A 57,671-nucleotide genomic window follows, 5' to 3' on the forward strand; every position below is an offset into this window, starting at 1 on the left:
AGCCCTACTCAACTGTGCGGAGGTGGGACGACGAAATCGAATTCTAACGAATTACTGATTTCTGTCCCACTCTCTTTTAGTTTAGATATTTAATGAAGAACTCAATCAGTTTCATGATTTGTGTAAAGAACCAAGGCAGAAATAGAAAAGCTAGGAAGGTAACATGCCATTTCCAATAAAGTGAAACCAAGCCAACGGTTTCTCGAATCCAAGCGGATGGGAGATAGTAAAAGGCTGTTCTTGAACCGATACTTCGACCAGGTATTTTCAATCGTCTCATAAAGACACCTGCACGGAGCGCGTGAAAAGAATTGGTCACCACAAGGACTCTCTTGCCAAGCCCCTCTTCTTCAAGGATACGCTTGCTAAAGGTCAGGTTTTCAAAAGTAGTACGAGAGCGATTCTCGATGAGAATGGCGTCTTCTGGCACCCCATGTTCCATCAAGTATCTGGCCATAGCTTCCGCCTCAGCGATCAGCTCATCTGACCCTTGACCACCAGAAACAATCAACTTTGGTCGTTTCTTGAACTGCTCATAGACGGCCTTTCCCTTCTCAAGACGCTGGGCCAAGAGTGGGGGAATCTTGTCTCCGATCAAACCTGAGCCAAGGATGATGATGGCGTCTGGCTCTTTGCGAACTGGAAAGAGATTGCAAAAAGTCCCATAGGATACATAAGAGAGGTAGAGAAAAGTCATGTAAAACAGGGCGAAGTCAGTCAGATAAATGAGGATGTCATTCCCTGGGAAATAGGGTAGAAAATGTAGTGCCAAAGCTCCGATAATAAACAGTCCATAAAGCAGAGAGAGGAGGTTGGCCAGTCTTTTTCCTTCAAAAGCCATCATTTGACGGCCGTTAAAAAGGAGAAAGATAGATGAGAAAATAATGCTGAGAAAAACGAGGATGGAAATCACTACAAAGACAATCATTGCAATTTGTTGATTGAACCATAACTCAGTTCTAACGACTAGTAAAAATGCAGAAATCAGTAGAAGAAGCCCCAGGTTTATCGAAAAGAGATAAGCATTGAAAAGCCTTCTGCGATCACTCATAAAGAACAATAAAAAGATAAGAGCTGGAAATAACCAGAATAGATATAGATACATGTTTTGCACCTCGTAAAATCTTACATCCATTGTACCATAATGACTGATAGAAATAGCGGATTGTTCATGCAAATAAGTTGCTTTCTTCAAATGAATTTGATAAAGTTAAGATTATCGTTTTTTTAAGGAGATCGTATGTTACGAAAAGGTTCCCTGACAGGTTTATTACTGTTTGGTATTTTTTTTGGTGCTGGAAACCTGATTTTCCCACCGGCTCTTGGTGCTTTATCGGGTAATCAATTTTGGCCAGCTATTGCTGGGTTTGTCCTTTCAGGTGTGGGAATTGCCATTGTGACCTTGATTATCGGGACGCTTAATCCCAAAGGATATATTCATGAGATTTCTCGTAAGATTTCACCTGTTTTTGCGATAGTATACTTAGTTGCGCTTTATCTTTCGATTGGTCCTTTCTTTGCCATTCCAAGAACGGCGACGGTATCTTTCGAAGTGGGGACAGCCCCCTTATTAGGTGGAATGAATGCCAGTTTAGCACTTTTCATTTTTACCCTGGTCTACTTTTTGTTAGCCTTTCTGATTGCTTTGAATCCATCTAAGATTCTAGATCGGATCGGTCGTATATTGACTCCAATCTTTGCGATTCTCATTTTGATTTTGGTCGTTCTTGGAGCTTTAAAATACAGTGGACACGCTTCAATGGTGGCCACCAAAGCGTATCAGGCTTCTGCCTTTGGGCAAGGATTTTTAGAGGGCTACAATACCTTGGATGCCTTGGCTTCTGTTGCCTTTAGTGTGATCGCAGTGACTACCCTGAATCAACTTGGATTTTCAAGTAAGAAAGAATACATCAAGACCATTTGGTTGGTTGGGATTGTCGTAGCGCTTGGTTTTAGTGTGCTGTATATTGGCTTAGGATTTCTGGGAAATCATTTTCCAATTCCGGCTTCTGTTATGGCATCTGATACCAATAAAGGGGTGTATGTATTATCAGAAGCGACCAAAGCGATCTTTGGTCCGACTGCTCAGATTTTCCTAGCAGGAATGGTGACGGTAACTTGCTTTACCACAACCGCTGGTTTAATCGTCTCTACCAGTGAATTCTTCCATAGCACCTTCCCTAAGGTCTCTTACAAGGTCTATGCAAGTGTCTTCACTTTGATTGGTTTTGCGATTGCCAACCTAGGCTTGAATGCCATTATTGCTTTCTCATTGCCAGTCTTGATGATTCTTTACCCGATCACCATTACCATTGTATTGATTGTGATAGTGAATAAATTTGTGGCTCTTTCAAAACCAGGAATGCAACTGACTATTTTCTTGGCCAGCTTGGTTTCTGTTGCAAGTGTTCTGGCAAGTACCTTTAAAATTTCACTAGTAGAAAAGGGGATTGCTTTGCTTCCATTTGCGGCTCAATCTCTTCCATGGTTAGTGCCAGTAGTCATCGGGATTCTTTTATCGCTCGTATTACCAAATAAACAAACGGCAGAAGAATAAGTTATATTAAAAACTCTAAAGGTTTGAGCTTTAGAGTTTTTCTTTTGAAACTAGTATCTAAATCCAAACTTTAGTAAAAAAACGTAGCAGAAATTTTTATTTTTTGTCAGTCAATGTTATACTGAATGTAGCATATCAATATACGGAGTGAACTATGAATCCAATCGTTTTTTCATTGACAGTTTTTCTTGCGGGTATTCTGTCTTTCTTTTCTCCCTGTGTCTTTCCTTTGCTTCCGGTTTATATTGGAATCTTACTAGGAAGTGATCAGGAAAAGGCTATCCAATTGTTCGGGAAAAAAATTCGCTGGCATGGCTTGCTGAAAACCCTTTGTTTTATTGCAGGTATTTCTGTTATTTTCCTCCTCATTGGTTTTGGAGCAGGCTTGCTTGGAAAGATCATGTACACCAATTGGTTCCGTTATCTGATGGGAGCCCTCATCATTATCCTTGGTCTTCATCAAATGGAAGTCTTTCATTTTCATTTCCTTGAAAAGCAAAAATCAGTAGATTTTGGAGCCAACAAACAGAAGAATGAATTGTTTTCAGCTTTTCTCCTTGGTCTTGGCTTTAGTTTTGGTTGGACGCCTTGTATTGGTCCAGTATTAGGATCAGTTCTTGCTTTAGCAGCATCAGATGGGCAAGATGCTCTTATGGGAGCTATTTATCTCCTTGTTTATACCTTGGGAATGGCCCTTCCGTTTTTACTGTTGGCCTTAGCATCTAGTCTGGTCCTACCTTACTTTAATCGTCTCAAACCCCATTTGTTATTGCTGAAGAAAATCGGCGGAGCTATCATTATTCTGATGGGAATTCTCTTACTTTTGGGACAATTGAACAGTTTGTCATCTATCTTTTCATAAAATAATCCGGAGGTATAACACATGATGAAAGGTATTAAATACGCTTGTTTCTCAGTTCTCTCTTTAGCTTTGCTGTCAGCTTGTTCCATGAATCAATCCAGTGAGAGTAGTATGGACAATCAGCCAACAATGAATACAACAACGAATAAGAATCCTTTGGTAGGAAAAGACGCCAGTGACTTTGAACTAAAGGATATGAAGGGGAATACGGTCAAACTTTCAGACTACAAAGGGAAGAAGGTTTATTTGAAATTTTGGGCAACCTGGTGTGGCCCTTGCCGGCAAAGTATGCCTGAATTAGAGAAATTGGTCAAGGATACGGATAGAGACTTTGAAATTTTGACCATTATGGCACCAGGACTCCAAGGTGAAAAAACAGAAGAAGAATTCGTCAAATGGTTTGATCAACAAGATTACAAGTCAGTACCGGTCTTGTACAATCCAGATGGTTCTGCATTTGCGGATTATCAGGTTCGCTCTATTCCTACAGAAGTTTTTATAGACAGTCATGGGAAAATTGGACATGTCCAATTAGGGGCTATTTCAAACGAAGATGCTAAGAAGATCATCAAGGAGTTACAATAAAAAAATGAAGCACGAAGCTTCATTTTTTTCTAGTTTCTTAGTTGCTTGCACCAGAAGTGGCATCGGCATCTCCGTGCCCTCCGTCACCATGTCCTCCAGCATCAGAAGCACCAGAAGTTGCATCTGCACTACCGTGTCCACCAGCAGGAGCAAATGGACCGCTTCCGCCAACTAGACGTTGACCTGTTGTTTGCAGGTACCAGTCCAACCATGGTTTGAAGTTGAAGACAATCTCATTGATACCAGCGTAAGAACCATCTTCATAGTACATAGCTTGGTAGTTGTGAGTGTTAATCACGCCTTCAGGAGATCCTGGAACAATGGTCCGAACATAGTCTTGGTTACCGTTACGAAGGGTACCAATCACCCATTCCACGTTTTTCATACGTGCTGGTGGTAGGGAGCCGTGAACGGTTGACATCCGGCTTCCTGATTGAGGTGGCACGCGTTTAGCAAACATGGTATCTGGATCTTGATGGGCATTGTTGTAGTAGAGGAATTGGTTGTTATCATCGGCATAAGTCAATTCAAATGGCATAGCCTTCAAGAACATATCAATTTGGTTAACGGTTAGGATACCGTGGTCGAGTTTGACATAGGTATCGCCAGAAACGGCACCGGTGATTTCAGCTACTTTTTCTACCCAGTCTGGATCGTCAGGATCGACTTCAGTAACAGTTGTAGCGATTGGATGATTACAATCCAAGTCTTCTGGTTCAATTGGTTTTGGTTTTTTCAATTTCGATACAACCTCAACGTATTTCATAAAATTATCCAAGCAAGTTTCAAGGAATTTGACGGTTCCCTCGTTGATGATATTGCCGTTTTCGTCAAAAGCTTCTTTCGCTTTTCCAAGAAGGAATTCATTTCCTGGAAGAGTGTAAGCATTGACACCTGGGGCATCAAGGATCTTACGGAGGTGAACTTGTGCACGTGAAGTCCCTTGATCATAGTAAGAAGCACCAACGATCATGACGGGTTTGTTTTCAAATGGATGCACCTCGAAAGATAGCCATTCAAGAACAGACTTGAGAGCAGCAGAGATCGTATGGTTGTGCTCTGGAGTGGCAATGATGACACCATCTGCACGAGTGATTTTGTTATATAAAAGACGTAATTGGAAACTTTCGTCCCATTTTTCATCTTGATTAAACATTGGAACTTCGTCGATTTCAAGAACTTCCAATTCAAATTTGATCTTAAATTGGCGGCGAATGAATTCCAAAAGTTTACGGTTATATGATTGATCGTAGTTCGATCCTACAAGTCCAACAAATTTCATTCTTTTCTGTCTCCTATCTTACAAGTTTTCCCAGTCAAATTCTTCAGCATCTTTGCGAAGTAATTCTTGGGCGTTGCGCAATTTGTCTGTGATTTTTACAAACACACGGAAATCATTGAAGACGGCATCTAATTTTTGAATGACATCTAAATCCACTAAGTCTCCATTTTGATCAAAGGCTTGCAATGAATGGGAGAGCAAGAATTCATCTGGCAAGACATTCGCTTTAATTTCAGGAGCATTTAGGATTTGGCGAAGTTGGAGTTGGGCGCGTGAAGATCCCAACGTACCGTATGATGCCCCAGTAATCATGACCGGTTTGTTCAACAATGGGAAGACTCCGTATGAGAGCCAAGCGAGTGCACTCATCAAGACTGCTGGAATAGAGTGGTCGTATTCTGGAGTTCCAATAATGACCCCATCAGCTTCTTCAATTTTTGCAACAATATCTAAGACAGCTTCAGGAACTTGTTTGTCGGCTGGTTTGTTAAAGACAGGGATATCTTTAATTTCGACCAATTCGATCTCAGCCTTATCAGCAAAATGTTTTTGCATGTATTGAAGCAGTTGACGGTTTGTAGAACGTTTGGAGTTAGTCCCCACAATCGCAATAAGTTTTATCATGGAAAATTCCTTTCTGATAGGAGAATTATAAATAAGATTGAAGCCCACTTGTATAGGCGATCTTGCCTGATTGAGAAACCAATAAGGTATCTATACCAGGAAGTGATTCAACAGTGTTGAGGATAGAAGCAGGAGATTCCCCGAACAAGCGGGTAGTCCATATCTCCCCGTCTACGGATCGATCAGATATGATGGTGATACTGGCTAAGTCTGTCTCGACCGGATAGCCCGTCGCGCTATCAAAGATGTGGTGAAACGACTGGCCGTCCACTTCTAAATGACGCTCGTAGATGCCAGAGGTGACAATAGATTTATCCTTGACAGAGAGGACCAGTAGGTGCTGACCTCTTTTTTCGACTGGATTTTGAATGCCAATCCGCCAAGGTTGCTGTTTGACGGGATGTTGACCGACAGTGAGGATATTTCCTCCAAGATCGATCAAGGCATCTGTTACTCCCTGGCTCTTTAAAAAGGTCGCAATGCAGTCTGCACTATAGCCCTTAGCCAAGGCACCTAAATCGATCTTCATTCCAGGACGCATAAGAAAGACCGTATGGTTTTCTGGGTCGAGCTGAATTCGGTGAGGATCGATCATGGTCAGAGCTTGATTAATTTCCCCTTGCTGGGGACGTCTAGCATCTGAAAATCCAATTCGCCAGGTCTGTACAAGAGGACCAATGGCGATGTTTAAATGGCTGTTTTGAGCTTGACTATGCAAGGTTCCTAATGCAATCAGTTCAAAAAGATCTGGATGAACTTGGACAGGAGCAATACCAGCTTGGTAATTGACCTCCATGAGTTCAGAACTTGCATCATTGGCACTGAAGCGATGTTCGTAGGAGCGAAGAAGTTCAAAGCAGCGGGCTAAGAGTTCATTCGCTTGTGGGTGACAGATCGAAACAGTGATGGTCGTTCCCATCAAACGTTCGGATCGACTACTTAGGTCCACTAAAAATCTATCCTTTCCTATTTTCACTTACTTACAGTATATCAAAAAGATATCGTTTTCACAATCATTTCAAGCATATTGTTTGACATTTTTTGAAACATGTGAAGTGGGATTTTCTGGAAAATTGAAAAAAAGATCACAAATTCTGAGCAAAATAATTGTAACCGATATCATTTTTATGATATACTCAAGAAGTAAATTAAATTAAAGGTAGGATTTATTCTATGAGTAAAATCGTTGTTGTAGGGGCTAACCATGCCGGAACAGCTTGTATCAACACTATGTTAGATAATTTCGGAAATGAAAATGAAATTGTAGTTTTTGACCAAAACTCAAACATTTCATTCCTTGGATGTGGGATGGCGCTTTGGATCGGTGAACAAATCGATGGTCCTGAAGGTCTTTTCTACTCTGACAAAGAAAAATTGGAAGCAAAAGGTGCAAAAGTCTACATGAATTCACCTGTTCTTTCAATTGACTATGACAACAAAGTGGTTACAGCGGAAGTTGATGGAAAAGAACATAAAGAATCTTACGAAAAATTGATCTTTGCGACTGGATCAACACCAATCATTCCTCCAATTAAAGGAGTTGAAATCGTACCTGGTAACCGCGAATTCAAAGCAACTCTTGAAAATCTTCAATTCGTTAAATTGTACCAAAACGCTGAAGAAGTGATCGAAAAATTGAAAGACAACAGCAAACACTTGAATCGTATCGCCGTAGTTGGTGGTGGTTACATCGGTGTTGAACTTGCTGAAGCTTTCGAACGTCTTGGTAAAGATGTTGTCTTGGTGGATATCGTGGACACTGTTTTGAATGGTTACTACGACAAAGACTTCACTGACATCATGGCGAAAAACTTGGAAGACCACAACATCCGTTTGGCACTTGGACAAACTGTTCAAGCGGTTGAAGGAGATGGTAAGGTAGAACGCCTTGTAACCGATAAAGAAACCTTCGATGTAGATATGGTTATCTTGGCTGTTGGTTTCCGTCCTAATACAGCTCTTGCTGATGGTAAGATCGAACTCTTCCGCAACGGTGCCTTCCTTGTTGATAAGAAACAAGAAACGTCACTTCCAGGTGTATACGCAGTTGGTGACTGTGCGACTATCTTCGATAACGCTCGTAACGAAATGAGCTACATCGCTCTTGCATCTAATGCGGTTCGTTCAGGTATTGTCGGTGCCTACAATGCAACTGGTCATGAATTAGAAGGAATCGGTGTTCAAGGTTCTAACGGTATCTCTATCTACGGCCTTCACATGGTTTCAACTGGTTTGACTCTTGAAAAAGCGAAAGCTGCAGGCTTCAATGCCACTGAAACTGGCTTTAACGACCTTCAAAAACCTGAATTTATCAAACACGATAACTATGAGGTTGGTATCAAGATCGTCTACGATAAAGACACTCGTCAAATCCTTGGAGCTCAAATGGTATCACGTGATAGCGCTATCTCAATGGCTATCCACATGTTCTCACTTGCGATTCAAGAACACGTGACGATTGATAAGTTGGCTTTGACGGACTTGTTCTTCTTGCCACACTTCAACAAACCTTACAACTACATCACAATGGCAGCTTTAACTGCTGAATAATAGCTAAAGTTCTATTAAAAACTTTCCTTAGGTGAGTACGGACGTCAGCGAACTTCGTAGAAGTTCCATGACTAATTATTGAGCCTAAGGTCTCAATAATTCCGAGTGCCTGAAACTGTATTGTTTCAGGCATTTTTCTCACAGCGGAAAGTTTTGACTTTTCTTTATTCGTTCCATAATAAATAGAACATATTTATATTTCTTTGTAGAATTTCTTAACTTATTTTACTTGATAAAATGGTTTGTCTACATTCTAAACAAAACTAACAAGGGTGTTTTTGTTTTTTTCTGTCTTTCCATGTATTCAGAGGCAGTGAAATAAGGTATAATGAATAGGATAAGAGTTTGAAGGAGTTAGGGAATGTCTGCTAAAGAAGAAGCCTTAAAAAAGGAATTTCATTTTGCCTCTAGTTCGATTGTAGCCCATATTGTCAGAGGTGTTCTGGTTGGGATTGTTGTGGGATGCATCGTCTCGAGTTTTCGTTTTTTGATCGAGCATTTGTTTCATTTTGTTCAAGGTGTCTACAAGGAGATGTCTGGTCAACCATTTTATTTGCTGGCGATGCTGTTGGGGTATGGGGTGATCGTACTGATTGCTGGTCGCCTCATTCGCACCAATCGGGATATCAAGGGATCAGGAATTCCGCAAGTCGAAGCAGAGCTAAAGGGTCTCTTAGCGGTCAGTTGGTGGGATACCTTGTGGAAGAAGTATATTCTAGGTGTCTTGGCCATCGGAAGTGGCTTGATGCTTGGTCGTGAAGGTCCTAGTATTCAATTAGGAGCGATGGGTGGAAAAGGAGTGGCTCATCATTTGAAGGTCAGTCCGGTTGAAGAGCGATCTTTGATTGCAAGTGGAGCTGCTGCTGGTCTTGCGGCTGCCTTTAATGCACCTATAGCGGGGCTCTTATTTGTGGTTGAAGAGGTCTACCATCATTTTTCACGCTTCTTTTGGATTTCGACCTTGGCTGCTAGTTTGACTGCTAATTTTATTTCACTCAATGTCTTTGGTCAAACACCAGTGCTTCATATGCCACAAAATATTCCGCCGCTCCATCTGTCTCAGTACTGGATTTATCTTTTTCTTGGAGTCTTTTTAGGGGCAGCGGGTTATGTCTACGAAATAGTGGTTCTCAATATCGGTCGATTGTATCGTTTACTTGAAAAGATTTTTCATGTTCCCTCTCATTACTCTTCCTTATTTGCCTTTGTCTCGATTCTTCCAATCGGCTATTTTCTTCCACAAATTCTTGGTGGCGGGAACCAATTGGTGTTAGATTTAGCTCGAGTACCGTATCCAGTTCTATCGATCCTTCTCTATTTTACGATCCGGTTTATCTGGAGTATGTTGAGCTATGGTAGTGGTCTACCTGGCGGAATTTTCTTGCCCATTCTAGCTTTAGGATCTCTTTTAGGGGCCATTGTTGGAACTTTCCTCCAAAATATTGGCTTTATCTCTCAAAATCAATTACCTCTCTTCATTATTTTAGGAATGAGTGGGTATTTTGGGGCTATTTCGAAAGCTCCTTTAACAGCGATGATTTTGGTAACAGAGATGGTAGGCGATATTCGAAGTTTAATGCCACTAGGGATGGTCACCTTGGTAGCTTATATGATTATGGATCTCTTCCATGGTGCGCCAGTCTATGAAGCCATGCTGGAGCAACTCTTGCCAGATAAGGCGCAAGAAGAAGAAGGAGAACTGACCTTAATTGAGATTCCTGTATCCGAAAAGATTGCAGGAAAACAAGTTCATGAACTCGAACTCCCCCAAGATATTTTGATCACCACGCAAATGCGAAGCGGTAAGAGCTATACGGTCAATGGTGCAACCCGCTTGTATCTAGGGGATAGCATCTTTGTGGTGGTGAAAGAATCCGAAATCGGACGGGTCAAGGATATTCTTTTGTAAAAGACAGATTCTCAGAAAAGTTTTTCTATTATTAAATTTTCAGACAATTATTGAAAAATGAGAAAACATCTGGTAAAATAAGGGCAAGAACAAATGAGGAGAAGTCTTTCATGAAAAAATATAGTCTACTCTTATTGAGTGTTGCTCTTTTAGCAGGGTGTGCAAATTCTACTAGCAAACAGTCGAGTCAAAAGACGCAAACTAGCTCAACGGTGCAGTTGTCTAAGGCTGACCAGAAGACCTTGGACAATGCGACAGCTGAATACAAAGACTTTGTTGAAATGCAAATTGACCAATTGCTCAAGGATACAGAAGGATTCCGTGCTACCCTAAAAGAAGGGAATTTGGAAGAAGCTAAAAAGCAATACCCCTTGATCCGTATGGCCTATGAACGTTCCGAACCGATCGCTGAAACTTTCGGAGAATCGGATGTCAAAATCGACTACCGTTTGGTGGATTATGTGGATGAAAATAAATCAGAAGATGGCTGGTCAGGTTTCCATCGGATTGAGCGTATCCTTTGGGAAAACAATACTACAGATGGAACAGACAAATACGCTGACCAACTGGTGAACGATATCAAGGAGTTGAAAGCTAAAATTGCTACAGTAGAAGTCACACCGGATATCATGTTGACCGGAGCAGTCGATCTGCTCAATGAAGTGGCAACGCAAAAGATTACGGGTGAAGAAGAAGTCTTCTCTCATACAGATCTTTACGACTTCCGCGCCAATATTGAAGGGGCTGAAAAGATCTTCTCTCTCTTTAAACCCTTGATTGAGAAAAAAGATGCTAAATTGGTTAAAACCTTGGAAGCAGAATTTAAGAATGTTAATGCTTTATTGGACAAACATATGACAGATGATTCAAACTATAAGTCTTACACGGATTTATCCAAGGAAGATACCAAGGAATTGGCAGAAGCTGTGACCAAACTTGGTGAACCGTTGTCTCAAATGGGTGTAATTTTAGATGGGAAATAAGAAAAATGGCTGACGAAAAACTTTTAGATAAAAAGATGGACCGTCGTGAATTTCTTAAAAAAGCAGGTATTGGAGGGGCTGGTCTAGCGCTGGGCCTCTCTGGTGCATCTGCTTTTTTCGCTAATCAAGACAGTTCCAGCAAAAAAGCTTATGACGGGGATGAAGACATCTCCTTTTATGGCAAGCATCAAGCAGGGATTACGACGGCCATGCAAAAGGCTTGCTACTTGGTTGTGTTAGATCTTCACACGACGGACAAAAAAGAAGTCATCCAGCTCTTTAAAGACTGGACCGATTATAGTAGTAAACTAGTTGAAGGAGAATTGGTCAAAAAAGATGGTTCTAATGCCCTCTTGCCTCCAACAGATACAGGTGAAACAGTGGGACTCAACCCCTATCGCTTGAGCCTGACTTTTGGGGTATCGGCTTCCTTTCTAAAGAAACTGGGCTTGGAGTCCAAACGTCCGAAACTCTTTCGTGATTTGCCTCCATTTCCAAAGGAGCAGTTGCAGGACAAATATACAGGTGGTGATATCGTTATTCAGGCCTGTGCAGACGATGAGCAAGTAGCCTTTCATGCGGTGCGAAATCTGATTCGTAAGGGTCGCAATACCATTACCATGAAGTGGAGCAAATCAGGCTTTGCAGCTATTGGTGACCGAAAAGAAACACCCCGCAACCTCTTTGGTTTCAAGGATGGAACCGCAAATGTCACGACGGAGAAGGACTTTGATAAGGTCGTCTGGACTGACAGCCAGGACTGGATGAAGGGTGGTTCCTATATGGCTCTTCGCCTAGTCCAAATGCACTTGGAAACTTGGGACCGGACCAATTTGCAGGAGCAAGAAAACACCTTTGGTCGCTACAAGGAGTCCGGTGCTCCCTTTGGTAAAACCAACGAATTTGATGAAGTAGATTTATCTAAACTACCAGTAGATTCACATGTTCGTTTGGCCAAAGAAGTGGATCGTCCGATTTTACGGCGTTCCTATTCCTATTCGGATGGCATCAATGAACAGACTGGGCAATTTGATGCAGGCTTGATTTTTATCGCCTTTCAAAAAGATCCAAACAGCTTTGTCAAAATCCAAACCAATCTAGGTGCAGTGGATAAAATGAACGAGTACATCACACATATCGGAAGTGGACTCTTTGCTTGCTTTGCAGGCGTAGAGAAAGGAGGCTACCTTGGTCAAGCACTCTTTGAATAAACTTTTGATCTTGTTAGGCATTCTTGCCTTGTTCTGGACTTATCCAGTGGCTGCGGAATCTTATAGCGATCTCTTTATCAAGATCACAGATGCAACAACCGCTGTAGAAAATAAAAACCAGGATAAGGCCAAGGAATTGATCGCTGAGATTCAGGATAATTTTGAAACCAAAGATCACCATGATTCCAAGACAGGAAAAAAAGTTAGCCAAGCTCTAGCTATAAAAGGGGAGGTAAGAAAAGAGGATCTTACCAAGATCTCATCAGCCTTGCTAGCTTTTGAAAAAGAGCAAAATCCGGTCGATTTAGAGGCGGAAAAAGACAAACTCGTGAGTCGGCTTGCACCATACTTTAAGAATCTACAAGAGGCCATTACAGCTAAGGACCTGGAGAAAACCCGTCAAACCTATGCAGATCTTAATAATACATGGACGCGAAACGAAGCGGTGGTAAGAGATCACAGTACAGCCTACTATGGCAAAATCGAGACGGCCATTTCGCTCTTACGTAGTAGCATTGAAACAGAGCCTACTGACTTCACCAGCATCCAGTCCTCCTATGATGACCTCAAAAATGGGATTGATGCCTTTGTAAAAGGAGAAGCGATTAGCAGTGCCAGTACGGATTTGACGTTGAACGATGGAATCAAGCTTTTGGAGAAGTCGCAAAGCCAATTCCAATCCGGCGACGATAAATCTGCTGCAGCAACTATGAAGCAGTTCATCACGATCTGGCCAACCATCGAGGGAGATGTTAGCACGACCAATCCCAGTCTCTACACGCGCGTAGAGAGCGAATCCCCGGTCATTATGGTCAAGGGGAAAGAAAAGGCCTATCAAGAGAAATTACAAGCCTTGATCAAGGACCTGTCTGCGATCGATACGACAGCTTCTTACAACGTCTTTGACGCCATGTTGATTCTTCTGCGTGAAGGAGTAGAAGCTCTTCTGATCGTCATGGCGCTTGTAACGACCCTTAAAGCCACTAAGATGAGGAAAGGCCTTAAATGGGTTTACGGTGGAGCTGCTGCGGGGGTTCTTGCCAGCGCAGCGATCGCTCTTGTTTTGCAAGTAGCTTTTCCTGCTGTTACTTCGGGGTCTAACCGGGAAATCATTGAAGGGGGCGTTGGGATTTTCGCTGTGGTCATGATGATCCTCATTGGAATTTGGCTACACAGCAAGTCCTCTGTCAAACAGTGGAATGCCTTTATGGACCGTCAGATGAAGACGGTAACGGCTACAGGAAGTTTTGTTTCTATGTTTGCCCTCAGTTTCTTAGCAGTCTTTCGTGAAGGGGCTGAGACCATTCTCTTCTACGTTGGGATCATTCCACGGATTACAACCGCTCATTTCATACTAGGAATCGGGCTTGCCGTAGCCGTTCTCATTATCATTGCAGTGGCGATGACCAAGGCCAGTCAAGCTATCCAACCTCATCGGATCTTTTTCATTCTGACGTGGTTGATTTACGCCTTGGCCTTCAAGATGCTCGGTGTCAGCATCCACGCCCTTCAGTTGACCAATATCCTACCTAGTCATTTGGTCAATGGACTTCCAACCATCGATTGGGCAGGGATCTATCCAAGCTGGGAAGTTCTTCTTCCCCAACTACTCTTTGTGGCCCTGATCGCCCTTATCACGGTGAGACAACATGGCAAAGAGTAGAGCAGATGAAATGACCATTGTCGAGCACTTGGTCGAATTTCGAAAACGATTGATCGCAGTGGTCTTGTGTTATATTATCGTCTTCATCGTAGCCTTTGTTTTTGCTGGAGAACTCTACCAGATCTTGACCGCTAGCCTGCATCAAAAATTGCTGGTACTGGGTCCAAATGATATCCTTTGGATCTATGTATCGCTGGCCAATCTCACAGCTTTTAGCCTGACCTTGCCCTTTATTGTCTACCAGATTTGGCAATTTGTGAGACCGGCTTTAAAGGAGAAGGAGGCGCGTGCAGTCTTTGCCTACATCCCAGCTAGCTTTATTTGCTTTGTGCTAGGGCTTGCATTTGGTTATTTCTTTGTCAGCCCAGCTATTTTAGAGGTCTTGATGCGCTTGGGAGAAGGACTGTTTGATACCCAATTGACGGCGCAAAATTATTTAACCTTTTTATGGCACACCACCTTACCTTTAGGAGTCTTGTTCGAGTTACCAGTTTTAGTCGCTTTTCTGACCTCGATTGGGCTCTTGAATCCACAATTTTTAATCACCTACCGTCGTTACGCTTACTTTGTCCTGCTGGTCTTAGCCGTCTTGCTAACCCCAGCGGACTTTATCAGTGACTTGGCCATGACACTCCCTTTGATCCTCTTATTTGAAGTGAGTGTCGCCATCAGTAAAGTCATCTATTCGAGAAAAAGGAGAAACTAATGGGAATTTTACGTGATATTGGAGCACCAGGTTTGATCATCATCATCTTGGGTGCTCTCTTGATTTTTGGACCAAAACGCCTGCCTGAGCTGGGCCAGTCCATCGGCAAAATGTTTGCTGAATTTAAGACAGCTGTCAATAAAGGCAGTGAAGAAGCCGATCAAGACACCAAAGAAGCTAAAGAAGAAAAAGAATAATCAGACAATTTTCAAAATTCTATTGAGTTCGATTGCATAAAAAGGTATAATAAGAAGAGGACTTGCAATCGATGAAGGAGGAAACCATGATTATTACGATTTTGTCACTCATTTTCTATTTTACCTATATCGGATTCTTATGCTGGTTGGTCGTAAAAATTGTCGAAAAATTGTTCAATTTCTTGTTGAACCGTTAATGAAGAAACAATCCATTTCACCCCGAGTGAGTGGATTTTTTTGTATCTCGTTCATTCAGTATAGAAGCAAATAGTAAGAGACCCTGTGGTCTCTTTTTGCTTATCCAATTTCCCTAGATAGTGACTAACTTGAACTTCAAACTGTATTTCGGTATGATAGTAGATAATAGAATGACAGTTAATTTTTGAGGACCTGACTGAGTAATATACAAGGACCTGCAGATAAGAAGGAGAAGGAATGAAGTACACCTATAAATCGCTTCTTTGTTTAGGAGATTATAAAGAAGATACCTTTTATATCGATTTATCTACTGGCGAATTGAAAAAGTCAGTTGCTCATAAGGCATCTACATCCAAAATATTTTTGTCATCTATCATTGGTTACCATGTTCTAGGATTAAGTCTATTTAAAAGTGTTGAATCTAATGTGGTCCTAAGTATTGTTCTCTTGCTTGTTTCCTTTGTTTTTTCAATCATTGCTGCGATTGTGTTTAATAAACGGCTATATAAGAATACAGTGTTTGAAAAGGTTGAATTGACAAAAGATGAGTATGAGGAATTTCGAAACCAAGTAAAAAAATATAACAAAACCATCGTTTTACTTATCATCTTATTTATTGGTATGTTTTTCATTTCAATGCATTTATATCTTTCAACTCCTAGTATCTTCTTGTTACTAGTGATGGACTATGTGATTTTTTCTTTTTATCTACTTTATACGAATGGATTTTTTACAAAAAGGTTTCGTTTTGAAAAATATATCAATACGGATCACATGAAGTAGCAGGGATGGCTTGTTTTTGGAAAAACTAATTAAATAGGAGAGAAGATGAATAAAATTATTGAAAATAAACGAATGTTTAAATTTATAGTCATTAGTTTGTTTCTGGTACTGTTAATTGTGATAAGCACATTAGCCTTTAAAAAACCTGAAAGTGCTGAATACTCAATTGAAAAATTTTCAAAGGTCGAAGATGCAGTTTACTTTTTTGGAAATCAACGGAAATATGTACTGTTAAATAATAACTCCGATTTTCATTTTGGTGGTGGGCGATTTGCTTATACGACAGAACGGAAAGTGATGACAAAAAAGGATGGTATCGATGTAACTGATGAAAAACGTATGCCAAAGTCAGATTATTGGAGACTTCGTCTATATGATTACAGCACAGAAAATTTAGCTGTTATACAAGTGGATTTGAACAAAGCAGTTGAAGAATATCGAGCAGATTTCTATCCTATTCGTTTTTCAATTTTTACCTATCATAATAATCCTAAAAACACTATTAATATAGATGTGAAAAATAAGAAAGGTATTTTTAAAACTTTCGTCTTGAATATTAATACTGGAAAAGTTGAAGGGGAGTTCAAAGAACGCTCAGATAAATATGATACTGTACCAAATTTTTATTACACAACATTAGGAGAGTATGTTGAAGGGATGGGATATTTTGTAGATCATAATATTACCACTATTAGTGACTTTCAAAAAGAAGGTAAAAATTTGAATACAAATATCAATCTATTTAAGGACTATCCAGAAATTGAAGAGAAAATAAAAGATAATTGGATTTTTGAACCACAAGAACAATATGTGACACCAGAGGAGTGGTTTAACAAGGTCCTTTATTGGATGGCACCTAAGGATGAAGAAAAGCTAACGATTTATGGTGTAAATCGTAAGGGTCAAGTATCCGATATTCCTCTTTCTACTTATGGCCAGTATCAAGATTGGGTAAAAAAACAACAATCGGAAAATAACAAAGATCAAGGAAATTGATCTAATCAAAAAGATTTACAATATTAGAAATAACATCAAACAAATTTGTTTCAATCTAAATTTTGAATACACTGATCAAAATAAATACGCTAACTGCTATGCTTATATAATAAAAATAGTTCATAGTATCGAAAGGTTGTTTTCATGGTTTGTAAACAAAAATTTAAAGGTCGTGTCTACAATATCTCCTTAAATGGGCAGACGCTTCAAAAAGGATGGTATTTGATTGTGACAGACCAACATCAAGAGTACTTAGTGCAAAGAAACTGGAGTCTGTCTACTAAGAGATCCTTTGCTATTTATCAAACAAACTATTCATTTAGTAAACATACACATAGCCAAGACGTGAGAAGTAGGATGGGTCTATCATACCTTGGAGCAACTATTGTGATAGCTGCACTCATTCGTTTACTTACTCCGTATCAATTCTGGCTAGGACCTACTATTAAAACGACAAACTATTTTCAAGGCATGGTAAATTTACTATTTTTGGGTCTTGCGGTGACCTTCTCATTTATGTTTGTTGCTGTGTTTAGGAAAATGAAATTAAAAGCCTTCCTTAAAGGGAAAAAGGTGGATTTAAAGTATATTGGTAGAGTTAAAACACTAAACCCATTAACACTAACGAAAGAAGGAGTGGATTTTTGGTAATGAAGAAACGAATTTTTCAAAAAGGCTTGGGTTACGGATTGTTATTCTTTGTCTTCATTCTTCCAATGTTTCTATTTGCTTATTTTGTCCAATTGAGGCTATTCTTAATTGTACCGATTGTGCTTTATCTGGTTCTATTTTTCAATGGTGTTCTCGTGAGTGATCATGACCGGATGATCGAATTTGAAATTTCAAGCGAAATAAGAAAACAAGATGAATAGAAGATAAAGGTAGTTAATATGCTAGTTTATGGAGGGTTAGTATGCGTAAAGAATTTCTAGTTTACCAAAACAAAGTATACTCTAATTTTGTGAATTATATAAATGATTATATTCTTCTTTCAAAAGATCCGGCAATGTTGAAAGAAGGCTACGTTCCCTATAGTTCCTATGTAGATGATGCCGGAGAAGGCGTATACGGGAAGCTTGTGCCTTATAGTGAGGTTAGTCAGAGGTATTCGGTTTATGATAGTGTCCTATATAAAGGTCAGGAATTTGCAATGACTGGTCACAAGCGTGGAGATGATGATTTTACAGCACCCGATTCTTATGTGCGAATATTGGTTTCTGATAAAGAATTTTTAAATGAAAACAATATAGCAGATGGTGCGGAATTGATGGATGATAAGTACGGTCTTATCACGTATGCATCAGGAAAAATCCCTGTCAGCGAAGTAACGATTCTACGTCGTAGAAAGGATTTGTCAGTAGACCGAAGGAAGAAAAAATGAAAACAATTTATGTAAGTCAAAAAGACATGTTGGAAATCTTTCAAGATGGTGATAAATATTTCTTGCTTTATCCAACGTTTAATATTACTATGCCAGAAGTTGTTAAAGAAATCCCGAAAGAAGCAGTTGACAGTTATTTGGCAGAAGAGCATACTGGTGAAGAGTAGATGAATTATGCTCATCATGTTTTTGGGAAGTCAAAAAAGCAATATACACAAGATGAATCAAGCAAGCTCTTCATTGAAAAAAATCCGTCTATTATTTTAAAAAACCCAGGAAATACTCGTCGTCTTTTTACAGCAGAGGAATTTAGACAAATTGTCACCAAAGCCATTGTTTCAGAACTGGGAACTAGCGAACTTGACGCTATTGGTATAGTTGATAATCATTTAGAGCTTCTTCTAGTTGATCCAGTTGGCTGGGAGGAAGAGATAGAAGCAGTATATCTGAAAATTTTGCAAGAAAAAATCAACAATTACATTCACTTCCTCGAAAGCAAGCAGTATGTGGAGCAATATGGAGATAAGTTTGATAAAAAAGTCATCCATATCACATTCCAGTATTCCCCATCTGATAACGGATTGGCCTTTCTCGCGGCGGTTCAGAAAGTATTGCAACCAACAGATATGAGTTTGAAGATAGAATTGCCGGAGTAATACCAAGCCCTCGTTTAATCGAAACAGTTTGTGTAAAAAACTAGAGAATTGATTAATAACTAACAATAGATAGGAGTATATGAATCGTATGAAATACCTAAAGTCCCTCAGCTTTCGAACTAAGGCGATTGTGAGTTTGATTTTGCTAGCTCTCTTTGCCTCCTCGGTTTATTCCTACGCCTGGCCTAAATATGTTCAGTGGAAGGAAGACCATGAAGTACAGATTGTTAAAACAAAGGTGGAAAGAATAGAAACTTTTGGATCGCAGAATCGCTATGTTTTTTATAAGACAAGTAGACCTAATGGTTCATATGTTTTATCTAATCATTTTGTTACAAAGAATGCTAAATTTGTAGGCAGAGGATCTAATCAGCCGGTTGAATTATCATTTGATGTCTATGATCTTAATCATTTGAAGAATCCACCGAAAAAGATTGATGTGGTCAAACTTTTACAAACCTATGATCAGAGATACAAACTGGACTTTCAGGCAAGAAGAGGATATTCGGATAATGGTAGAGATTATATGGTTTTTTCTTTGGTAAATAAGGAAAACGATAAAGATAAGAAAGAAGTTGCTTTAGATTTAGAAAGTGAGAAGATTATGCAGGCACTTTCTGAAGATAAGACGGAAACTAAATGGGTCCCCTTTTCGTTTTCTTACACCAATCTAGACGATATAACTACTGAGTATGGTTTTATAAGTTATTATTATTTAGCATATAATGAAGATGATGACGGTAGAAAGGATACTAATCTAAATTTTCTAAAGGAATACCCTAATTACTATAAAGATATGAAAGGGTTAGCTAGAGTAGAAGTTAGACAAGGAGAATACAATAATCCGGAAGCTATTTTCCAAGATATGCGCCATTGGTTTGCGCCAGTTGGTCAGGATAAATTAGATGTTATTGCAACAGATCCAAAGACAAATGAGCAAACTCCGATCAATACGTATCAGGAATACAAGGAGTGGTACGAAACACATCGAGATCACTTATAGTTTTTAGAATTTTAACAGTTAGGACAAAACACATGCAGTTTTATTTTATCGGCGGTTTAGGTAGCAATCACTACCATCTGGCTCCACTTATTGAAGAGTTAGGCTTTCCTGTGACATTTCTAGATCCCTATAGGGAAATGATTCAGACAGAAAACGATCTTCGTGCTTGGTTTCAAGGTCAGATCAGCCAGACGGAAGAGATCTGTTTATTGGGGCATTCCTTGGGTGGAGATTTAGCTCGTTATCTGGCTGCCGAGTTTCCTCAGATTCGAGCTCTGATTCTCCTGGATGGGGGTTATCTGGATATGGAAAAGATCCTGTCTCTTGAAGAAGAACTAGAAGGAACGGCGTCTTTCATGCAGCAGCAAGTTTTTGCGACTTTAGAAGAAGCTGTGTTAGCAGAATTCGGTGATGGAGCAGATCCTACTCCTATAGCGCGAAAAGCGGTAGAGGCTAGCTATTGTTGGAATCCAGCGAGTGAACAATATGTATTAAATCTGGATCTCGAAAAGGTCATGGCTTTATTGCGTCTACGGCGTCAGATCAAGACTTACCAGATTCCACTGGCGGACCTACCTGTCCTCTTTATCGGACCTCGGTACCAAGAAGAACCTGAATGGAGAAAAGAAGCTCTGAAGCAACTAGATCCTCAGATCAAGCAAGTCTTGCTAGAAGGTTTGGGGCACGAACTGTATACAGAGGCTCCTCAAACCATCGCTAAAGAAGTCAACAATTGGCTCCAAAATGTTCATAAATAAAACCTGTTTCTCTTTTTGAAACGGGTTTTTGTCTTGTAATTTCCGAACATTGTTTCCTATAAAATCATTCCCGTTGCTTTAGGTCCGTATCTTTGGTATAATCTATCAAGGAAACGTCAAGAGACGTAGCGATGCGCTTGCGCATAGGTAGGTCAGTTTTTAGAAAAGAGATTTTTCAATCTATGTTAAATGAATTTCCTATTTTCGACTATGAAGATATTCAGTTGATTCCCAACAAATGTATCATCAATAGCCGGTCAGAAGCAGATACAACCGTTCAATTTGGAAACCATACCTTCAAGCTTCCAGTCGTTCCTGCCAATATGCAGACAATCTTGGATGAGAATGTAGCAGAGCAGTTGGCGCGTGGTGGTTACTTCTACATCATGCACCGTTTTGATGAAGCGGGTCGGATTCCTTTTGTCAAACGCATGCATGATCAAGGTTTGATCGCTTCCATTTCGGTTGGTGTTAAGGAATACGAATACGACTTTGTGAGTCAATTAAAGGCAGATGCGCCTGAGTACATCACTATTGATATCGCACACGGTCATGCGGATAGTGTCATTCGGATGATTCAACACATCAAGAAAGAATTGCCAGATACCTTTGTCATTGCTGGAAATGTTGGAACACCTGAAGCTGTTCGTGAATTGGAAAATGCGGGAGCTGATGCGACTAAGGTCGGGATCGGCCCTGGTAAGGTTTGTATCACCAAAGTGAAGACTGGATTTGGTACAGGTGGTTGGCAATTGGCTGCTCTTCGCTGGTGCTCAAAAGCAGCGCGTAAGCCAATCATTGCGGATGGTGGTATTCGGACTCATGGTGATATTGCCAAATCGATTCGTTTCGGGGCATCTATGGTCATGATCGGTTCTCTCTTTGCAGGACATATTGAAAGTCCTGGTAAAACAGTAGAGATTGATGGAGAGTCTTTCAAAGAGTACTATGGATCTGCTTCAGAGTACCAAAAAGGCGCTTATAAGAACGTCGAAGGGAAGAAGATTTTATTGCCTGCCAAGGGTCATTTACAAGACACCCTGACAGAAATGGAACAAGATTTGCAAAGTTCGATCTCGTATGCAGGAGGCCGAAAATTAGCAGATTTGAAACACGTTGACTATGTGATCGTTAAGAATTCTATCTGGAATGGCGATGCACACTAATTGAATTACTTATTTATTTCACGAATGGGCGTGATGTTTCTACAAGGTGCCGGAACACCTAACAATAAGTAAGTCGGGATCATTTCTCTTTCTAGAGAGATTTCAGGGCTTGCTTAGCAGGCCTTTTTGTTTTTTGTGAATGAAGTAGAGGATTTTAAAAAAAGTAGGAGGAAGTATGAAATTACTGGAAGAGCGCATCTTAAAAGATGGCAATGTTTTAGGTGAGAATATCCTCAAGGTGGACTCCTTTTTGACCCACCAAGTGGATTTTAAACTCATGAAAGAAATTGGTCAGACTTTTGCTGACCGGTTCAAAGATGCTGGCGTGACGAAAGTCGTGACCATTGAAGCGTCTGGAATTGCACCTGCCCTTTATGTAGCTGAAGCCTTGGATGTTCCCATGATCTTTGCTAAAAAGGCGAAAAACATCACGATGAATGAGGGCATCTTGACGGCTGAGGTTTATTCCTTTACCAAGCAAGTGACCAGCACCGTTTCGATTGCAGGTAAATTTTTGGATCCATCAGATAAGGTTTTGATCATTGACGATTTCCTCGCAAATGGTCAAGCAGCCAAAGGATTGATTCAAATCATCGAACAAGCCGGGGCTCAAGTCGAAGCGATTGGGATCGTGATTGAAAAATCCTTCCAAGATGGACGGGGATTGTTAGAAGAGTTGGGATATCCAGTTGTATCCCTCGCACGTTTGGACCGTTTTGAAAATGGTCAGGTTGTATTTAAGGAGGCAGACATCTAATGCAAAAACAAGAAAGCCATTCACAGGCGGCCATTCTAGGCTTGCAACACCTTTTAGCCATGTATTCGGGATCTATTTTGGTGCCGATCATGATCGCAGGAGCTTTGGGCTATAATGCTCATCAACTAACCTATCTCATCTCTACAGATATCTTCATGTGCGGGGTAGCAACTTTCCTTCAAGTGCAGCTCAATAAATACTTTGGGATCGGACTTCCGGTAGTCCTTGGGGTTGCCTTCCAGTCTGTGGCACCTCTCAGCATGATCGGGGCTAGCCATGGTAGTGGTGCCATGTTTGGTGCCTTGATTGTCTCAGGGATTTATGTCATCCTTGTCTCTGGTTTCTTCTCTAAGATTGCCAATCTCTTCCCATCCATTGTAACGGGATCCGTTATTACCACCATTGGTTTGACTTTGATTCCAGTAGCGATTGGAAATATGGGAAATAATGCGCCAAAACCAACCGTTCAAAGCTTGATCTTGGCTGTGGTGACTATTCTCATCATTTTAGTTGTTAATATCTATACGACTGGTTTTATTAAATCCATTTCAATTTTGATTGGTTTGATCACAGGTACTGCCATTGCGGCTTCTATGGGCTTGGTAGACTTCACACCTGTAGCTCAAGCACCAGTCGTTCACGTTCCAACACCTTTCTTCTTTGGAGCTCCTAAGTTTGAAATCACCTCAATCGTCATGATGTGTATCATCGCGACAGTTTCTATGGTTGAATCAACTGGTGTTTATCTTGCACTTTCAGATATTACCAAAGATCCGATTGATAGCACGCGCCTCCGTAATGGCTATCGTGCTGAAGGGTTGGCCGTTCTTCTCGGTGGTATCTTCAATACCTTCCCTTACACTGGATTCTCACAAAACGTTGGTTTAGTGAAATTGTCTGGTATCAAGACTCGTCTTCCAATCTATTATGCGGCTGGTTTCCTTGTTCTACTCGGTCTCCTTCCAAAGTTTGGAGCTTTAGCACAAATCATCCCAAGCCCAGTTCTTGGTGGAGCGATGCTGGTCATGTTTGGTTTTGTATCGATTCAGGGGATGCAGATCCTTGCGCGTGTTGATTTTGAACACAATGAGCACAATTTTTTGATCGCTGCTGTATCGATTGCTGCAGGGGTTGGTTTGAACAACAGCACCCTCTTCAATGGTCTTCCAACAGGATTCCAAATGTTCTTTGCGAATGGAATTGTCGTTGCCAGTGTCTTGGCGATCGTTCTCAATGCTATTTTAAACCGCAACAAAAACTAAACTCACATGAACCGGAGGTCCTTGGATCTTCGGTATTTTTGACTTTTAAAGAAACATATAGTAGAGTGGAAGAGGAGAAAATCTGATTTGATGAGAAGAGAGTTAGAATCATGTATGTAACCTATCACTTTAAAGAGCGCTTGCGCTTGTTTTTGAGTTTATTTTTGCCGATTTTAATCTACCAATTGGCCAATTATTCAGCTAGCTTTGTCGATACAGCCATGACCGGTCAGTACCGGACCCTTGATTTGGCTGGGGTTTCTACAGCTACCAGTCTGTGGAATCCATTTTTTACTTTCCTGACCGGGATTGTCTCTGCTCTGACACCGATTGTCGGGCATCACTTAGGTAAGGGAAATAAAGAACGGATTGCTGGCGATTTTTACCAATTCCTCTATATGTCGTTTGCTATGGCCATTCTCTTAATAGGCTTTGTCTGGGGGATTGCGCCCATGATTCTCAAGCAGATCGGCTTAGAAAATGTTGTTGCTCAAATAGCCATTCGCTACTTATATTTCCTTTCTCTAGGAATCTTACCCTTGTTGCTCTTTAGTATCGTGCGGACCTTCCTTGATACGTTGGGAATGACACGACTATCGATGTACTTGATGCTCTTGCTCTTGCCTTTGAATGCTTGTTTTAACTATATCTTGATCTATGGGGCATTTGGTTTTCCTGAGATGGGAGGAGCGGGAGCAGGTCTTGGAACCTCTCTGGCCTACTGGGTCTTGCTGGCTATTGCAGTTTTGATCTTGTGCAAGCACCCTAAGGTAGCATCTTTCCAATTGTGGAAGCCGCAACCTTATAATTTTAAAGGGATGAAAGAAGTACTGCGCCTTGGGCTTCCAATCGGTGGAATTGTTTTTGCAGAAGTCATCATCTTCTCGCTGGTTGGTCTGTTAATGGCAAAATTCCCATCTCTGACCATTGCGAGCCACCAATCAGCCATGAATTTTTCGACCCTGATGTATGCTTTCCCGGTTAGTATCTCAAGCACCATGGCGATTATCGTATCTTACGAACTGGGAGCAGGAAGACCAGAAGTGGTCAAACAATATTGCCGTTTGGGACGACTGACAGCCTTTGGATTTGCGATTGTCACTCTCGTCTTTCTCTATACATTCCGCTTCCAACTAGCAGGGCTATATGGCAAGGATCCAGTCTTTGTGCAGCAAACAGCGATTTTCATGACCTATAGTCTCTTTTTCCAAGTAGCCGATACCTTTGCAGCACCCCTACAAGGGATTTTGCGGGGCTATAAGGATACAACGGTTCCTTTCTTATTAGGAGTCTTTAGTTATTGGTGTATCTCTATCCCACTAGGGATTTTCCTTGACCACGTGACCAACCTCGGTCCCTATGCTTATTGGATCGGCCTTATTTCTAGCCTTGTCGTGAGTGGAATTTGTTACCAGCTTCGGCTTTGGCAGATCGAAAAAAAGCAGGCAAACTAAAATGAAGTCTGGGAAACCAGGCTTTTTATGTGCCGTGAATATTATAAATTTTCTGAAAGTTCTTGACAATTGATGTCAAAGTGGTAAGATTAGGAGGTAGAAATGAAGAACTAGAAGGAGAACAAGATGAGAAGTGATATGATCAAAATGGGGATCGACCGAGCACCAGCGCGTGGTCTCCTCTATGCAACAGGGCAAGTAAAATCAGCAAAGGATATGCAAAAGCCCTTTATTGCCATTTGTAACTCCTATATTGATATCGTTCCAGGCCATGTTCACCTGCGTGAATTAGCAGATGTTGCTAAGGAAGCTATTCGCGAGGCTGGTGGGATTCCTTTTGAATTTAATACCATCGGTGTCGATGACGGAATCGCTATGGGCCATATCGGGATGCGTTATAGTTTGCCATCACGCGAGTTGATCGCAGATGCTGCTGAAACAGTCATCAATGCCCACTGGTTTGACGGTGTTTTCTATATTCCTAACTGTGATAAGATTACACCAGGAATGATTTTAGCAGCCATGCGGACCAATGTGCCAGCTGTATTTTGTTCTGGTGGACCCATGAAGGGTGGCGTTGACATGACGGGGCATCAAGCGACTCTCTCCAGTTTGTTTGAAGCTGTAGGTACTTATCAAGCTGGTGATATGGGCTTGGATGAGCTGGATTTCTTGGAAAAAAATGCCTGCCCAACTTGTGGCTCTTGCTCTGGTATGTTTACTGCCAATTCCATGAACTGTTTGATGGAGGTATTAGGTCTTGCTCTTCCTGGAAATGGTACCATCCTAGCTGTTTCAGATGAAAGACGGGAATTGGTTCGCCAAGCGGCCAAACAATTGGTAGAGAATATTAAAAAGGATATCCGTCCACGGGATATTGTGACCAAAGAAGCCATCGATGATGCGTTTGCGCTCGATATGGCCATGGGTGGTTCTACCAATACTGTGCTTCATACACTCGCTATTGCGCGTGAAGCGGGGATTGACTATGATCTCAAAGATATCAACGAAATTGCCAAGAAGACACCTTATCTCTCTAAAATTGCACCTTCAAGTGTTTACACTATGCATGATGTGCATGAAGCTGGTGGTGTTCCAGCCATTATCAATCAGTTGATCAAAAAAGGAGCCATCAAGGGTGATCGTATCACAGTTACTGGTAAAACCTTGAAAGAAAACGTAGCTGGTGCTGAAATCAAAAATAAAGAAATTATCCATCCAATCGAACATCCGATTTCACCTGTAGGTGGTTTGTCGATCCTTTACGGAAATATCGCTCAAGATGGGGCTGTTATCAAGGTCGGTGGGGTCGATCCATCTGTGACTACTTTCCGTGGTAAAGCTATTTGTTGCGATTCACAAGATCAAGCCCTTGAGTTGATTGACAATGGAACAGTTAAGAAGGGACATGTCGTTGTCATTCGTTACGAAGGTCCGCAAGGTGGTCCTGGTATGCCAGAAATGTTGGCGCCAACTTCTAAGATTGTCGGACGCGGTCTTGGTAAGGATGTGGCTCTCATTACGGATGGTCGTTTCTCAGGAGCTACTCGTGGGATTGCTATTGGTCACGTTTCTCCAGAAGCGGCAGAAGGTGGAAATATCGCCTTAATTGAAGATGGGGATGAAATCGTGATCGACCTACCAAACCGTACCCTTGAGCTACTTGTCGATGATGCCACTCTTGCAGAACGTCGCAAACATTTGAAACCTTTCAAATCAAAAATCTCCAGCGGTTGGTTGCGTCGCTATACAGCCTTTGCCAAATCAGCCAATGTCGGCGGAACCTTGATGAGTGACGAAGAATTCGAAGAACGGAAAGCAGAACGTCAAGCCCAAGAAAAATAAGAAAAAACCTTTCCTGCTATGTGATATCACAAGCAAGAAAGGCTTTTTTAGTGGAACCATTATTTGGTGCGCATTTCACCTTGAGGGAAGTAGGTTCCTTCAGGCATATCGTTAATGATGACGTGAACAGCTGACTGAGGAGCACCAGTATTGCGGACAACAGCTTCGGTTACTTCCTTGGCCAAGGCTTTCTTTTGTTCCAAGGTGCGTCCTTCAAATAGGTCAATTCGTACAAATGGCATATGGCCACCTCCTAAATTTTTTATAGGACTATTTTATCACATTTTGAGATACAAAGCTTAGCAAAATTATGGTAAAATGATAATGAAACACATTTTAGAGAGAACAGAAGGAAAATGGCACAATTATATTATAAATATGGGACCATGAACTCGGGGAAAACCATTGAGATCTTGAAGGTGGCCCATAATTATGAAGAGCAAGGCAAGAGCGTCGTTATCATGACCTCGGCAATCGATACACGAGATGGAGTAGGAGTGGTTTCTAGTCGGATCGGTATGAAACGAGAAGCCGTTGCAATTGAAGACGATACGGATATCTTTGGCTTTATTAAAAACCAAACAATCAAACCTTACTGTGTGTTAATCGATGAAGCTCAATTTTTGAAACGCCACCATGTCTATGACTTGGCAAGAGTCGTGGATGAACTGGATGTACCGGTTATGGCTTTTGGCCTCAAAAATGATTTCCGAAATGAACTCTTTGAAGGTTCCAAACACCTCCTCTTGTTAGCCGACAAGATCGAGGAGATCAAAACCATCTGCCAATACTGTTCCCGCAAGGCAACCATGGTCTTGCGTACCCAAGCAGGTAAACCTGTCTATGATGGAGAGCAGATCCAGATCGGTGGACACGAGACCTATATCTCCGTTTGCCGCAAGCATTATTTTAATCCAGACATTCCAACTGAAAGCGTCTAGAACGTTTTAGAGAGGATAATAATGTCTATTTGTTTAAAAGATATTACAATAGAGAATTATTTTGACGTTTTAAATCTAGAAGTTCATCCAAACCAAAGGAATTTTATTGCATCCAATTCCATTAGTTTAGCTGAAGCCTATGTATATGATAAAAATGGTGATTTTATAGCTCCCTTAGCAGTTTATGATAAGGAAGTATTAGTTGGTTTTGTTATGATTGCCTATGACCAGAAAATTGGGATCAGCAAGGGGAACTACTTGTTATTTCGTTTTATGATCGATAAAGAATTTCAAGGTTTAGGCTATTTTAAACCGACTATGGATGCAGTCATTGACTTTGTTCGAACAGAGCCAGCTGGAAAAGCAACAAGTCTTTGGTTATCTTATGAACCGGAAAATAATCAAGCGAGATCTTGCTATCTCCATTATGGATTTAAAGAAACTGGCCAAGTCATAGAAAACGAAATTGTAGCAATCTATGATCTAACAACCAAGAATTAAGGAGCAAACATGAATATCTATGATCAACTACAAGCTGTAGAAGACCGATACGAAGAGTTAGGAGAATTATTGAGTGACCCCGATGTGGTCTCTGAGACCAAACGCTTTATGGAGCTTTCAAAAGAAGAGGCTTCCACTCGTGATACGGTGACAGCATATCGTGAGTACAAACAAGTCCTTCAAAACATCGTTGACGCTGAGGAAATGATTAAGGAAGCAGGCGGCGATGCGGACTTGGAAGAAATGGCCAAGCAAGAGTTAAAAGATGCTAAGGCTGAAAAAGAAGAATACGAAGAAAAACTGAAGATCTTACTTCTTCCTAAAGATCCAAACGATGACAAGAACATTATCTTGGAAATCCGTGGGGCAGCAGGAGGAGACGAAGCTCAATTGTTTGCCGGCGACCTCTTGCAAATGTACCAAAAATACGCGGAAAGCCAAGGCTGGCGCTTTGAAGTCATGGAAGCTTCTTACAATGGCGTTGGTGGGATCAAAGAAGTCGTAGCCATGGTCTCTGGTCAATCGGTTTATTCGAAACTCAAGTATGAATCGGGAGCCCACCGGGTGCAACGGGTTCCAGTGACAGAAAGCCAAGGTCGTGTCCATACTTCGACTGCTACAGTTCTGGTCATGCCAGAAATTGAAGAAGTCGAGTACGACATTGATCCAAAAGACCTTCGGATTGATATCTACCACGCATCTGGTGCGGGTGGACAGAACGTCAATAAGGTCGCTACAGCCGTTCGTATCGTTCACTTGCCAACCAATATCAAGGTCGAGATGCAAGAAGAACGGACGCAACAGAAGAACCGCGAAAAAGCCATGAAGATCATCCGTGCGCGTGTGGCTGACCACTTTGCTCAGATTGCCCAAGACGAGCAAGACGCTGAGCGGAAGTCTACTATCGGGACTGGTGACCGTTCAGAGCGGATCCGGACTTACAACTTCCCTCAAAACCGTGTGACCGATCACCGGATCGGCTTGACCCTTCAAAAATTGGACACCATCTTATCTGGTAAACTGGACGAAGTGGTCGATGCTTTGGTCTTGTATGATCAAACACAAAAACTAGAAGAGTTGAACAAATAATGTTGTTGGGACCATTATTAGCCCAGTATGAAGAAGAATTAATAGCCGTTGGAGAGGAAGCAGAAAGCCTCTCCTTCGCGTATCGTGCTTTAAAAAACTGGACCTTTACAGACTTTGTCCTTGCCTTGCAAAAAGAAGTGGAAGTAGAGGACCAGGCTTTGCTTGAATCCATCTTTGAGCAGTTGAAACATTACATTCCTGCCCAATATATTATTGGCAGCGCAGAATTTTGTGGCCATGTTTTTACAGTGGATGAGCGCGTGCTGATTCCACGCCCTGAAACGGAAGAATTGGTCGCTCTTATTCTCGAAGAAAACGATGAGAAAGCTTTACGAGTTCTGGATATCGGAACAGGTAGTGGGGCCATTGCTATTAGCCTAGCCCTTGCTAGACCTACCTGGCAGGTTCAAGCTAGCGATGTCTCAGAAGAGGCTTTAGCCCTGGCTCAAGAAAATGCCAAGCAGTTAGAAGCTGTCCTTGAATTCAAGTCGTCAGATGTACTGGACGAACTAGAAGGTCCTTATGACCTGATTGTGTCCAACCCTCCCTATATCTCTCGAGATGATGTGGAAGAAGTCGGAGCCAATGTTTTAGCCTCTGAACCTCACTTAGCTCTTTTTGCGGAACGTGATGGATATGCCATCTACGAAAAGATTGCCCAACAGGCACCAAATGTTTTAACACCAGACGGAAAGATTTATTTAGAAATTGGTTATAAGCAAGGAGCCAAAGTAAAAGAGCTCTTTCAAGAAGCGTTTCCTAACAAACGCGTTCGCGTTCTGAAAGACCAATTTGGACAAGATAGAATGGTAGTAGTAGACAATGGATCACATTGAGAAAGAATTAGAAGCAGGACGTGCGGTTATTCTGCCAACTGAGACAGTCTATGGTATTTTCGCCAAAGCTTTGAATAAAGAGGCAGTCGATTATATATACGAATTAAAACGTAGACCGAGAGACAAGGCTCTGAATTTAAATGTAGCCGGCGGCGAAGATATTCGACTTTATTCGAAAAATCAACCTAACTATTTAACAAAACTGATTGATTCATTTTTACCAGGGCCTCTCACTATTATTCTTCAGGCGAATGACAAGGTACCTGGCTGGATTCATTCAGGATTGGATACAGTTGGTTTCCGTATACCGGCTCACCCAAAGACATTGGATTTAATTCGTAAATACGGCCCTTTAGTTGGTCCTTCCGCAAATCTCTCTGGTCATGCAAGTGGAACAAAGTATAAGGCTATTGTAAGCGAGTTTGATCAAGTGGTTCCTGGTATAGAGGATGATGACTTCTTGACTGGACAAGATTCAACTATTTTGGATATCTCTGGTTCCAAGGCCAGGATTTTGCGGCAAGGTTCTATAACGAAAGCTGACTTTCTTGCACAAGTGCCCGAGCTTTCATTTGAGGAAGATGAACTTCCTCAGTGATAATGTACATAAATAATTTTTTATAAAGGAGTAGACCGATGATTTTTGATAAAGAAGATTACAAAGCTTATGATGCAGACCTATGGAATGCGATCGCTAAAGAGGAAGAGCGTCAACAAAACAATATTGAGTTGATTGCTTCTGAAAATGTTGTCTCTAAGGCAGTGATGGCTGCTCAAGGGTCTATTCTGACAAATAAGTATGCCGAAGGCTATCCTGGCCGTCGTTACTATGGCGGGACAGATGTGGTCGATGTGGTCGAAAGTCTCGCGATTGAACGGGCCAAAGAAATCTTTGGTGCTAAATTTGCCAACGTTCAACCACATTCAGGAAGTCAGGCAAACTGTGCTGCCTATATGGCCTTGATTGAGCCTGGTGATACTGTCATGGGGATGGATTTAGCTGCCGGTGGGCATTTGACGCACGGAGCTTCTGTGAGCTTCTCTGGTCAAACCTATAACTTTGTGTCCTATAGTGTAGATCCTGAAACAGAGCTCTTGGATTTTGATGCCATCCTAAAACAAGCCCAAGAAGTGAAGCCAAAACTCATCGTCGCTGGTGCCTCAGCCTACTCTCATATCATTGATTTCTCTAAATTCCGTGAGATTGCGGATGCAGTAGGAGCAAAGCTCATGGTTGACATGGCCCATATTGCTGGTCTCGTGGCAGCGGGTCTCCATCCAAGTCCAGTTCCTTATGCCCATATCACGACTACGACTACTCACAAGACCCTTCGTGGCCCTCGTGGAGGCCTGATCTTGACTAATGATGAGGAGTTAGCTAAGAAAATTAACTCTGCTATTTTCCCTGGTATTCAAGGAGGACCGTTGGAGCATGTCGTTGCAGCCAAAGCTGTCGCTTTCAAAGAAGCGTTGGATCCTGCCTTTAAAGAGTATGCAGCTAACGTGATTAAGAACAGTCAGGCCATGGCTGATGTCTTCTTGCAAGATCCTGATTTCCGTGTCATTTCAGGCGGAACAGAGAACCACCTTTTCCTTGTCGACGTCACTAAAGTCGTTGAAAATGGGAAAGTGGCGCAAAACTTGTTGGATGAAGTCAATATCACCCTCAACAAGAACTCTATTCCTTATGAAACCTTGTCTCCATTTAAGACCAGTGGGATTCGGATTGGTGCAGCTGCCATCACCGCTCGTGGTTTTGGTGAAAAAGAAAGTCGCACCGTTGCTGAACTGATGATCAAAGCGCTGAAGAATGCGGACAATCAAGAAGTATTAGACAAAGTGCGTAGCCAAGTTAAAGCCTTGACAGACGCCTTTCCACTTTACGAGGACTAAACCATCCTATGGATATTTACGTAAAAAAAGCCATCATTCATCAATTTAGCCCAGGTGATACCGATCTCTATCTGGCAGATAAATTTCTCAATATCACGCCTAAAATTGAGGAATACTTGCGCAAAAAGATTGAACGGGTTTATTCTGATGAAGCCAGGACCGGTATTTTCGAAGAGGACAATCCTTTTCTTGAGATGATTTCAGATGACCTACTAGAAACTTCGGTCGCAGTAGCGAATCGTTGGAAGGAAGAATTTGTCGTCTCTGAGAATCAAAAAACCAACGATTTGGTGTTCATTCAATTCTCAAAAGAAGGGGTGGACCATTTTGCCTTTCTTCGGATTGCCTTACGGGAAACCCTGACCCATCTTGGTGGTGAAGTGGATAATCCGATTAAGCTGACGCAAAATAATCTACCTGGTTTTGGCACTGGTGTTGATGAGGCCTTGGTCATCAATCTTCAAAGTCGCAAATACCACTTGATTGAAAAACGGATCAAGTACAATGGGACGTTCTTGAACTATTTTTCTGAGAATCTGTTGCAGGCGCAACCCAAGATCTCCCCTAAAAAATCGATCAAGGCACTAGAAAAAACAGCTCAGAAGATTGCGGAAAGCTTTAACACAGACGATTTTCAATTTCAATCAAAGGTTAAATCAGCTATTTTTAACCATATTGAGGAAGAAAATAAACTCTCTCCAGAGAAATTAGCGGATGATCTCTTCAACGACAATCTGACAGCTCGTCTCAGTTTTATTGACCAAGTTAAAGAAGCTGTGCCTGAGCCTGTCACTTTTGAAGAGATTGATGCCAGTCGCCAGTTGAAGAAGTTCGAAAATCAGAAATTGTCATTGTCAAATGGAATTGAACTAATCGTTCCGAATAATGTCTATGAAGATGCAGAATCTGTTGAATTTATTCTAAACGAGAACGGAACCTATTCTATTTTGATCAAAAATATTGAGGATATACAGAGTAAATAATGATTAAACGTATAGTGAAGATCTTCTTATTCATCTTACTAATATTTGGAATCTACAAGGGAATTCAGATCCACCATGATGTCAAACAAGTCATGCAGTACCGCTCCCTGGTTAGAGAAGTCCTTGCTGAAGAGGACACCACGGCCAATGAAAACCTCATTCTTGCTATGATCTATACTGAGACCAAAGGTCGAGAGGACGATGTCATGCAGGCAAGTGAGAGTGCAAGTGGTGAAACCAATACCATTAGTGATAATAAGGCCAGTATTCGCCAAGGTATTCAGACTCTTTCAGATGAGTTAAAAGAAGCCAAGAAAAAAGGCGTTGATAGCTGGACAGCCGTTCAAGCCTATAATTTCGGGAAAGACTACATTGATTATGTGGCTAAACACGGTGGGACAAATTCCCTAGAGTTGGCCCGCGCTTATTCACGGGATGTAGTAGCGCCAAGTCTTGGCAATGTTACCGGTGAAACTTATCTTTACCTCCACCCTATCTCTCTTTTAAACGGGATGGAACTATACATAAACGGTGGCAATATTTATTATTCCCGTTTAGTAGAAACCAATATGACGATTATGAAGCTATTTTCATGGTTTTAATCAATCAATTCAGAGGTCGGACAAGTAGTCTGGCCTCTTATCTATCTCCTTAATTGTTCGATCTTTTGTATATTTTGGCTCTTTCATTCTCAATATTTTGAAATCATTGAATAGCTATGATAAAATACTAGTTAGTTTTAAATTATCTTGAGGAGTTCCTATTGAACAAAAAATCATTCTACGGACTGCTTTTGGGGTTGATTCTCCTATGTATCGCATTTTTGGGGAAGTATCAACAAAAAACGCAGCTGGACCACACGAATTACCTACAAAGTAGTCGTCCTACCTTATTTTTTCATGGTTATGGATCGAGTGCCAATGCAGAAAAACACATGACAGATGCGGCAAAAAAAGCAGGGGTGACACAAACCGTCATCACTGCAAACGTGGCTGATGATGGGCAGGTAAGGCTGACAGGGACCATTCCAAAAGGCGCAGTCAATCCAATAATCAAAGTGGAATACCAAAACAATCGCACGCCAGATCCAAAAGTCATCAGCAATTATGCCTATCAGGTGGTCAAAAAGCTTCAAGAGACCTATCATTTTAAAGAGATGAACCTTGTCGCTCATTCTATGGGAAATATGTCTGTCTTATATTATCTTCTGGAACATGGAAGTGATGAGAATTTACCAAAAATTATCAAGCAGGTCGCCATTGCAAACCATGTTGCTGGAATCGAAGGGATGAACCTACCCCAGGGGTTGACTCTAGATATGCAAACTGGTAAACCCTCCGCAATGAATGAGCAGTACCAGCATCTTTTAGCTCTTCGGGAAGTCTATCCTGAAAATCAAATCGATGTGCTGAATATCTATGGTGATATCGGTGGAGAGACGGATGGATCGGTTCTCAATGTTTCTTCGAAAGCCCTTCGTTACCTAGTAGCAGAGCGCGCAAAAAGCTACCGTGAAGAAAAGATTGATGGCAAAGGTGCCCAGCACAGCCAACTTCATGAAAATCCAATAGTAGATAAGCTGTTGATCCAGTTTCTTTGGGGAAAATAAAAATGTCATGCATTCTTAAAAAAACTGTAAGCTAGTTTTAAGAAATCAACTGTATAATGAAAATCGAAGTGGGTAAACTCTTTATTTACTTCTTTTTTCATCTCTAGTGAGGTGAGAAAGGTAATATGAGATGCCCAGAGTTGATTTGAATTAGAAAGAAGAAAAAGATGAATTTAAAGAAGATTGCATTGTTTGTAACGACGACTTTAGCCTTGTTTACAGCTGTCCCACGTGTTTCTGCAGATAGCAATGTGCAGAAAGTCATTGATGAAACCTATGTCAAGCCAGACTATGTTTTGGGCTATTCGTTGGACCAAAGTCAAATCGAACAAACCTTGAGTCTCTTGAACTACGATAGTTCAAAAGATAAAGAGGAGTGGAAGACCATGACACCAGAGGTTTATTCTTCGATTATGAACGTTGCCAACGATGATAGTTTGGAACTATATTCCTCTGTTAAAATTCAAAAGCTAGGCAAAAATAAGCCACTAGAAGTCAATATCGTGACACCTCAAAACATCACCAAGGTCACTGCAGATATGTATCGTAATGCAGCCGTTACACTTGGATTGGAGCATGCTCAAATTACAGTAGCTTCACCTATACAAGTGACTGGAGAAAGTGCCTTGGCTGGGATCTATTACTCGCTTGAGAAAAATGGTGCCAAAGTTTCTCAAGAAAGCAAAGATCTGGCCCAAGAAGAGTTAAAGACTCTATCCGGGATCAATGAAGAAAACGCTGGTAAGAAAAACTTCGATGCGGATAAGTTAAACGTGGCATTGACCGACATTAAAACAGCAGTAGCCAATGCTAAACAGAACAATCAGGATTTAAGCAAGGATGATATTCGAAAGATCGTCGAAGAAACCCTGAAAAATTATAAGCTGGATACAACCGTGACGGGTAACCAGATCAATTTGATCGTGAATTTCGCTGTGAATCTTTCAAAGAGTAGTGTTATCAGTAGCAAAAGCTTTACGAAGACCTTGTCGGATCTGAAAGATAGTATCGTTGATAAGGCAGGCGATACCTTTAATAATATCAATCTCAATTTTGATACCAATGCTATTCTAAAAGACAGTGGAAACTTCTTCACAAATGCGTGGAATGCCATTGCCGGCTTCTTCGGAGCCATCTGGAATGCCATTGTCAAATTCTTTAGTGGTTTAGTTGGCTAAAAATAGCAGGAAAGCACTCTTGACAAGAAGTCAGAGTGCTTTCCTGTGTTTAATGATTCTTATATTTTATAAGACATTTTTAGGATTGCTAAAAGTGATTTTCATATCTTTATCCTTTAACTTTTTTTAGATGATTGGTTTGCCATCAATGTAACAGATGGAATATTTCATTTGCCTAGAACGAAAGAACAAACGCACCATTTTTGGTGCGTTTTTATTATTTGTGCTATAATAGAAATAAATAAAAGGAGGAATTACATGATTGGAGAAAATATAAAAACGTTACGTAAAACACATAAATTAACGCAGCCTGAGTTTGCAAAGATTGTTGGTATCTCTAGAAATAGTTTGAGTCGTTATGAAAATGGGACGAGTCGAGTTTCGACAGAATTAATCGATCGTATCTGCAAAAAATTTAATGTTTCCTATATCGATATTGTAGGGGAGGAAAAAATGCTCACACCAGTAGAAGATTATCAGTTAACTCTGAAAATTGAAGTGATTAAAGAACGAGGTGCGAATATCTTAGCGCAACTTTATCGTTTTCAAGATGAACAAGGAATTGCATTTGATGATACTTTGAATCCTTGGGTTCTAATGAGCGACGATCTTTCTGATTTGATTAACACGAAGATTTATCTTGTTGCAACTTTTGAGGATGTAGAGCGATATAATGGCTATTTGGATGGCATTGAACGTATGCTAGAACAAGCTCGTCATCTGGTGGTGGCTTAATGAAACTAGAAGAATTTAGTCAAGATGATTTTGAACGAGCATCCAAACGACTCGTTCGTTCTTTAACTCGTGGAAAAACAAGCTCATCTCAGCCTAAAGCTATTTTACTCGGTGGACAGAGTGGTGCTGGTAAGACAACGATTCATCGTGTGAAACAAAGGGAATTTCAAGGCAATATCATTATCATTGATGGAGATAGTTATCGCTCTTTTCATCCGAACTACCTTGGACTACAGGAAAAGTATGGCAAAGATAGTGTGGATTATACCAAAGTATTCGCGGGACAAATGGTTGAATATCTTGTAGATGAGTTGAGTAAAAAAGGTTATCATTTATTAATCGAGGGTACCTTGAGAACAACAGAAGTTCCTAAAAAAACGGCACAATTATTGATAACAAAAGGATATCAAGTCTCACTTGCACTAATTGCGACCAAGCCAGAATTGTCCTATCTCAGTACCTTGATACGTTATGAAGAGCTCTATGCTATAGATCCTAGTCAAGCTAGAGCGACTCCCAAAGCACACCATGATGGAATTGTAGAACATTTAGTTGATAACTTACGAGAGTTAGAAAATGACAAAATTTTTAATCAAATTCAAATTTATCAAAGAGATCAATCGTGTGTTTGTGATTCGGAAATAGATCAAATCTCAGCAGCAGAAGTTCTACAAGAATGCCTCTTCGGAAAATGGAGTAAGGTAGAGGAAGAGATGTTGAAGTTGGGACAGGAACGGTTGAGAGAGTTGGGGAAAATTGATAAGTGACGAATTAAAAGGTATATAAAAACAGGCCTAAGCCTGCTCTGTTTTTTGACCTGTTTTCTACCAAAGTTCATTTTATAAAAAAGTAGAGAAAACATAAAGGGTAACTAAAAGGTTAATTAAAGTGATGTGTTTAATAAGCAAGTAAATTGCACCTGTTATAGGTGCTTTTTATTTTAATAATACTGTACTTCAATACCATCCATAATATTTATTAAAGTATTACCACCAATTTTTAAAGAAATCAGATCATTTAATGATGATACCTGATATTCTTTATCTCCAATAACCACTACAATATCATGAATAGAATGAATGAAAATCCCACAAGCTTGACCATTATAATCAAAAGAGGCATCCCAACCATTATCGTATAACGCTTGTAAATCATCTAAAATTGCCATATAAATCCTTTTCCGTAGTGTTTTCTTTCAAGTAAGGCGGGCAAAAGTGCCTAGATTGTTCTAAGCGCTATGAGATTGCTTTAATTGAGATAATTTCGCTCTCAAAGAGAGAAATCTCAGTTGGTTCATCAGGTCTAGGATTGTCAATGAGGATAGTGATTTCATCCTGTTCATCATTGTCCATTTCGTCAATAAAATCTGTGACAAAACCATTTATGACTTCACCGTCACTAGTTACTACCTGAACTCTTGAGCGTAGGTAGTTCCAAAGTTGTTCACTCATTTTTAGCCCTCTCTCAGTTGCTAAAATTCTAAAAAAGAGGCTTATAGCCTCAATAGGAAATGGTGGGACGGACATTCCCCACCTCTCAGATACCCTTTCGGGTGCGTGTGCGTCCGATATTTTTCTACTTCATTTCCTCAGTAATATTATATCAAAAGATTACAAAAAAAAGCACCATACGGTGCTTTTCCATCTGAGTGTGGAGTACTTAACATACACTTAATTGCTTTAATCACATTTCAGATGTTTAAACAGTGTACTTATACCTGTAATTCCATTTTATACCACGTGAAGATTTTTGGCAAGTAAAAACTACGGTAAATTTAAATTTATATGATTAGGGATATTTAGCAGCTCTTTTATTTGTTTCTCATAAGAATTCCAAACTCTATTAGCTAAGATGTCAGCAGCTTGTATAAGGTAGTCATTTGCTGAGATACATGATTTTGTATAAACTATGAATTCCCCCTCTAAAATCGGAGGGTAAAAATTCCCGTAGTTAAAGTTATTGATACCATACTTAAACTCCTCATGGATACCCTCGCCTAAACCATACAAACCATTAGTAGCTATACCTTACTGGTCAATATTTAAATAAAGTTCAATGTCGTCGCCTTTACTTATTGCGCCTTGCTCAAGTAACTTTTTAAACAATTCTTTCACTACTCTCCTTAGAGCATAGTCTTTAAATCGTTGACGTGACTTTTTATCTTTCATAACACCTGAATGGACACGTTTTAAATTTACTGATACAGAAAAACTAATCTCATTTCTAAGAACTTTATATAGGGCGTTTTTATGTTTTTTCTCAATGTTTGACGCCTTAAGTTCTCCCTCTACGCCTTTTTCTTTTTTTATTTTTGTATTAAGAGAGCGATAGCGTTTTTTAGCAGATATTTTGTCCTCATCAGAAATAAAGCAAAAACCTGCATACACAAAGTAGTTATGATTGGAGTGGAAAACCCCTGAGTCATCAATAAAGATTGAAATTTTTTTCATCTTTTTTTCCTTATTTATTACTGCCTAAATTATACCATAATAACTTCTTAATTCTCCATTTTTTGAGATTTTTTCTCATTTTTTATTCTATAAAAACTCCTGTACTTTACCAAAACCTTACTATTTTTAAATATGTAACCTTATAGTTTTACATAGGTATAAATCAATCTGTAGTAAATACATCTGCTAAGTATTCTATAGCCTTTTGCATAATTAGGTATACAATTGTTCTTGATTTTCCTACCTCATCTACAATCTCATCAACTATAACATATTAGATTAAAACTTATTACAGAAAAAAACGCTCACTGAGACGAAAACAATAGAATGAAATAAACATACTGGGACGAGTATCTCAGTGTGTTTTTGTGGTAGAATATAGTAGATTAATAAATGATAATACGCATTTTGTAGAAATTCCAATAATTAACAGGAAAGGTTGCTTTATGCCAATAGATATTAGTGAAGAACAGTTGGCTCTGGAGTCGGCTGACTTATTAAAAATTCTTTTAAAAGATCGAACGACCAAGAAAAACATTGTTTGGGCGACGCATTCTTATGAATTGTTAGGCAAGGGATTTGCTCCAAGTGACCGCATCACTCCAAGTAGGGTGACAGGAACCTATGCAAGCTTGATTCAACCCCGATCAGAAAAATCTAAGTATGAGCAAAAAGACCGAACCAAGATTAGAGCCGAAGTTTTTACGCCAACTTGGTTGGTTGAAAAGCAAAATGCCTACGTGGAAGCTGAACTTGAAGATCTAGCTCTCGAAGATTATATCCAAGTGCGCTGGCTAGAAATTACCTGTGGTGAAGCACCTTATATGGTAACGCGCTATGATACAGTGACTGGTGAGGAAATCCCTTTATCTGAGCGAGTTGGTTTTGTTGATAGAAAATTGCAGCGCATTAGTCGTGAGGTCTCAGATGAAGCCACATTCTACGAACTCGTAAAAAAAGCTTATCGAGCTTCGTATGGTTATGAGTATCAAGGAGATTCCCTGCTTTTGGCGCGTGAAAACCTTTTAGCGACCTTTGAGGACTACTATCTAGCAAAGACTGGAACTCAACCGACCATAGAGCAGAAAAAAGAAATTGCGACCATCATCTCATACAATGTATTTCAGATGGATGGATTGAAAAAAATCAGTCCTTACTCGGCCAAACAAAATCCATCTCAACAGCTAAGCTTGTTTTCAGATGAGCTAGAAGTCCAAGAAGTAGAAGAATCTAAAACCCAAATCAAAGACTGGAAAAAGAATAAGATGATAGGTTTTGAGCGCCTATCTAGTGAGGAAAGTGAAATGAAATTTGACGTCGTGATAGGAAATCCGCCTTACCAAGAGGAAGCACAGGGAACAAGTACAAAGGATATGCCTATATATCATAAATTTATTTCAGAATCATATAAAATTTCTAAAAAAGCATCTTTAATAACTCCTGCAAGATTTTTATCAAATGCTGGAGGGACTCCTAAAACTTGGAATCAACAAATGTTGAATAATCAACATGTAAAAGTATCTTTTTTTGAACAAAAGAGTGGTAATGTATTTCCTGGAACTGATATAAAAGGAGGGGTAGCAGTTACTTATTATGACGCTGAACGGGAATTTGAACCAATTGAAGTTTTTGTTCCCTTTATAGAAATGAATTCAATTAGAAAAAAGGTTATAAAGAAAAATTTTGAATCTATTGATCAGTTTGTTACTAATAGAGGCTCATATCGCTATTCTGATTTGATTTATACAGATTTTCCTAAACTAATGAGCAGAGTTTCTGATAGGAGAGTTGCTTCTAATGCTTTTGAAAAATTGCCTGAATTATTTTTCGATATAAAACCTGAAGATGGGAATGAGTATATAAAAATATATGGACGTTTTAATAATGAACGTGTATATAAATGGTTTAGAAAAGATTATGTAACATGCCCATCAAATTTTGAAAAGTATAAAATAATTCTTCCAAAAGCAAATGGAAGTGGGGCGATTGGCGAAGTCCTATCGACCCCCGTCATCGGGTACCCCGTCATCGGGTACACAGAGACATTTATTTCTGTTGGTGAATTTGATTCTTTAGAAGAGGCGGAGGCTTGTTTAAAATATATTAAATCTAAGTTTTTACGCACAATGCTTGGAATTTTGAAAATTACTCAAGATAACACGAAAGCAGTATGGCATTATATCCCACTCCAAGACTTTACGGTCAATTCGGACATTGATTGGACACAATCAGTGGCTGATATTGACCGTCAGCTCTATCAAAAATATGATCTTTCTCCTGAAGAGATTGCCTTTATTGAGACGCATGTAAGGGAGATGGATTGATGGTAAAAATTAAAACTTCTAAAGAAATTCATCCTAAAATCTATGCTTACACCACCCCTACGGTAACTAGCAATGAGGGCTGGATTAAGATTGGTTATACGGAGCGTGATGTTACACAACGGATTAAAGAACAAACGCATACTGCTCATATAGATACAGATGTCTTATGGACTGGGGATGCAGCCTATACGGAAGAACCTGATAAAGGAAAGACTTTTAAAGACCATGACTTCCACCATTTCCTTTCTTTCCATGATGTGGAGCGTCGTCCTAAGACGGAATGGTTTTACTTTAATGGGACTCCTGAAAAATCTAAAAATCTCTTCGATAAGTTTGTTCAGCATGATTTGTCAGGGTATCAGCCTGGTCAAGGACAGGACTATACTCTGCGACAAGAGCAAGAAGAAGCAGTTTCTAAGACCTTAGCTTATTTCAAGAATCATCCAGGAGGCAAGTTCCTCTGGAATGCCAAGCCACGTTTTGGTAAAACCTTATCTACCTATGACCTAGCTCGTCGAATGGATGCTGTCAATGTCCTGATTGTAACAAACAGACCTGCCATTGCCAACTCATGGTATGATGATTTTGAAAAATTCATAGCAGGTCAAACGACTTACAAGTTTGTTTCAGAATCAGACAGTCTTAAAAATCGGCCAACCTTGTCACGAAAAGAATTTGTTGGTATTTTAGATGACGATGTGAGACAACTTGCTTTTATCAGTCTCCAAGACTTGAAAGGCTCTGCTTATCTTGGTGGAGAGCACAATAAACTTAAATGGGTAACTGATCTACATTGGGATTTGCTAGTTATCGATGAAGCTCACGAAGGAGTAGATACCTTCAAGACAGATCAGGCCTTTAATAAAATCCGTCGAAACTTTACCTTGCATCTCTCTGGAACCCCATTTAAGGCACTAGCCAAGGGAGATTTTACAGAGGAGCAGATCTACAACTGGTCTTATGCGGATGAGCAGGCTGCCAAATCCACTTGGTCGCCTGAACAAGAAGAGGAAAATCCTTATGAAAGCTTGCCTCAGTTAAATCTCTTTACCTATCAAATGTCTCAGATGATTGGTGAGGAGATAGAAAAAGGTGCTCAACTTGATGGAGAGAACATCGACTATGCTTTTGACTTGAGTGAATTTTTCGCTACAGATGATAAAGGGAAATTCATCCATGAGCAAGATGTCAGAAATTGGTTAGATACTCTATCAAGTAATGAAAAATATCCATTTTCAACCAAAGAACTTCGAAATGAACTAAAACATACTTTTTGGTTGTTAGAGCGTGTAGCCTCAGCTAAAGCCTTAAAAGCACTACTAGAAGAGCATCCCATTTATGAAAACTATGAGATTGTTCTAGCTGCTGGTGACGGGCGTATGTCTGAGGAAGATGATAAGGTTACACTCAAATCCTTAGACTTGGTTAGAAAAGCGATAGCAGAGAATGATAAAACCATTACCCTATCCGTCGGTCAGTTAACGACAGGTGTAACTATCCCTGAATGGACAGGCGTATTGATGTTATCAAACTTGAAATCACCTGCCCTTTATATGCAGGCTGCCTTCCGTGCTCAAAACCCATACTCATGGAGTGATAGCAAAGGAAATCACTTCCGCAAAGAAAGAGCCTATGTCTTTGACTTTGCGCCAGAAAGAACCTTGATTCTCTTTGATGAGTTTGCGAATAACTTATCACTTGCAACTGCAGGAGGTGGAGGAACTTCAGCAACTCGCGAAGAAAACATTAGAGAATTACTAAATTTCTTCCCTGTCATAGCAGAAGACCGTGCAGGTAAGATGGTTGAAATTGATGCTAAGGCAGTTCTGACTATACCGCGTCAGATAAAAGCTAGAGAAGTCCTCAAACGAGGATTTATGTCCAATCTCCTTTTTGATAATATCAGTGGTATTTTCCAAGCCAGTCAAACCGTTCTAGACATTTTAAATGAACTACCAGTAGAAAAGGAAGGCAAGTTACAAACGTCTTCTGAGTTACTAGATTTTTCAGATGTTACAGTGGATGATGAGGGCAATGCAGTTGTTGACCATGAAATCGTGATCAATCAACAAACGCGACTTTTTGGTGAAAAAATTTATGGACTTGGACAGTCTGTTGTTGAATTAGTCACAAAAGATGAGGAACGAACTCAAAAACAACTAGTTAATGACTTGAGCCAGACAGTTTCTTCAGTGATTGTAGAGGAATTGAAAGCTGGATATGATCTGAAAACTCGGGAAACAGACCACATCAAGAAACAAATTGCAGCAACATTTGAGAACGAAGTTCGAAAAAATGATATTAAACGTAAAATTTCTGAAGCTCATATCAAGGAAGAGTTGCAGCAACAACTCAAGGAAGCAAATGGTAAAGAGCAACAAGATAAGATTCAAGAAGATCTTGAAAAACGTATAGAAGAAAATAATCTCATTCACAAAGAAAAACTAGAACAAACACTCAAAAAAGAAGTGGAAAAGATGCCTGAGAAGTTTATCGAACAGGTTGAGGTCAAACGTGTGGAGCAGTTGAAACAATCAGCTCAGGATGAGATTCGTGATCACCTTAGAGGCTTTGCACGAACAATCCCTAGCTTTATCATGGCCTATGGTGATAAATCTCTAACTCTTGATAATTTTGACACCTTTGTTCCTGAGCATGTCTTCTTTGAAGTAACGGGGATTACGATTGATCAATTTCGTTATTTAAGAGATGGTGGGCAAGATTTTGCAGGACATCTTTTTGATCGAGCAACATTCGATGAGGCCATTCAAGAATTTCTTCGTAAGAAAGAGGAGTTGGCAGATTATTTTAAAGATCAAAAAGAAGACATCTTTGACTATATTCCACCGCAGAAGACCAACCAGATTTTCACTCCTAAACGTGTGGTGAGGAGAATGGTAGATGATCTTGAGAAAGAAAACCCAGGAATCTTTGATGACCCATCTAAGACATTCATTGATTTGTACATGAAGTCAGGTCTCTATATTGCAGAACTCGTTAAGCGGCTATATAACAGCAATGGCTTGAAAGATGCATTTCCAAATCCTGAAGAACGCTTAAAACATATCCTAGAAAATCAAGTTTATGGATTTGCGCCCTCAGAGATTATCTATAATATTTCCACTAATTTTATCTTTGGAAATCTCTCCCAAGACATCAGTAGAAATAATTTTGTTTTAGAAGATACCATTCCAGCTGCTAAAGAAGGGAAAATCCAAGAATTAGTAGATAAATATTTTGGGTAAGATTCTAGTTGATTGAAATTAAAACTTACGAAATTGTACAAAGAACTTTCGTATCTAAAACATGAAGTGAATAGAAAATAATTTAACTAAAGGATTTAGTTCTGTACGTTGCAGCCTAGGTCCTTTTAGTTTATTTTTAATTAGGTTTATATTGTTTATTAATTATTTAAGGTTCTACGAAGATAATTTTGATAATAAAACCCCTTAATTTGTTGGAAGTTCAATTTGAGGTACTTATCTGAAGGTTTGAATGTTTGTCATTCAAAATTAAATTTATTTTATATGATATAATCATTATATAGAATCAAAATTAGTAGTAAACTAAGGATGTAATGTGTGAATATGGGAATGTTAGAAAAGTATGAATTAACAATATCTAGTAATGAGATTAATTCGACGGATAGTCGCTTTACAATGGATAATTTAAGTTTAGGTGATGATTATAAAATTATAGATGTTAAGTTTGAAACAGCAGATGGGCAAATCATTAAAAGAAGACAAAAAAAATTTGAAAGAAAAATATCTAATCAAACTTTACCTCGTTTAACTTGTCAAATATTTGAACAACAATTACTTGCACTTTCAAATGAAGAACGGAAGAAGTTTCCAATTTGTAAATATAGGCCAACAGATGACATGATACAGGGAATATTTTCTAGTATTGATGATTTCAAAGAAAATAGAAATACTCTTGAATACTTAACCTATGAATGTGAGAACGGCGAATCTTTGGTTTTTTACTGTTGGAACATATTTTCAACTCTCATATTTGTAAAGGAATGTTTAAAAAGATTTGGTACTGAAGGTGATAAATTTATTTTAATTTATAAAGACAAAGGTGGGGAGAATGAAGTTATGGAGTCTGGTTCACAAACAATGGCTATAGAAGAACATATAAGGAGTTATTCCGATCTTTTATTATCTTCAAAAAACATAGTATTTCGAGGAGCACCGGGAACTGGTAAAACCTACCTTTCTAAACAGATTGCATCATATATTGTTTCTAACGGTAGAACTAGTGATATTAATAGTCTTTCACAGAATGAAATCAATCAAATTGATTTTGTCCAGTTTCATCCTTCATATGATTATACTGATTTTGTTGAAGGATTTCGTCCTTCAGAGGCAGAGAATAATCAAATTGGTTTTAGTCTAAAACCTGGGAAGTTCAAAGAATTTATTGGAAAAGCCCAAAAATTTGAGACTGCAGACCGTCAAGATAACTTTGCTCAGGCATGGGGAAAATTTTTTGAAGCAGTTACTGAAGCGATGGAAACTTCACAAGGGTATAATGAATTAAAAACATTGACTGGTAAGCCAATGGGGAATATAGTTTCTTATGATAAGAATGGTATACAAGGAGTCTTCAAAAAAGGTACCACCCAATATCTTAATTATAACCAAATATATAATGTTTATAGAGGTTTGCCAGGTGTTCCAGAAGGGGGACTTGACAATTATAGAAAAGCAGTTGTTAAACACTTGAGAGAAAAGTTTGGACTTGAAGACTATATAGTTGGCAAAGTTAAGAACGATCAAGATAAGTTTGTCTTTATCATTGACGAAATTAACCGTGGTGAAATTTCAAAGATTTTTGGAGAACTCTTCTTTTCTATAGATCCAGACTATCGTGGATTTAAAGGAGCAGTAAGTACACCTTATAATTCTGAGGAAAAGTTATATATACCAGAAAATGTTTATATTATAGGAACAATGAATGATATAGACCGTTCAGTTGAGACCTTTGATTTCGCAATGAGACGCAGATTTACTTTTGTAGAAATCACAGCGGATCAGTCTGCTCAAAATATGCAGCTTAATGAAGAAACAAAAGAAATAATGTATCGATTAAATAATGCAATTGTTGAAGAAGGACATTTAACTCAAGATTATCAGATTGGTGCTAGTTATTTTAAGAATCTCGATGAAGGAACATTATCAATTAAAAATCTTTGGGATTATAAGTTAAAACCTCTACTAAATGATTATTTCCGAGGTGAAAGATTAGCCAATGACAAGATGAGAGCCTTGGAAAACGCTTATTTTGGAACTAGTGAGGACTAGTTTATGCTTAAAATAAGTGATAACACAGAAATTGAACAAAGTAATGTAGGTCATTCAATTATTAATGAACTAGCAAATAAATCTTTATCTACCTTAGATCAGGAAAGGTTTATCATTTTTCCGCCTTTACTAAAGAACTCTGCTGATTTAGATGAGGATAATTGCATATTTAGGACGTTTAATGGTGAAACTAAGACTTGTAATATAGTGGGATTTTTGAGCGATGGTGAGAATGAAATCCATATTCATACTCGGTTTTTTGAGTCGAAAGATGAGGATTATTTTTTAAATTATATGTTACAAAAAGTGCTTCACTATAATGTAACAATCAATGAAATTTCATCATCTGATAATCATTCTTATTATGATCTTTTAGTGTATTTATTTCCTTATTATTTAGAGGAAGCTATGAGAAAAGGGTTCTATAAGGAATATGTTTATCATTCCTATAATAATAGTAATGTTCGAGGTCAGATGGATATCAACAGACACATTAGACAGAATGTACCTTTTGTTGGAAATGTTGCATACAATACTCGGGAGTATTCGTTCGACAATAAATTAAATCAATTGATTCGACATACCATTGAAAAAATTGAAGTTACAAGACCTTTTTTACTAAATGAAAGTTTAACTATTCGAAATAATGTAAAGAGGATAAAAGAGTTGACTCCAAGTTATTCTCATTATGATTTAGAAGATGTGTTATTTGAGAATAGATTTAATACTATAAAGCATGGATTCTATGAAGAATACACTCAGTTGCAGACTCTATGCCTTCAAATATTGACTGATGAGAGGATTAGCTTCGGAGCTAACGACCAGAAAGTACATGGAATCATTATAGATATTGCTTGGTTATGGGAAGAGTATCTAAACTTATTAATAAAAGATCACTTTTATCATCCTCAAAATAAAGTAGGTACTATGCCTCATTATTATTTTAATAACAGTAACGGAAGAATTTATCCAGACTTTATAGGGAAATTACCAGATAATCGAGTAGTTGCTGATGCAAAATATAAACCTCAAAATAATATTAAAAACAGCGACTATTCTCAGATTTTATCCTACATGTTTCGATTTGATTGTAAACAAGCGTATTTTTTCCATCCTTCAAAAGAGGAATATCATAAAATACTCTATCTGATGGAAGGAGTAGCTGCTGAAGCATCTCCTACAAAAAAGATAGATGTACGAGTAGAAAAGATTGGACTCAAAATACCAGAAGCTACTAGATACGAAGAATTTGTGGATAGTATAAAAAAGAGCGAAAAACAATTTTTGGATAAATTAAATCTTTGAATACTCAGAGTATTTACTTGAAGTTTAGTTTTAGTGTCAAAAATAATAAGGATAAGATTATTAACAGAAAAGAGTTTTTTTCAGGTTCACTATAGAAGTAGTTTTAAGAAAACGAAAATTTAATATAAAAACCCCATCAGAAAAATTCTGGTGGGGTTTTTGGTGGGGAACCAATCAATTTTGACTGATTTTTAACCTTTTATAATAACTGAAAATGCTGTTAAAACAACCATTTCACTTCAAATCATGTTTATAAATCATTCCCACTCTACAGTTGCAGGTGGTTTACTTGTGATATCGTAGACGATGCGGTTGACGTGGTCAACTTCATTTACGATACGGACTGAGATTTTTTGGAGGACTTCCCATGGAATCTTCGCAAAGTCTGCTGTCATTCCATCGATAGAAGTGATAGCACGAATGGCAATAGTGTAGTCATACGTACGGCCGTCACCCATAACACCTACTGAACGAACGCCTGTGTTGACAGTGAAGTATTGCCAGATATCGCGGTCAAGACCAGCTTTGGCGATTTCTTCACGGAGGATAGCGTCAGATTCACGAACGGTTTCGAGTTTTTCTTCAGTGATTTCTCCCATAACACGGATGGCAAGACCTGGTCCTGGGAATGGTTGGCGCCATACGATGTGGTCTGGCATGCCAAGCTCTGTACCAAGCGCACGAACTTCATCCTTGTAAAGAGTGTTCAGTGGCTCGATCAGTTCAAACTGCATGTCTTCTGGAAGTCCACCCACATTGTGGTGAGACTTGATAGTTTGAGCAGTATCCGTACCAGACTCGATCACGTCAGTGTAGAGAGTTCCTTGTGCCAAGAATTTCACATCTTTGAGTTTACTTGCTTCGTCATCAAAGACATAAACAAACTCGTTACCGATGATCTTCCGTTTTTTCTCAGGATCAGATACACCTGCTAACTTATCAAGGAAACGTTTTGCAGCATCTGCTTTGACAATGTTCAAACCAAACTTACCACCAAGCATATCCATCACTTGGTCAGCTTCTCCTTTACGAAGAAGACCGTGGTCTACAAAGATACAGATCAATTGATCGCCGATGGCTTTTTGAAGGAGAACCCCAACAACGGAAGAGTCAACACCACCTGAAAGACCAAGAAGGACACGTTTGTCTCCGACGGTTTCACGGATTTTTTTGATCTGCATGTCAATGAAGTTGTCCATGGTCCAGTCACCTTTAGCCCCACAGATGTTCAAGGCAAAGTTACGCAAGATGTCATAACCGTGAACAGAGTGACGAACCTCAGGGTGGAATTGGATTCCGTAGATTTTCTTGTCTGGATTTTCAATCGATGCAAATGGACAGTCAGCAGAAGTACCAGTGCGGATAAAGTCAGCCGGAATTTCTGTAACAGCATCCCCGTGGCTCATCAAGACCAATTGTTTGTCTGGTGTGCCGGCAAAAAGAGCAGAAGATTCTGTCAAATTCAGTTCAGATTGACCATATTCGCGGTTACCAGCATCACCTGCAGGAACGACCTTCCCACCCAATTTATGGGTTAACAATTGCATCCCGTAACAGATTCCAAGGATTGGAATACCGAGTTCAAAAATTTCAGGATCGATATCAAAAGAACCTTCCTCGTATACAGAGTTTGGTCCACCTGAAAGAACGATCCCAACTGGATTGATTGCACGAACTTCATCAGCAGAAATCTTGTGGCTCTTCAACTCTGAGAAGACTCCAATTTCACGAATCCGACGTGAAATAAGCTGATTGTATTGGCTACCGTAGTCAAGCACGATGATTTTTTCAACATCATGCAAATCAGTTGATAGGTTTGTCATCTTATCCCCTTCTTAAAGAAATTTACTTTCCTCTATTCTAACACAAAAGCCTTGTCTTTACCAATCTCTGATTGAAGAATTAGGAATTTTACGCTACAATAGAGATAACACAGAGAAAGAGCAAGGTTATGATTCCAGCTTACATTCAAATTCATGATCAGATTAAGTCTGAGATTGATCAAAAAATATGGAAAATCGGGGAGCGTCTTCCCAGCGAACGCGATCTAGCTGAGAAATTTCAAGTGAGTCGGATGACTCTTAGGCAAGCTATTACCCTTCTGGTCGAAGAAGGAGTGCTTGAAAGACGGGTTGGAAGTGGTACCTTTATCACTAGCACGCGCGTCCAAGAAAAAATGCGGGGGACAACCAGTTTTACAGAAATTATGAAATCGCAAGGCAAGGAACCTTCTAGCCAAGTGATTTCATACCGGAAAACCATTCCTAGCCTCCAAGAAGTGGACAAATTGGGCATTGATAAGACAGAGACCATCATTCGGATGGAGCGGGTCCGGTATGCTGATGGGATCCCTGTTGTTTATGAAGTGGCCTCTATTCCAGAGAAATTTATTAAGAATTTCAATCGCGAAGAGGTTACCAGCCATTTCTTCCAAACCTTGGAGCGTCATGGTTATAAGATTGGAAAGTCGCACCAGACCATCTATGCGCGATTGGCCAAGGATAAGATTGCGGAGTACTTACAGATTTCAAAAGGGCAGGCTATTTTAGGTCTGACACAGGTTTCCTATTTTGAAGATGGGACGGCTTTTGAGTATGTAAAAAGTCAGTATGTCGGCGAGCGGTTCGAATTTTATTTAGAAAATAACTAAGCTCGCAAATCGTAAAAATAGAAAACTCTTCAAATGTGTGAGAGCTCACTCTCTTTGGCATTTGGGAGCTTTTTTTAGGTTGAAATCATTCTTTCTAAATAGTGATAGTACGGTCAAAAATAAAAGATTTAAAAAAATTTTATTTTTTCTTCAATTTTTGATTTTTTTTACGAATTAATAGATAGAAGCTAGTTTTAGATCTAAAAAAAGATATAAGGCAGGAAAAAATGAAAAAAATTAAAATCGATGTGGTAGCTGTTCCCTTGAGTGGGCATCTGTACCCAACTTTAAATCTCGTTAAACCCTTATTAGATGATCCAACTATGGAAATCCGAATTTTCACGGGTCCTCAGAAAAAAGCCGTCGCAGAAAGTCTCGGCTTCACGGTCGTTCCGATTCTAGAGGACAAAGTAGAAGAATTTGAACGTGTGGCTAATAACGATAAAAAATACAATCTCTTTTCAGCTTATCGGCAATTGTCTAGGAGTCTTGATTTGATTAATCATGTATCGGATCAATTGCTAGAGGAGTGGCGTGTCAACCGTCCAGATATTGTCATTGCTGACTTTATCACTCTATCAGCAGGATTTGTGGCAGAAGAGTTGGAAATTCCTTGGATTACCACCATGGCAACCCAATTTGCAATCGAAACTCCTTATGGTCCTCCTTGCTTCTTCGGAGGGATGGGAATCGCGCGCACGAAGAAGGAAGAGAAGATCCAAGCACTATGCCGTAAACTCACGCGCATTGGAAAATACTGTGGGGCTTTCCTCTTACGCAAACGCTTAAAACGTTACAATTTCAAGTTGTACAATCAAAATGGAGTGGAGACCATCTACTCTCCTTATGCGATCTTTGGAATTGGGATGATGGAGCTAGAGTTGAAAACACACTTCCCTCATCAATATGCGTGGCTTGGCCCTTTGGGGACTTCTCTTGAAAAAGCTGAAGATTATCCTTTAGATCTCAGTCCTTACGAGGACAAGACGAAGGTACTCGTGACATGTGGAACCCAGTTGCCTTGGGCAAAGGAGAATTTGCTAGAACAAACCAAGCAGTTGGCCAAAGAGCATCCAGAATGTCACTTTTTCGTCACCTTAGGAGATGGGGCAAAGGAATTCTCTGAAGAAGAAGTAGCGCCAAATGTGACGGTTGTCTCATATCTACCCTACAAAGAATATATTCCGCAGATGGACTATGTCATTCACCATGGAGGAGCTGGAATCTTTTATCAGTGTATCGAATTTAAAAAACCAGCCTTGATCTTGCCACATGATTATGACCAATTTGACTATGCGATTCGAGGAGTAGAAGCAGGAATTGCCTTTCAAGCTCATCGCAATCGCACCGAAGAGATTCAAGCAGGTTTTAATGCCCTATTAGAAAAAGAATCTTGGGAAAAGTTAGAAAGACTAAACAAACTTTCAAAAACCTACAAGCCGTTGGATACCTTGGAGTTTGAAATTCAACGATTATTAAGACGTGGAACGGATGGGAAACTATGAAAATACTTGTAACAGGTGCGACTGGCTTCCTTGGAAAATATGTGATCGATGAGTTGTTGGCTCACGATTATACCATTGTAGCCTTTGGCCGAAATGAAAAAATTGGGAAGACTCTGGAAAATGATCGCGTCCAATTTATCAAAGGGGATTTGAGCGCTATTGAGGAATTAAGACAAGCCTTTCAGTCTGTTGATGCTGTGGTTCACGCTGGAGCTTTATCCACTGCCTGGGGACCTTGGAAGGCCTTCTATCAGGCGAATGTAGTTGGCACTAAAAATGTCCTTGACTTGTGCCGTGAATATGCGGTAAAACGCTTGGTTTACGTATCTTCTCCCAGTATTTACGCAGCTGGAAAAGACCAATTAAACATTAAGGAAAGCGATGCTCCAAAAGAAAATCACCTCAACAATTATATCCGAAGCAAATTGGCGTCTGAAAAACTTTTTTCTGACTATCCGGATGTGCCAAGTATCATCTTGCGTCCTAGAGGATTATTTGGTGTGGGGGATACCAGCATTTTGCCTCGTGTCTTACGCCTCAGTCGAAAAATTGGAATTCCTTTGATTCGAGGAGGAGAGCAGCTCATGGATATGACCTGTGTGGAAAATGTTGCCCTAGCCATTCGCTTGGCTCTGGAAGCAAAAAAAGCACACGGACAAGTTTATAATATTACAAATGGAGAACCAAAGACCTTTAAGTATTTGATCGAAACAACATTAAAGGGATTAGGAGAGCCGATTCGCTATCGGAAAATTCCGGCAGGTCTTATAGCAGGTGCGGCCTATAGCCTTGAAGGAGTGTATCGATTATTCCATCTGAAAGCTGAACCTCCATTGACTCGCTATACCTATTATCTCCTTCGATATAGCCAAACCCTCGATATTCAAAAGGCCCAAACCGAACTTGGCTACTATCCAAAAATGACCATTGAAGAAGGGATTGACAACTATGTCCAACATGATCAAGCGCATTGATTATTTTCCAGCAGGCTATTGTAGCAGTCATTCTGGTCTCTTATTTAAAGGGATTCCGAATGAAAAAATGCAATTTCCAGCAGGTGTCTTTTTGATTCATCATCGTGAAAAAGGCTATATTTTGTATGATACCGGCTATCACTTCGAGATTAATAAAAAAGCACGGTATTTCTGGTACCGTCTAGCCACCCCAATGCAGATGAAAAAAGAAGACCAGATCGATTATTTATTGCAAGAGCGTGGGATTGATCCAGCAGAAATTACTTATGTGATTCTTTCGCATCTGCACCCTGACCATCTCGGCGGAGCAGCACTTTTTCCAAATGCTCATTTCTTTGTTACCCGGGAAGTCTATGAGGTGTACCAAAAACCGAAATTTAAAGATCTGATTTTTAAAGAGTTTTTGCCAGCTGATTTCAAAGATCGAGTGACTTGTCTCAAAGCAGATCAAAGGCATCCTGCTTTCCCCTATCGCCCGACTGCGGATCTTTTTGGAGATGGGAGCATCCTTGTTTCGTCCATCGATGGACATGCGAGAGGGCAAGGTTGTCTTTATCTGGATGAGCTCAAACTCTTCATCGGAGCAGATCTTTCTTGGGGAGTAGACCTCTTGCCTTTCACACGGCAAATGCGTCTCACTCCTTCCTTGGTTCAGGATGATAAGAAGGCTTATTTAAAAGGAGCTGATTTGCTGGAAACACTCTTGCAAGATGGCATTCAAGTTGTGGTCAGCCACGACCCGCAAGATCGGATTGAAAGGATTTTAAATGAAAAAAATAGTCTTTCTGAAAACCTTTATTGAAACCAGATGGTGCCATCGATTCCGTTCAAGGGAAGCCTTAGAAAGGTACCAAAAAAAGCAATTGGCACGCTACCATGCATTTATCACTTCTCAATCCCCCTATTTTCAAACCCATTCTCCCGAATCCTTTGGAACCATGGATAAAACCTTCATGATGACACATTTCAATGAACTCAATACCCTGGGAGTGGATCGAGATCAGGCTTTAGAGATGGCGATTCGCGGAGAACAGACGCGAGATTTTACTGTGATGAATGGAGAAGTAGCAGTAGGCTTGTCTTCTGGAACCTCCGGCCACCGAGGAGTTTTTGTCACCACAGAAAAAGAAAGAAGTATGTGGGCTGCAGCGATTCTAGCCAAGATGCTACCGAAAGGAAAACTCTTTGGTCATCGCATTGCCTTTTTCTTACGAGCGGACAATGAACTCTATCAAACCATTAATTCAGGCCTGATTCGCTTGGAATATTTTGATATTTTCAAGGATAGCAAGGAGCATTTAGAGCGTCTCAAAGACTATCAACCAACCATTGTGGTTGCACCAGCTTCAACCTTGATTGAGTTAGCCAACTATGTCAGCAATCAGCAACTTGCGATTCAACCCGTCAAGGTCGTTTCTGTCGCAGAGATCCTAGAAGATCGAGATGCTCAGATCATAGCCAAAGCTTTTCAACTAGACAAGCTTGATCAGGTCTACCAAGCGACAGAAGGATTTTTAGCTTGTACCTGTTCAGAAGGCAATCTACATCTCAACGAAGATATTTTGTATGTCGAAAAAGAGTATCTAGATGATAGCCGCTTTTATCCGATTATTACGGATTTCAAACGAACCAGTCAACCCATCTATCGCTACCGCCTCAATGATATTTTGGTGGAAGAAAAGTCTCCTTGCCCTTGCGGTTCCGTCTTTACTCGAATCGCAAAGATCGAAGGACGATCAGATGATATCTTCTATTTCAAAAAAGACGATGGCAGTAGCCAAATGATCTATCCGGATTTTATTCGACGGTGTATTCTCTTTGTCGAAAATATTCAGGACTATCAAGTAACTCAGTTGACAGATGGATCCATTACCATTGCCTTGAGTCACCGGACAGAGTCTATGGAGCAAGCGATTTTTGCTCAATTTGAACTCTTAGCTCAGCAGAAACAATTCATTCTCCCAAGTATTCATTTTATCAATTACCAATGGGACCCAACACGTAAATTAAAACGTGTTCAACGACTTCAATAAAAGGAGAATCCTATGACTACTGTAAAAAGACATTTGCAAATTAAAGGCTATGGAACAGCGCTTCCAGCTCATACCGTGACTTTCAAAGACCAAACTCGTTACCGCGTGAAAGAAGGAGAAGAAACACAGATTGATCTTGCAGCGCGTGCGATTGAAGCGGCTTTAAACCATGCAGGACTTAAGATGGCAGACATCGACTGCCTGGTTTCGGCTAGTGCGGTTGGCGTTCAGCCCATTCCTTGTACAGCAGCTCTGATCCATGAGCGCGTGGCCAAGGGACTGACGATTCCTGCTATGGATATCAATACCACTTGTACCAGTTTTGTATCTGCTTTAAGCACTGTTTCTTATCTGATTGAAGGTGGTGAATACCAACGGATTCTGATTGTATCCAGTGAAGTAGGGAGCCTAGGGCTGAATCCTAAACAAAAAGAAAGCTTTGAATTGTTTAGTGATGGAGCTGCAGCCTTTATTTTTGAAGCAACAAAGGAAGATAAAGGAATCATTGCCAGTATGCAACGTACTTGGTCTGAGGGAGCCCATGATACTGAAATTCGTGGTGGTTTGACAGCTTATCATCCGAAATTGTACTCTGAAGCAACCAAGACGGATTTCATGTTTGATATGAAAGGGAAGAAAATCCTCTTACTTTCTGCCCGTGTTATTCCAGAAATGTTCCAAGAATTCCAAGAAAAATCAGGCATTTCTAAAGATGCTGTAGACTATATTATTCCTCACCAGGCCAGCCGTGCTCTTCCTTTGGTCATGGATAAATTAGGCGTCGGAAAAGACAAGTATCTCAATATTGTCAGCGATTATGGAAATATGGTTTCCGTTGCTGTTCCTTTTGGTTTAGCCTATGCGCTTGATCATGGCAATGTGAAGGAAGGCGATACCATCTTCTTGATGGGAACTGCAGCAGGGATGACGGTCAATATGTTGGCACTGAAACTTTAATGATGAATCCTCTTATTTCAAGCTCAAAAAGCATCAAGTCCCGCTAGTCTTTAGCGGGCTTTTTTGATATAATGAAAGGTATGGAAATTGAGAAAACCAACCGAATGAATGCGCTCTTTGAGTTTTATGCAGCGCTCTTGACGGACAAGCAGATGAACTACATCGAGCTCTACTACGCAGATGACTACAGCTTGGCTGAGATTGCAGAAGAGTTTGGAGTGAGCCGTCAAGCGGTCTATGACAATATTAAACGTACAGAAAAGATTTTGGAAGATTACGAAATGAAACTCCATATGTATTCCGATTACATTGTACGCAGCCAGATTTTTGATCAGATTTTAGAACGCTATCCGGAAGATACTTTTCTACAAGAGCAGGTTGAAATTTTATCAAGCATTGACAATCGGGAGTGATTATGGGCAGTCTCGTCATTTATCAAGGAATACCTTGCAAACTATTAGTCACAGAGGAAGTATTTCCTACTCGACTACAGATTATCTCGCCCAATGATATCTCCAAAGCTATGCAAATAGGTTTTAGCTGTTGGGGATATCCAAATGAAATCATGAAAGAAGTCACACCCGAAGAACTAGAATGTTTGCAACATTTCGGACGATTTCCACTGAATTGAAAAAATAGGAGAAAATAATGGCATTTGAAAGTTTAACCGAACGTTTACAGAACGTCTTTAAAAATCTTCGTAAGAAAGGGAAAATCTCTGAAGCGGATGTCCAAGAGGCAACCAAAGAAATTCGTCTAGCCCTCTTAGAGGCCGACGTTGCCCTCCCTGTTGTAAAAGACTTTATCAAACGCGTCCGCGAGCGGGCCGTAGGTCATGAGGTCATTGAAACCCTGAATCCTGCCCAACAAATCGTGAAGATTGTCGATGAAGAATTGACAGCCATTTTGGGTTCTGAGACAGCAGACATTATCAAGTCGCCTAAGATTCCAACTATTATCATGATGGTCGGTCTTCAAGGGGCTGGTAAAACAACCTTTGCTGGGAAATTG

General features: G+C 39.9%; 56 protein-coding genes, 1 pseudogene and 1 riboswitch (1 of these 58 running past the window's edge). Of the genes and pseudogenes, 48 read left to right on the forward strand and 9 right to left on the reverse strand.

Annotation, left to right across the window (positions count from 1 at the left end):
- Window positions 1-76 precede the first annotated feature (76 nt).
- The gene (locus tag LIZ08_RS02805) at window positions 77-1,105 is read right to left on the reverse strand and encodes a YdcF family protein (RefSeq protein WP_227038230.1); all 1,029 of its coding nucleotides are present in this window, start codon (window positions 1,103-1,105) and stop codon (window positions 77-79) included.
- 135 nt (window positions 1,106-1,240) lie between these two features.
- Here LIZ08_RS02805 and brnQ point away from each other — a divergent pair, with 135 nt between their 5' ends.
- From brnQ to LIZ08_RS02820, 3 genes are all read left to right on the forward strand, one after another.
- Complete coding sequence (gene brnQ / locus LIZ08_RS02810; protein WP_118095135.1) at window positions 1,241-2,557, forward strand: branched-chain amino acid transport system II carrier protein; 1,317 nt, start codon at window positions 1,241-1,243, stop codon at window positions 2,555-2,557.
- A 154-nt stretch (window positions 2,558-2,711) separates the two neighbouring features.
- Entirely contained in the window at window positions 2,712-3,419 is a 708-nt protein-coding gene (ccdA2, locus tag LIZ08_RS02815) for a thiol-disulfide oxidoreductase-associated membrane protein CcdA2 (protein ID WP_049482972.1), read from the forward strand.
- Between the two features lie 24 nt (window positions 3,420-3,443).
- Window positions 3,444-4,004 (forward strand): TlpA family protein disulfide reductase, encoded by a 561-nt coding sequence (locus tag LIZ08_RS02820; RefSeq protein WP_182322059.1) that lies wholly within the window; start codon window positions 3,444-3,446, stop codon window positions 4,002-4,004.
- A 37-nt stretch (window positions 4,005-4,041) separates the two neighbouring features.
- Here LIZ08_RS02820 and LIZ08_RS02825 read toward each other — a convergent pair whose 3' ends face one another.
- The 3 genes from LIZ08_RS02825 to LIZ08_RS02835 are packed head-to-tail and all read right to left on the reverse strand — an operon-like array spanning window position 4,042 to window position 6,859.
- Window positions 4,042-5,286: an NAD(P)H-dependent oxidoreductase gene (locus tag LIZ08_RS02825; RefSeq protein WP_049507732.1), complete on the reverse strand. Its 1,245-nt coding sequence runs from the start codon at window positions 5,284-5,286 to the stop codon at window positions 4,042-4,044.
- An 18-nt stretch (window positions 5,287-5,304) separates the two neighbouring features.
- The gene (locus tag LIZ08_RS02830) at window positions 5,305-5,910 is read right to left on the reverse strand and encodes an NADPH-dependent FMN reductase (protein ID WP_023918073.1); all 606 of its coding nucleotides are present in this window, start codon (window positions 5,908-5,910) and stop codon (window positions 5,305-5,307) included.
- 25 nt (window positions 5,911-5,935) lie between these two features.
- On the reverse strand, window positions 5,936-6,859 hold the full coding sequence (locus tag LIZ08_RS02835; protein ID WP_023918075.1) for an FAD:protein FMN transferase: 924 nt from the start codon (window positions 6,857-6,859) through the stop codon (window positions 5,936-5,938).
- Between the two features lie 224 nt (window positions 6,860-7,083).
- On the opposite strand from LIZ08_RS02835, the gene nox reads away from it, so the two are divergent.
- The 20 genes and pseudogenes from nox to ilvD all read left to right on the forward strand — a co-directional run bounded on the left by nox (window position 7,084) and on the right by ilvD (window position 27,388).
- Window positions 7,084-8,460 (forward strand): H2O-forming NADH oxidase, encoded by a 1,377-nt coding sequence (nox, locus tag LIZ08_RS02840; RefSeq protein ID WP_003001563.1) that lies wholly within the window; start codon window positions 7,084-7,086, stop codon window positions 8,458-8,460.
- Window positions 8,461-8,821: 361 nt separating this feature from the next.
- Window positions 8,822-10,369, forward strand: a complete 1,548-nt coding sequence (locus tag LIZ08_RS02845) for a ClC family H(+)/Cl(-) exchange transporter (protein ID WP_227038231.1) — start codon at window positions 8,822-8,824, stop codon at window positions 10,367-10,369.
- A 110-nt stretch (window positions 10,370-10,479) separates the two neighbouring features.
- Window positions 10,480-11,352 (forward strand): iron uptake system protein EfeO, encoded by an 873-nt coding sequence (efeO, locus tag LIZ08_RS02850; protein ID WP_003016640.1) that lies wholly within the window; start codon window positions 10,480-10,482, stop codon window positions 11,350-11,352.
- A 5-nt stretch (window positions 11,353-11,357) separates the two neighbouring features.
- Complete coding sequence (gene efeB / locus LIZ08_RS02855; RefSeq protein ID WP_227038232.1) at window positions 11,358-12,563, forward strand: iron uptake transporter deferrochelatase/peroxidase subunit; 1,206 nt, start codon at window positions 11,358-11,360, stop codon at window positions 12,561-12,563.
- Window positions 12,541-14,226 carry an FTR1 family iron permease gene (locus LIZ08_RS02860; protein ID WP_227038233.1) on the forward strand — a complete coding sequence of 562 codons (1,686 nt, stop codon included), beginning with the start codon at window positions 12,541-12,543 and terminating at the stop codon, window positions 14,224-14,226. The genes efeB and LIZ08_RS02860 overlap by 23 nt, the downstream gene beginning before the upstream one ends.
- Window positions 14,213-14,932 carry a twin-arginine translocase subunit TatC gene (gene tatC / locus LIZ08_RS02865; protein WP_227038234.1) on the forward strand — a complete coding sequence of 240 codons (720 nt, stop codon included), beginning with the start codon at window positions 14,213-14,215 and terminating at the stop codon, window positions 14,930-14,932. Before LIZ08_RS02860 ends, tatC begins: the two co-directional genes overlap by 14 nt.
- Complete coding sequence (locus tag LIZ08_RS02870; RefSeq protein WP_003007243.1) at window positions 14,932-15,129, forward strand: twin-arginine translocase TatA/TatE family subunit; 198 nt, start codon at window positions 14,932-14,934, stop codon at window positions 15,127-15,129. The genes tatC and LIZ08_RS02870 overlap by 1 nt, the downstream gene beginning before the upstream one ends.
- 435 nt (window positions 15,130-15,564) lie before the next feature.
- Window positions 15,565-16,110 carry a hypothetical protein gene (locus tag LIZ08_RS02875; protein WP_003007246.1) on the forward strand — a complete coding sequence of 182 codons (546 nt, stop codon included), beginning with the start codon at window positions 15,565-15,567 and terminating at the stop codon, window positions 16,108-16,110.
- 45 nt (window positions 16,111-16,155) lie between these two features.
- Window positions 16,156-17,106 carry a hypothetical protein gene (locus LIZ08_RS02880; protein WP_003007248.1) on the forward strand — a complete coding sequence of 317 codons (951 nt, stop codon included), beginning with the start codon at window positions 16,156-16,158 and terminating at the stop codon, window positions 17,104-17,106.
- A gap of 144 nt (window positions 17,107-17,250) precedes the next feature.
- Complete coding sequence (locus LIZ08_RS02885; protein ID WP_003007250.1) at window positions 17,251-17,757, forward strand: hypothetical protein; 507 nt, start codon at window positions 17,251-17,253, stop codon at window positions 17,755-17,757.
- Window positions 17,757-17,978: a hypothetical protein gene (locus LIZ08_RS02890; RefSeq protein WP_003007252.1), complete on the forward strand. Its 222-nt coding sequence runs from the start codon at window positions 17,757-17,759 to the stop codon at window positions 17,976-17,978. Before LIZ08_RS02885 ends, LIZ08_RS02890 begins: the two co-directional genes overlap by 1 nt.
- Before the next feature lie 41 nt (window positions 17,979-18,019).
- A complete protein-coding gene (locus LIZ08_RS02895) occupies window positions 18,020-18,487 on the forward strand; it encodes a hypothetical protein (protein ID WP_227038235.1) in 468 nt (155 codons plus the stop codon).
- Window positions 18,484-19,143 (forward strand): annotated as a pseudogene (locus LIZ08_RS02900) (DUF6572 domain-containing protein). Before LIZ08_RS02895 ends, LIZ08_RS02900 begins: the two are co-directional and overlap by 4 nt.
- 79 nt (window positions 19,144-19,222) lie before the next feature.
- The gene (locus LIZ08_RS02905) at window positions 19,223-20,146 is read left to right on the forward strand and encodes a hypothetical protein (RefSeq protein ID WP_003007260.1); all 924 of its coding nucleotides are present in this window, start codon (window positions 19,223-19,225) and stop codon (window positions 20,144-20,146) included.
- A 32-nt stretch (window positions 20,147-20,178) separates the two neighbouring features.
- Window positions 20,179-20,904: an alpha/beta fold hydrolase gene (locus LIZ08_RS02910; protein WP_227038236.1), complete on the forward strand. Its 726-nt coding sequence runs from the start codon at window positions 20,179-20,181 to the stop codon at window positions 20,902-20,904.
- Window positions 20,905-21,086: 182 nt separating this feature from the next.
- A complete protein-coding gene (gene guaC, locus LIZ08_RS02915; RefSeq protein WP_037607889.1) occupies window positions 21,087-22,070 on the forward strand; it encodes a GMP reductase in 984 nt (327 codons plus the stop codon).
- Window positions 22,060-22,155, forward strand: a riboswitch (purine riboswitch). (Overlaps the previous gene by 11 nt.)
- A gap of 90 nt (window positions 22,156-22,245) precedes the next feature.
- Complete coding sequence (locus LIZ08_RS02920) at window positions 22,246-22,827, forward strand: xanthine phosphoribosyltransferase (protein WP_003001484.1); 582 nt, start codon at window positions 22,246-22,248, stop codon at window positions 22,825-22,827.
- Entirely contained in the window at window positions 22,827-24,089 is a 1,263-nt protein-coding gene (locus LIZ08_RS02925) for a nucleobase:cation symporter-2 family protein (protein ID WP_227038237.1), read from the forward strand. Before LIZ08_RS02920 ends, LIZ08_RS02925 begins: the two co-directional genes overlap by 1 nt.
- A 110-nt stretch (window positions 24,090-24,199) precedes the next feature.
- Window positions 24,200-25,543: an MATE family efflux transporter gene (locus tag LIZ08_RS02930; protein WP_227038238.1), complete on the forward strand. Its 1,344-nt coding sequence runs from the start codon at window positions 24,200-24,202 to the stop codon at window positions 25,541-25,543.
- A 126-nt stretch (window positions 25,544-25,669) separates the two neighbouring features.
- Complete coding sequence (gene ilvD, locus LIZ08_RS02935) at window positions 25,670-27,388, forward strand: dihydroxy-acid dehydratase (protein WP_227038239.1); 1,719 nt, start codon at window positions 25,670-25,672, stop codon at window positions 27,386-27,388.
- A gap of 59 nt (window positions 27,389-27,447) precedes the next feature.
- On the opposite strand, the gene LIZ08_RS02940 is transcribed toward ilvD, so the two are convergent.
- Window positions 27,448-27,630: a 4-oxalocrotonate tautomerase gene (locus LIZ08_RS02940; protein WP_001117401.1), complete on the reverse strand. Its 183-nt coding sequence runs from the start codon at window positions 27,628-27,630 to the stop codon at window positions 27,448-27,450.
- Window positions 27,631-27,744: 114 nt separating this feature from the next.
- Between LIZ08_RS02940 and LIZ08_RS02945 the strand changes: the two genes are divergently transcribed.
- The 12 genes from LIZ08_RS02945 (at window position 27,745) to pezT (ending at window position 37,920) form a co-directional block, all read left to right on the forward strand.
- Complete coding sequence (locus tag LIZ08_RS02945) at window positions 27,745-28,329, forward strand: thymidine kinase (RefSeq protein WP_003007269.1); 585 nt, start codon at window positions 27,745-27,747, stop codon at window positions 28,327-28,329.
- Window positions 28,330-28,350: 21 nt separating this feature from the next.
- Complete coding sequence (locus tag LIZ08_RS02950; protein WP_125826363.1) at window positions 28,351-28,830, forward strand: GNAT family N-acetyltransferase; 480 nt, start codon at window positions 28,351-28,353, stop codon at window positions 28,828-28,830.
- A gap of 9 nt (window positions 28,831-28,839) precedes the next feature.
- Window positions 28,840-29,919, forward strand: coding sequence for a peptide chain release factor 1 (gene prfA / locus LIZ08_RS02955; protein ID WP_125826364.1), 1,080 nt, complete (start codon window positions 28,840-28,842; stop codon window positions 29,917-29,919).
- On the forward strand, window positions 29,919-30,755 hold the full coding sequence (gene prmC, locus LIZ08_RS02960) for a peptide chain release factor N(5)-glutamine methyltransferase (protein ID WP_227038240.1): 837 nt from the start codon (window positions 29,919-29,921) through the stop codon (window positions 30,753-30,755). The genes prfA and prmC overlap by 1 nt, the downstream gene beginning before the upstream one ends.
- Window positions 30,742-31,353, forward strand: a complete 612-nt coding sequence (locus tag LIZ08_RS02965; protein ID WP_125826366.1) for an L-threonylcarbamoyladenylate synthase — start codon at window positions 30,742-30,744, stop codon at window positions 31,351-31,353. The genes prmC and LIZ08_RS02965 overlap by 14 nt, the downstream gene beginning before the upstream one ends.
- 38 nt (window positions 31,354-31,391) lie before the next feature.
- Entirely contained in the window at window positions 31,392-32,648 is a 1,257-nt protein-coding gene (gene glyA, locus LIZ08_RS02970; protein WP_045759440.1) for a serine hydroxymethyltransferase, read from the forward strand.
- Window positions 32,649-32,656: 8 nt separating this feature from the next.
- On the forward strand, window positions 32,657-33,631 hold the full coding sequence (locus tag LIZ08_RS02975) for a nucleoid-associated protein (protein ID WP_227038241.1): 975 nt from the start codon (window positions 32,657-32,659) through the stop codon (window positions 33,629-33,631).
- Complete coding sequence (locus LIZ08_RS02980) at window positions 33,631-34,233, forward strand: lysozyme family protein (protein WP_003007284.1); 603 nt, start codon at window positions 33,631-33,633, stop codon at window positions 34,231-34,233. The genes LIZ08_RS02975 and LIZ08_RS02980 overlap by 1 nt, the downstream gene beginning before the upstream one ends.
- A 161-nt stretch (window positions 34,234-34,394) precedes the next feature.
- Complete coding sequence (locus tag LIZ08_RS02985; RefSeq protein WP_227038242.1) at window positions 34,395-35,240, forward strand: alpha/beta hydrolase; 846 nt, start codon at window positions 34,395-34,397, stop codon at window positions 35,238-35,240.
- Window positions 35,241-35,407: 167 nt separating this feature from the next.
- Window positions 35,408-36,418, forward strand: coding sequence for a DUF1002 domain-containing protein (locus LIZ08_RS02990; protein ID WP_045759443.1), 1,011 nt, complete (start codon window positions 35,408-35,410; stop codon window positions 36,416-36,418).
- Window positions 36,419-36,676: 258 nt separating this feature from the next.
- Window positions 36,677-37,153: a type II toxin-antitoxin system antitoxin PezA gene (gene pezA / locus LIZ08_RS02995; protein ID WP_045759444.1), complete on the forward strand. Its 477-nt coding sequence runs from the start codon at window positions 36,677-36,679 to the stop codon at window positions 37,151-37,153.
- Entirely contained in the window at window positions 37,153-37,920 is a 768-nt protein-coding gene (gene pezT, locus LIZ08_RS03000; protein ID WP_227038243.1) for a type II toxin-antitoxin system toxin PezT, read from the forward strand. Before pezA ends, pezT begins: the two co-directional genes overlap by 1 nt.
- 173 nt (window positions 37,921-38,093) lie before the next feature.
- Here pezT and LIZ08_RS03005 read toward each other — a convergent pair whose 3' ends face one another.
- The 3 genes from LIZ08_RS03005 to LIZ08_RS03015 form a co-directional block, all read right to left on the reverse strand.
- On the reverse strand, window positions 38,094-38,321 hold the full coding sequence (locus LIZ08_RS03005; protein ID WP_045759446.1) for a hypothetical protein: 228 nt from the start codon (window positions 38,319-38,321) through the stop codon (window positions 38,094-38,096).
- A 67-nt stretch (window positions 38,322-38,388) separates the two neighbouring features.
- Entirely contained in the window at window positions 38,389-38,604 is a 216-nt protein-coding gene (locus LIZ08_RS03010) for a hypothetical protein (protein ID WP_042507510.1), read from the reverse strand.
- Window positions 38,605-39,180: 576 nt separating this feature from the next.
- The gene (locus LIZ08_RS03015) at window positions 39,181-39,603 is read right to left on the reverse strand and encodes a DUF3800 domain-containing protein (protein ID WP_227038244.1); all 423 of its coding nucleotides are present in this window, start codon (window positions 39,601-39,603) and stop codon (window positions 39,181-39,183) included.
- Between the two features lie 446 nt (window positions 39,604-40,049).
- Here LIZ08_RS03015 and LIZ08_RS03020 point away from each other — a divergent pair, with 446 nt between their 5' ends.
- The 4 genes from LIZ08_RS03020 (at window position 40,050) to LIZ08_RS03035 (ending at window position 48,541) form a co-directional block, all read left to right on the forward strand.
- The gene (locus tag LIZ08_RS03020; protein WP_227038245.1) at window positions 40,050-41,927 is read left to right on the forward strand and encodes an Eco57I restriction-modification methylase domain-containing protein; all 1,878 of its coding nucleotides are present in this window, start codon (window positions 40,050-40,052) and stop codon (window positions 41,925-41,927) included.
- On the forward strand, window positions 41,924-45,172 hold the full coding sequence (locus tag LIZ08_RS03025) for a DEAD/DEAH box helicase family protein (protein ID WP_227038246.1): 3,249 nt from the start codon (window positions 41,924-41,926) through the stop codon (window positions 45,170-45,172). Before LIZ08_RS03020 ends, LIZ08_RS03025 begins: the two co-directional genes overlap by 4 nt.
- Before the next feature lie 342 nt (window positions 45,173-45,514).
- Window positions 45,515-47,236 (forward strand): McrB family protein, encoded by a 1,722-nt coding sequence (locus LIZ08_RS03030; protein ID WP_227038272.1) that lies wholly within the window; start codon window positions 45,515-45,517, stop codon window positions 47,234-47,236.
- A gap of 3 nt (window positions 47,237-47,239) precedes the next feature.
- Window positions 47,240-48,541, forward strand: coding sequence for an McrC family protein (locus tag LIZ08_RS03035; protein WP_045759449.1), 1,302 nt, complete (start codon window positions 47,240-47,242; stop codon window positions 48,539-48,541).
- Window positions 48,542-48,798: 257 nt separating this feature from the next.
- On the opposite strand, the gene guaA is transcribed toward LIZ08_RS03035, so the two are convergent.
- Window positions 48,799-50,364, reverse strand: a complete 1,566-nt coding sequence (gene guaA / locus LIZ08_RS03040) for a glutamine-hydrolyzing GMP synthase (RefSeq protein ID WP_023918114.1) — start codon at window positions 50,362-50,364, stop codon at window positions 48,799-48,801.
- A gap of 128 nt (window positions 50,365-50,492) precedes the next feature.
- Between guaA and LIZ08_RS03045 the strand changes: the two genes are divergently transcribed.
- The 9 genes from LIZ08_RS03045 to ffh all read left to right on the forward strand — a co-directional run.
- Complete coding sequence (locus tag LIZ08_RS03045; protein ID WP_003007291.1) at window positions 50,493-51,191, forward strand: GntR family transcriptional regulator; 699 nt, start codon at window positions 50,493-50,495, stop codon at window positions 51,189-51,191.
- A gap of 227 nt (window positions 51,192-51,418) precedes the next feature.
- The gene (locus tag LIZ08_RS03050; protein ID WP_045759451.1) at window positions 51,419-52,696 is read left to right on the forward strand and encodes a glycosyltransferase; all 1,278 of its coding nucleotides are present in this window, start codon (window positions 51,419-51,421) and stop codon (window positions 52,694-52,696) included.
- Window positions 52,693-53,670, forward strand: coding sequence for an NAD-dependent epimerase/dehydratase family protein (locus LIZ08_RS03055; RefSeq protein ID WP_049483268.1), 978 nt, complete (start codon window positions 52,693-52,695; stop codon window positions 53,668-53,670). Before LIZ08_RS03050 ends, LIZ08_RS03055 begins: the two co-directional genes overlap by 4 nt.
- Window positions 53,645-54,472, forward strand: a complete 828-nt coding sequence (locus tag LIZ08_RS03060; RefSeq protein WP_227038247.1) for an MBL fold metallo-hydrolase — start codon at window positions 53,645-53,647, stop codon at window positions 54,470-54,472. The genes LIZ08_RS03055 and LIZ08_RS03060 overlap by 26 nt, the downstream gene beginning before the upstream one ends.
- Window positions 54,438-55,703, forward strand: a complete 1,266-nt coding sequence (locus LIZ08_RS03065) for a F390 synthetase-related protein (RefSeq protein WP_227038248.1) — start codon at window positions 54,438-54,440, stop codon at window positions 55,701-55,703. The genes LIZ08_RS03060 and LIZ08_RS03065 overlap by 35 nt, the downstream gene beginning before the upstream one ends.
- A 12-nt stretch (window positions 55,704-55,715) precedes the next feature.
- Complete coding sequence (locus tag LIZ08_RS03070) at window positions 55,716-56,660, forward strand: 3-oxoacyl-[acyl-carrier-protein] synthase III C-terminal domain-containing protein (protein ID WP_227038249.1); 945 nt, start codon at window positions 55,716-55,718, stop codon at window positions 56,658-56,660.
- A gap of 80 nt (window positions 56,661-56,740) precedes the next feature.
- A complete protein-coding gene (locus LIZ08_RS03075) occupies window positions 56,741-57,073 on the forward strand; it encodes a putative DNA-binding protein (protein WP_003001435.1) in 333 nt (110 codons plus the stop codon).
- Window positions 57,074-57,075: 2 nt separating this feature from the next.
- The gene (locus LIZ08_RS03080; RefSeq protein WP_227038250.1) at window positions 57,076-57,291 is read left to right on the forward strand and encodes a 2-oxoglutarate:acceptor oxidoreductase; all 216 of its coding nucleotides are present in this window, start codon (window positions 57,076-57,078) and stop codon (window positions 57,289-57,291) included.
- 17 nt (window positions 57,292-57,308) lie between these two features.
- On the forward strand, window positions 57,309-57,671 hold the 5' end (the start) of the coding sequence (gene ffh, locus LIZ08_RS03085) for a signal recognition particle protein (RefSeq protein ID WP_227038251.1). The gene runs 1,209 nt beyond the window's last position; the window shows 363 of its 1,572 coding nt (coding positions 1-363); it begins with the start codon at window positions 57,309-57,311; its stop codon lies beyond the right edge, outside the window.

Source organism: Streptococcus sp. 210928-DFI.4.42, assembly GCF_020554365.1.
Taxonomy (GTDB): domain Bacteria; phylum Bacillota; class Bacilli; order Lactobacillales; family Streptococcaceae; genus Streptococcus; species Streptococcus parasanguinis_S.

Excerpts from the sequence above, each read along its gene's own strand:
- LIZ08_RS02805 (WP_227038230.1), bottom strand. The coding sequence starts at position 1,105 with ATGTATCTATATCTATTCTGGTTATTTCCAGCTCTTATCTTTTTATTG.
- brnQ (WP_118095135.1), top strand. The coding sequence starts at position 1,241 with ATGTTACGAAAAGGTTCCCTGACAGGTTTATTACTGTTTGGTATTTTT.
- ccdA2 (WP_049482972.1), top strand. The coding sequence starts at position 2,712 with ATGAATCCAATCGTTTTTTCATTGACAGTTTTTCTTGCGGGTATTCTG.
- LIZ08_RS02820 (WP_182322059.1), top strand. The coding sequence starts at position 3,444 with ATGAAAGGTATTAAATACGCTTGTTTCTCAGTTCTCTCTTTAGCTTTG.
- LIZ08_RS02825 (WP_049507732.1), bottom strand. The coding sequence starts at position 5,286 with ATGAAATTTGTTGGACTTGTAGGATCGAACTACGATCAATCATATAAC.
- LIZ08_RS02830 (WP_023918073.1), bottom strand. The coding sequence starts at position 5,910 with ATGATAAAACTTATTGCGATTGTGGGGACTAACTCCAAACGTTCTACA.
- nox (WP_003001563.1), top strand. The coding sequence starts at position 7,084 with ATGAGTAAAATCGTTGTTGTAGGGGCTAACCATGCCGGAACAGCTTGT.
- LIZ08_RS02845 (WP_227038231.1), top strand. The coding sequence starts at position 8,822 with ATGTCTGCTAAAGAAGAAGCCTTAAAAAAGGAATTTCATTTTGCCTCT.
- efeO (WP_003016640.1), top strand. The coding sequence starts at position 10,480 with ATGAAAAAATATAGTCTACTCTTATTGAGTGTTGCTCTTTTAGCAGGG.
- efeB (WP_227038232.1), top strand. The coding sequence starts at position 11,358 with ATGGCTGACGAAAAACTTTTAGATAAAAAGATGGACCGTCGTGAATTT.
- tatC (WP_227038234.1), top strand. The coding sequence starts at position 14,213 with ATGGCAAAGAGTAGAGCAGATGAAATGACCATTGTCGAGCACTTGGTC.
- LIZ08_RS02870 (WP_003007243.1), top strand. The coding sequence starts at position 14,932 with ATGGGAATTTTACGTGATATTGGAGCACCAGGTTTGATCATCATCATC.
- LIZ08_RS02875 (WP_003007246.1), top strand. The coding sequence starts at position 15,565 with ATGAAGTACACCTATAAATCGCTTCTTTGTTTAGGAGATTATAAAGAA.
- LIZ08_RS02880 (WP_003007248.1), top strand. The coding sequence starts at position 16,156 with ATGAATAAAATTATTGAAAATAAACGAATGTTTAAATTTATAGTCATT.
- LIZ08_RS02885 (WP_003007250.1), top strand. The coding sequence starts at position 17,251 with ATGGTTTGTAAACAAAAATTTAAAGGTCGTGTCTACAATATCTCCTTA.
- LIZ08_RS02890 (WP_003007252.1), top strand. The coding sequence starts at position 17,757 with ATGAAGAAACGAATTTTTCAAAAAGGCTTGGGTTACGGATTGTTATTC.
- LIZ08_RS02895 (WP_227038235.1), top strand. The coding sequence starts at position 18,020 with ATGCGTAAAGAATTTCTAGTTTACCAAAACAAAGTATACTCTAATTTT.
- LIZ08_RS02905 (WP_003007260.1), top strand. The coding sequence starts at position 19,223 with ATGAATCGTATGAAATACCTAAAGTCCCTCAGCTTTCGAACTAAGGCG.
- LIZ08_RS02910 (WP_227038236.1), top strand. The coding sequence starts at position 20,179 with ATGCAGTTTTATTTTATCGGCGGTTTAGGTAGCAATCACTACCATCTG.
- guaC (WP_037607889.1), top strand. The coding sequence starts at position 21,087 with ATGTTAAATGAATTTCCTATTTTCGACTATGAAGATATTCAGTTGATT.
- LIZ08_RS02920 (WP_003001484.1), top strand. The coding sequence starts at position 22,246 with ATGAAATTACTGGAAGAGCGCATCTTAAAAGATGGCAATGTTTTAGGT.
- LIZ08_RS02925 (WP_227038237.1), top strand. The coding sequence starts at position 22,827 with ATGCAAAAACAAGAAAGCCATTCACAGGCGGCCATTCTAGGCTTGCAA.
- LIZ08_RS02930 (WP_227038238.1), top strand. The coding sequence starts at position 24,200 with ATGTATGTAACCTATCACTTTAAAGAGCGCTTGCGCTTGTTTTTGAGT.
- ilvD (WP_227038239.1), top strand. The coding sequence starts at position 25,670 with ATGAGAAGTGATATGATCAAAATGGGGATCGACCGAGCACCAGCGCGT.
- LIZ08_RS02940 (WP_001117401.1), bottom strand. The coding sequence starts at position 27,630 with ATGCCATTTGTACGAATTGACCTATTTGAAGGACGCACCTTGGAACAA.
- LIZ08_RS02945 (WP_003007269.1), top strand. The coding sequence starts at position 27,745 with ATGGCACAATTATATTATAAATATGGGACCATGAACTCGGGGAAAACC.
- LIZ08_RS02950 (WP_125826363.1), top strand. The coding sequence starts at position 28,351 with ATGTCTATTTGTTTAAAAGATATTACAATAGAGAATTATTTTGACGTT.
- prfA (WP_125826364.1), top strand. The coding sequence starts at position 28,840 with ATGAATATCTATGATCAACTACAAGCTGTAGAAGACCGATACGAAGAG.
- prmC (WP_227038240.1), top strand. The coding sequence starts at position 29,919 with ATGTTGTTGGGACCATTATTAGCCCAGTATGAAGAAGAATTAATAGCC.
- LIZ08_RS02965 (WP_125826366.1), top strand. The coding sequence starts at position 30,742 with ATGGATCACATTGAGAAAGAATTAGAAGCAGGACGTGCGGTTATTCTG.
- glyA (WP_045759440.1), top strand. The coding sequence starts at position 31,392 with ATGATTTTTGATAAAGAAGATTACAAAGCTTATGATGCAGACCTATGG.
- LIZ08_RS02975 (WP_227038241.1), top strand. The coding sequence starts at position 32,657 with ATGGATATTTACGTAAAAAAAGCCATCATTCATCAATTTAGCCCAGGT.
- LIZ08_RS02980 (WP_003007284.1), top strand. The coding sequence starts at position 33,631 with ATGATTAAACGTATAGTGAAGATCTTCTTATTCATCTTACTAATATTT.
- LIZ08_RS02990 (WP_045759443.1), top strand. The coding sequence starts at position 35,408 with ATGAATTTAAAGAAGATTGCATTGTTTGTAACGACGACTTTAGCCTTG.
- pezA (WP_045759444.1), top strand. The coding sequence starts at position 36,677 with ATGATTGGAGAAAATATAAAAACGTTACGTAAAACACATAAATTAACG.
- pezT (WP_227038243.1), top strand. The coding sequence starts at position 37,153 with ATGAAACTAGAAGAATTTAGTCAAGATGATTTTGAACGAGCATCCAAA.
- LIZ08_RS03005 (WP_045759446.1), bottom strand. The coding sequence starts at position 38,321 with ATGGCAATTTTAGATGATTTACAAGCGTTATACGATAATGGTTGGGAT.
- LIZ08_RS03010 (WP_042507510.1), bottom strand. The coding sequence starts at position 38,604 with ATGAGTGAACAACTTTGGAACTACCTACGCTCAAGAGTTCAGGTAGTA.
- LIZ08_RS03015 (WP_227038244.1), bottom strand. The coding sequence starts at position 39,603 with ATGAAAAAAATTTCAATCTTTATTGATGACTCAGGGGTTTTCCACTCC.
- LIZ08_RS03020 (WP_227038245.1), top strand. The coding sequence starts at position 40,050 with ATGCCAATAGATATTAGTGAAGAACAGTTGGCTCTGGAGTCGGCTGAC.
- LIZ08_RS03030 (WP_227038272.1), top strand. The coding sequence starts at position 45,515 with ATGGGAATGTTAGAAAAGTATGAATTAACAATATCTAGTAATGAGATT.
- LIZ08_RS03035 (WP_045759449.1), top strand. The coding sequence starts at position 47,240 with ATGCTTAAAATAAGTGATAACACAGAAATTGAACAAAGTAATGTAGGT.
- guaA (WP_023918114.1), bottom strand. The coding sequence starts at position 50,364 with ATGACAAACCTATCAACTGATTTGCATGATGTTGAAAAAATCATCGTG.
- LIZ08_RS03045 (WP_003007291.1), top strand. The coding sequence starts at position 50,493 with ATGATTCCAGCTTACATTCAAATTCATGATCAGATTAAGTCTGAGATT.
- LIZ08_RS03050 (WP_045759451.1), top strand. The coding sequence starts at position 51,419 with ATGAAAAAAATTAAAATCGATGTGGTAGCTGTTCCCTTGAGTGGGCAT.
- LIZ08_RS03055 (WP_049483268.1), top strand. The coding sequence starts at position 52,693 with ATGAAAATACTTGTAACAGGTGCGACTGGCTTCCTTGGAAAATATGTG.
- LIZ08_RS03060 (WP_227038247.1), top strand. The coding sequence starts at position 53,645 with ATGTCCAACATGATCAAGCGCATTGATTATTTTCCAGCAGGCTATTGT.
- LIZ08_RS03065 (WP_227038248.1), top strand. The coding sequence starts at position 54,438 with ATGAAAAAAATAGTCTTTCTGAAAACCTTTATTGAAACCAGATGGTGC.
- LIZ08_RS03070 (WP_227038249.1), top strand. The coding sequence starts at position 55,716 with ATGACTACTGTAAAAAGACATTTGCAAATTAAAGGCTATGGAACAGCG.
- LIZ08_RS03075 (WP_003001435.1), top strand. The coding sequence starts at position 56,741 with ATGGAAATTGAGAAAACCAACCGAATGAATGCGCTCTTTGAGTTTTAT.
- LIZ08_RS03080 (WP_227038250.1), top strand. The coding sequence starts at position 57,076 with ATGGGCAGTCTCGTCATTTATCAAGGAATACCTTGCAAACTATTAGTC.